Source organism: Leptospirales bacterium (assembly GCA_019694655.1).
In the GTDB taxonomy this organism is placed as follows: domain Bacteria; phylum Spirochaetota; class Leptospiria; order Leptospirales; family Leptonemataceae; genus SSF53.
On record JAIBBN010000012.1, the window covers coordinates 56654 to 98006 of the forward strand.

The following is a 41353-nucleotide window of genomic DNA, read 5'->3' on the forward strand; positions in this document are numbered from 1 at the left end:
ACTTCCGTGAGCTGGAGTACATGAATTCGGCCAGTATTCCGCCGCTGATCCACCTTCTGCGGCGCATGGCCGAACTGCAGGTAGAGGGCGAGTTTATCTATGACGCATCGAGAAAGGTTCAGACGGCTTCCTTTCGCGCCCTTGATGTGATTGCACGGAAGTCAGAGTTCACCAGCGTTCGGGGAGTTTGATGGAATTGCCCGGCGTCGATCAACTGTGGCAGCTTTCGCCAGCAGCGCAGCTGATCATTGATCGGGAGTTTGTTCGCGAGGCGAATGCGGCGGCGCTGACCATGCTGGGAATGCGGCGCGAAGACTTGATCGACGCCAGCGATTGGAGCGAACGATTGTTTGGCGACCTGGAGCAATCCTATCGGTTCTCCCGGTTCTTGTATGGCGATCGGCGGCAGAAGCATCTCGACCTGCACTTACGCCGCGGTGCGCTCCGTCACGTCCGCGTATTCTGCACTACGCTGGAAGAAGGCGAACTGTTTCACCTTGCCCTGCAAGATATTACGGACCTGCTGGAGGATGCTCAAGTTTATCAGGCCGGCTACGATGAGTTCTTGAAAGTAACTACCGAGCTGGAAAAGGCGCTGAAGGTTATCGAGCGGCAGAACGAATTGCTGGAGCGGCAGAAGCACACCCTGGAAAGCGAGCTGTCTATCGCGCACAATGTTCAGGTGCAACTGGTCGCCGAGGAGTTCTCCCGATTCACAACGGTGCGAATCGCCGGCCACTACGCCACCATGGCTGATCTGGGCGGAGACACCTGGGAATTCTACGAGGAGGACGGCGAGTTCTATGGCGTCATCGGCGATGTCATGGGCCACGGCGTCGCCGCCAGCCTGATTGGAATTGCCGCCAAAACGCTGTTCAAGCAGGGATTCGCGGAGACGGCGCGCAACAAAACCGATCTTGCGCGTTTGACCGGCTCGCTCAATAAAGAGCTGAATGAGATTACCCGGGGAAATTACTATGTGACAGCTTGCATGCTGCACATCAGTCCGAACGGTCGCATGGAGTACCTGACCTGCGGACATCCGCCTTTTTTCATCGTACGGCGCAAAGCCGGCCTCGGCGAGCAGGTCTTTACGTCGCAGCCAATGCTTGGCATCTTTCATCCGGTAGAATTTGTAAGCGAAGTCGTCCAGTTGCATCCCGGCGACCGCGTGCTGATGTATACTGACTGCCTGCTGGAAAGTATGGACCCATCCGGAAATCCGCTGAAGCTTGAAGAAGTTACGGATATGATCCGCTATGCGCCCAACGTAAATGTGGAAGAAGCGCTGCAGCGCGTGCTGGAGTTCCGCCGGGCGCACGCTCAGACTGCGGAACTCCCCGACGATCTGGCCCTCGCCTTGCTGGAACTTCCGCCCGGCGGCGGCTGATCGCCTAAAACGGTTTGAAAACTGCGAGCAGTACGATTGCAATCAAAAGCAGCGTCGGAACCTCATTCAACACTCGAAACTGGCGCGAAGTGAAGCGTTCGCCGGCTTCCAGGCGTTGGCGATAGCGGCCGGCCAGATATTGCAGGAAAAATAGGCCGCCAATCAATGCGAGCTTAGACCAGATCCAGAGCGAAGTTGCGTAAGCTTGCCAGCGCATGGCAAACAGGCCAATGCCAAAGACAAGTGTGGCAATAGAGGCTGGAGTAAGAATGATGCGATGCAGCTTGCGCGCCATGACCTGCAGCGTGGCAATCGTCTCTGGCGACTCGCTTTCCGCCTGGTAAACAAAGAGCCGCCAGATGTAAAACATGCCAGCAAACCACGCCACGAAAGCAATGATGTGCAGGGCTTTGAGAGTCAGCAGCAGTCCGATCACCGGAGCAGCTCTTTTCTGGCGAGGATCGCCTGCAAGCGGATTGCCGCGGGACGAAGCAGATCTTACTCTGACCTATGGTCCAGCTGGATGAAGAGGCTGCGGCATTCCTGGCCTCACAGCGCGTCCTCTCGCTGGCCGCCGCCAGCGGCGCCGGACCCGTGGTCTGCAATTGCTTCTACGCCCTGCGGCCGGAAAAGGCGCGCTTGATCTTCTGTCCACAAAATGAGCCGCGCATGGTCGAAGAACTGGCGCGCAGCCCGGCGGCGTCTGCTGCCATTTTTCTCGAAGCGAATGAGCAATCGCCGCTACGCGGTGTACAGACTACCGGCCGGGTCGCTCCAGCCAGCGCTGCTGATATCGAACTCTACTATGCTTCCTTCCCCTATGCCCGCGAAGCCGGACAGACGCTCTGGCGCCTGGACATGGACTGGCTGCGCTTTGCAAACGATCCCCCGCTACTGGAGGAAAGCCGCCGCTGGAGCCGCGCCCAATGATTCTGATTATTGATGGTTTCAATTTGATCTATAAGGTCTCAGATCTCGAGGACTGCATGCACCGCGGCGATCTGGAAGCGGCTATGCAGGGTCTAATCGCTTTGCTGCGTCGAGCCAATATAGCCCTGGAAGCAAAATACCAATGGCGCATCTTTTTTGACGGCAAGCGGCGACGCGGCGATGAAACGCGCCAGATCGACGAAGCCGGTCTTCAGGTCTACTTCAGCCACGATCTTTCTGCGGATTTTCTCATTCAGCAATTTGTCCGCCAGTATTCTACTCCTGCCGACCTGAAGGTGGTCAGCAGCGACAAGAAGCTCCAGGAATCGCTGCGCAAGTTCAAGGTGCGGCGGCAGAGCTCAGAGGAATTTGCCGCCTGGTTGCAGGGCGTACTCGAGGCCGGCGTCCCGGCGGCGCCGGAAAAGCCGGAACGGGCGCCCGACGCTGCGGAAGTCGACTACTGGCGGCGCATGTTCTCCCGCCGTTCGCAAAGCTGAATGCATCAAGATGCTGGCTCAAGCCTGGGAATCGGGCTCGGCCATCCGCAGGCGATCGTACCAATCATTTTCAATGATCCGGATCGTTTCCAGAATCAGTCGATCCTGTCCGCTGGACAGAGACAGAAACAAATCGTAGCCGCCGCGCAGAATGCTCTCGCCATATTCCAGCCCGGCGCGCTCGCGGTCGCTGTACAGCTGGGGATGCGCCAGCATCACGGCGCGCGAACTCGACATGATGTCCAGGGTGGAGCGCAACAACTGGACATTGGCCAGCGCTTCAAACAGGGCCATGGTCTCTTTCTGGAAGCGGCGCACCCGCGCTTCCGGTATGGAGCGAATCAAGTCAGCAACTCGCTGTCGGTCGAGCAAATCGCCGCTGTCCCAGCCGCGCTCGGTTGCTTTCCTGGCCAGCTCGCGCTCCAGGGCCTCGCTCTCCAGATACGCTTCCAGAGTATGGTAGGCTGCTTTCAGCGCAGTACTGATCATCCTGCCCATCTTGAAAACAGTAAAAATGGTTCCGCCAACAAGCGGCACAAGTTTACGCGGCGATTTTAGAACGCTGCCCAGATTCTGAAAGGCCTGGTCGCGCGTCATCCTTCGATCCGCCGGAGGATACACGCGATCCAGAAAGAACTCGCGCAGGCGATCAATTACCTCATCGGAGGCTTCGGCCACGCTGCGAAAGCGACGAACATTTGCTACTGTATAGCGATCGTGCAGTTCGATCCAGTAGGCGGCAGTTACGGCATCGCGCAGCGATTCGGCGTTGCTTTGCAGTGTGTCGCTGCTCACCAGATGTAGTCTCCCGCTTCATCGCGTCGCTCGCGCGAATCCAGGACGTGGAAGCGCCGTATCCGGCCAAGGCGCACCGGGCTGACCTGTGCCAGCGGTATGTGAACTACTTTCTGCCCCAGCCGGGCAGCAATTTGCGTCAATCGTCTGGAAGGCGCCCTCGCCGAAAGGTGAACTACGGCGCGACGTTCGTTGTATTCGATAGCGGCGGCCAGCAGTCGATCCGCCGGTCGCGTAAATTCGGCATAGGAAGGGTCGGACCAGATATCGTGGAGCCTTCCGGGCGGGTGCGTAAGCATCAGTCCGCCATAGCGGCTCTGCAGTATGCCAGGTCCGACAATGCGGCGGGCGGGGTCGCTTGCAAAAAATGCCATATCGCTTTCGCCGCTGTGCTCGCCCCACCAGACGACGCGCCACGGATGCTCGTCTTCGTCCTCATTGAAGATAATCACGACCGCGCCGGCATCCGCTGCGCGCTGGTGCGCGTCCTTGACAAAGATTCGACCCAGATGAAGATTGCGAATCGTTTCGCGATAGTCGATCCCGTCCATCAAGCTGGAGCTGAATGGCAGCGTTCGCGACTCCAGCCCGCGCAACAGGGCGCTGGCGCTCTTCTGCAGGGTGCGGCCAAAATCTTCAATGACCACATCTTCCGGAGGATAAGAACACATTCCGCCGCGCGACGCCTCGCGCCATTGTCCCGGATATCGTTCGCGCTCGAATCTGCGTTTCAGCCGCTGCGGAGCATCGCGCTTCTTGCGTTTGATCGGCAGCCGAAAGCGAATCATTCGACTGTCGCGAAATAGCTCTTCCAGCGTGATCTCGCGTTCCGGGAGACGATTGCCGCGCAAGGGCGGAAGGACGTTCATCACATCGTAAAAAACGCGGGCGAAGTTATCGCCGCCAAAACCGCGGGCGGCCATTAACAGGCGGTAGGCCGAAGGCAGCACGTCGCCTTCCAGCAGACTCCAGTTACGAGCAAATCGAAAGAAGAGCTTTTCGCGCTGCGGCGGCGTCAGTTCGCCGCTATCCCTGTCGTAGCGTTCCACGACGTCGCGGTACAGTCGCCGCTGTAGCGTCTGTCGACGAAAGCGCAATACCTGTTGTAGACCGCGGCGTGCAAACAGCCACGCTGTGTTGAAGTAGCCGGGTTGTACCAGCGAGGCCGCTGATTTTCGGGCAAGGGCCGAGATCGTTGGCGCCAGTTGAGCCCCGCCCTCGCTCATTCGCTGCTGGCTGGAAAGCATTGCCTCCAGCGGCTCCTCCTCCAATACGCGATCGGGGGCCAACGCTGCAACGCGCAAACGCTCGACCTCAAAGGGGCCGTCCTCCATTTGAAAGAAGCGGCGCACTCCGCGAAGGTGACGCATTCCACAAACCAGCAGCAGCGGCCTTCGTTCGCTCAAGGTGTCGCCATAAACCTGCGCAAGGTTTCGCAACTCGGCGGCCATCTGGATTTCGCGCAGTTCATCAATCGCCTGGACTTCCTCCCCGCCGGGATGTAACTGCTGCACGGCAGCATAGGCCTCCCACATTGCCGGCGGCATCATTGCCTCCGATGCTGCAACTGTGTCCGGAAACGACTCGCCGATCCAGGCCAGCAGCCGGTCGTGAAAAAAATCTATGGGGTGGATGGGCAGGCCAGCGTCTTTGGCCGAACGCAGGGCTTCAACCAGCGGTTCCAGCGGTTCCAGGATAAAATGCAGCGGCGGCCGTTCTTCAGTCTGCTCCAGGGTGACGACCGGAATCTGGTCGGCGTGTTCGAGCGCTGCATCGATGGCTGGCCACATCAATTCCGGAATTTCGATGGCCAGCGCGTATGGCGGCGCCTGGAGAAACAGACGACGGAGCAGGGTTGTAAACTCCACCGCGCCATGCACAATCGGCAACGCGCGCAGGCCGCTGGCCAGCGGCACTGTCAGCGACTGATAGAGCAGTTCCGGTTCGTTCACTGCAGATAGCGCAGGGCATCGTCGCCGAGTACGCCCATCACCGAATCGTGCATCAGTCCGCGCAACTGCGAAGGCTCGCTGCGCAGGACTTCGCCCAGCGACTCCGGCGTCGCCGGCAGTTCTTCCCGTTGACGGCGGGCGACGCCAAGCTTCAAGGCCATGCGCGTGATGTTGATGCCGTCGCGAACGGAGTAAGGCTCGTCGCTGGAATGAGCGCGTTGCAAAAAATCGACAACGTAGCGCACCAGCTCTTCGGGCGCATAGGGCATCTGGGCGCGGAGTATTTCCAGTTCCTCGTCGGCGTCGGCAAAGTCGATATAGATTTGCGGCTGCAGGCGACTCTGGATATACTCCGGGACTTCGTAGGTGGAAGCATCCTCATTCATCGTAGCGCAAAAACGAAATTCAGGATGCGCCTTTACTTTTACGCCAGCTACAATGGACTCAATGTAGCGACGATGATCGAGCAGGGGCGCCAGGGAAGCCCAGGACTTTTCACCCATCCGGTTTCCTTCGTCCAGCACAGCGACTCCGCCAGCGACCATGGCACTGACCAGCGCCGAGGCGACGTACTTGATTCGTCCGTTCTCGCCAAGTACCGGCGTGATCAGCAGATCTTCCGGTCGGGTATCCATAGTGGCCTGAAAGATGTAAACTGGACGTTGCAACTCCGCCGCCGCCGCACAGGCCAGAGTTGTTTTGCCAACGCCAGGGCGGCCAATCAAACGTGGATTCAGCGGCAAGTCCTCGGGATGCACCTGCATCCAGCAGGCCAGCAGCTGGTGCAGCACATCGCGATTGCCCACCCATTCGGCGCGGATCTCGTCAGGTCGTCCCAGTTCGATGGAAACGCCGTCAACCAGAAGGGAGTGCATCACTGGCAGGACGCCCTTGCCCCAGGGGCCCGTCAATTTGGATTGTCCTTTCAAGCCCTGGGCCGACGGGCCGCCATGTAGAAAATGGTCGCCCCTGAACCAACGGAGCTCTATCGCCGAGCAGCATGGCGTCTGCGCAGTGAAAAACTGGAGCTTGGCTTTCTGCCTGGACCGGGCGGTCGTTTGATTTCATTGCGCTTCGAGGGCATGGAGTTGCTCTACGCTGATCTGGATCTGCAGCAGATATCTCCTGCTGATACGCTTCGAGCTTACGACAATGGCGGCTTTCCCTTGTGGGGCGGCGACAAGACCTGGGTAGCCCCGCAGGCGGCGTGGCCAGGTTCGCGTCCGTTGCGCGATCTGGATGGCGGCGAATACAGAAGGATCGAGAGCAAGGACTCCTTTATCCTTGAAAGCGCGCCTTGCTCTGAAACCGGCCTGCAAGTTCGACGGGAGTTCAGGCTGCAAGCCAATGTGGCGCATCTTGAGGAAAGCATTGTCAATTGCAGCGGCCATGTGCGTGCGCTTGGCGTCTGGAATGTCAGCCAATTTCTGCGACCAGCTCTGGTGTTCGTGGCGGTTGAACCGCAGCAGCTGATCGCCCATGCCAATGAGGGGCAGTCTGTACAGTTGCTCTCGCAGCGAGTGCGCGCTGCGGCGTCCGGATGGTCGCAAATCGACTGTCAAAGTCCGGCCCATTTCAAGTACGGCGCAGTGACCGGCGCAGCGCCGCTCTACGCCCTGCTCATCCGCCAGCACAAGTGCGTTGGCGTGGAGCGAAGTTCGGCGGCCTTGCCCGGCGCCCGTTTTGCCCACGGCGCCGATGTGGAAATATACAACTCTCCAGATCGCAACTATCTGGAGCTGGAGCGCCACAGCGCGATGGTCGATCTGGCGCCGGGGGAATGCATCCGTCTTGCACAGCGCTGGCGCTTTTGCAGCGCGCAGGCCGACGATGATCTGCCGGCCCTGCTGGCCCGATTCCAGGCCATGGCTTCGCTGGCCTGAGCGCTGTTACGCTTACGGCAGATCGAGTAGAAAACGCAACAGCGCCTTGACTGCGATTCCGGTGGCGCGGTCATCTTCCGTCATATCGCCGCCAGCGATATCCAGGTGCAGCAACGGCTGCTGTTCTTTGATTCCGCTCATCACGAAGGCGGCCGCGGTTTGTGCGCCGCGATTCTTTCCTTTCTGGACATTGCTAATGTCCGCGCCATCCAGCTTGCTGGCAATATCTTCGAAGTCTTCTTCAACCACATCCAGGGCGAAGCAGGGATCGCCGGCCAGTTCAGCGGCCTGTTCAAAGCGGTCGCGCCATGATCGCTGACGCGACATCAGTGCGATAGCGGGACCAACAGCGCGAGCCGCTGCTCCCGTCAAAGTCGCGATGGTCACAATCAATTCCGGTTGTTCGCGCTCCGCCATTGTCACGGCATCAATGAGCGTAAGTCTTCCCTCGGCGTCGGTGTGGCGAATCTCGACCTTCTTGCCGCAGGCCGTATCGACAATAGAATCAGGCACCATAGCGTCGGAATCTATCATGTTCGGCGTGGCGGCGCAGAAAGCGTGCAATTCCAGACCCTCGACTTTAAGCTCGGCCACAGCGCGCAGCACCGCCAGCGCTGTGGCGCCCCCGGTCATGTCGGCCTTCATCGAATTCATGTAGTCGTCAGGCTTTACCTGATAACCGCCGGTATCAAAAATAACGCCTTTGCCTACGAGAGCAATGCGATGCTTTACAGTTCCAGAAGGTCGATAGATACAATGAATCCATCGCGGCGGATCGCTTTGCAACGAACCGCGCGCCACGGTATAGAAGCAGGGCATGTTGGTCTTGATCCACGGCAGATCTTCCTGAATCCGCGCTTCGACGTCGAAGGCTGCTAGAGCCCGCGCTTCCTCCGCCAGAGAGCTCGTGCGTTTGGCATTGGCTGGCATGTTCACCAGGTCCATGGCCAGGCTGCGCGCCCGGAGCGTCGCTGTCAGTTCCGCAGCCAGCTGTTTGCTTCGCGTCGGCGTCAGCGAGCTCGACACAAACTGCAGGCGCTCGACGGCAGGTCCGGGTTTGCGCGTTTCGCGAGATCGATAACAAAATTGGTGCACCGCTGCCGCCGCCGCCAGCCACAGCGCCGGAAGTCGGGGGTCTTCGGGTCCAAAGGGCAAATCAATGAAAACAGAACCAATCTTCTCCTGATGCACCGCATTGCGCAGTACGCGAGCTATCGAAGCCTCAACGCGATGGTAGCGAAGCTTTGCCTCGGGACCCAGACCGATGGTCAGCGAGCGCAGGTCTCGTTGGCCGGCCCCGGCAAGGTTCAGGGCGACGTGCTTGCCCTGCTCTCCACAGAAGCGCTCGTCGGCCAGCAGTTCCAGAATGGGCGTAGCGCTGGCTGTGGCCAATCGCTGCAGCGCATCGCTGGCGGCCAGCACAGGCTTGTCTTCTTCATTTGCAGCCGCTGCCTGCAGGCTCAAGCAGATCCACAAATCCGCGCGCTGCGGGACGCTGGAAAGAAATTCAATCTGGAATTCGGCCGCTGCCATAGATGCCATCGCTCCTGTTTGTTGCTCGGTCGCAGACCAGATCATCCAGGCGCGCCGCCTTTGCAAGGGCCAAATCAGTGACAAAAAAAGAAATGACCTTCCCGGGGAAACATGCTTCTGCTGTGAACCGGCCTGTCCGGCCGGCCGTCTACTCTGGAGAGTTGCAATGCGACGACTGCTTTCCGTACTGCTGCTTGGCCTGACGCCGATCTCGCTGGTCGCGCTGCCGCCAATGATGCCGCTGGCGGAGCGCTTTCAGAATGCGGATGTAGTTGTCCTTGCCCGGCTGGCCGGCGGCGAGACGCGACCCTTCAGTGAAGTCAGTCAACATGCCAGCGTCTCTTTGCAAATTGAAGAACGACTGAAGGGCGACGTTGCCAACCAGGTCTGGCTCTACTTCATGGTCTTTCCCTATTCCTATGAACGGCACCTCCGACAAGTTCCGCCGGATGGACGCTACTTTGTCTTTTTGCGGCGCAGCGCAGACGGCGCTCTATTGCCGATTGATCCGCGTCCTTTTGCCTTTGCACAATTCTCCGATGATACCCTGGCTCAACTGCGCAGCCTGGCCGGTCGCTAGCGCTTCTGCTGTTGCAGCGCCTCGAATTTACTGGAGCATCACATGAACAAAAACGTTCGCAAAGCTATCGTCTGGGCCGCACTGGTCCTGCTCTCGACAGCGGCCCTGATCCTGGCGCCCGGATACATGGCCCAGGAACGATTTGATCCAGCCAGCGTTCAGCCGGCGGATTGCCGCAATGGTCGATTTCGCTGCGGCTATCAGCCGCTCCCGGTCGATCGTTTTGCTGCCATCGAACTTTCAGAGCAAACGCAGGTTTCGCATCGCGGCCTGCCATCCAGCGTCGACCTCAGTTCAGGAATGCCCCCTGTTGGAAACCAGGGACAGCAGGGCAGTTGCGTGGCCTGGTCAACAACCTATTACACAAAATCCTTTCATGAGAATGCAGAACGCAGCTGGGGCTTTGATGCTCCGGTCAGCGGCGGACAGGGCGCGCACATTTTTTCGCCAGCCTGGACGTACAACCAGATCAATGGCGGTCGCGATGAGGGATCGGTAATCAATAGCGCAATGAATTTGATGGTCCAGCGCGGCGCCGCCAGCTGGAAAACGATGCCCTACCGCGACAGCGACTACCGTACGCAACCCGGAGCGGCTGCACGTCAGGAAGCCGGCAGTTATCGAGCGCGCAGCTATCGCGCGATCGGCGGAACGGATCTCAATGCCATCAAGGCCGAACTGGCTGCCGGCAATCCAGTGAACTTCGGCATCGCCGTCGACGAAAACTTCTACAGTCTTCAGGCTCAGGTTTACGATCGTCGCGGCGGACAGAACTACGGCGGCCACGCCATGACTCTGGTCGGTTACGATGATAGCAAGCGATCGCCTGCGGGCCATGTCGGCGCCTTTAAGTTGATCAATTCGTGGGGTAACCAGTGGGGCGATCGCGGTTTCGGGTGGATCTCCTACCGTATGTGGCAGCAGCTCCAGCCGCAAGTGCTGGTAATGTACGATGTCCGCGAATCGCAGCCGCAGCCTCAACCCCAGCCGCAACCTTCTCCCGCGGAATCGGAAGGCGAGGGTCGGCTCAATCCGCCAGCCGGCTTTACGGCAAGCAAGGGCAGCTTCACGGATCGGGTTGAGCTGCGCTGGTCCGCTGTGCAGGGCGCTACGGTGTACGTCCTTTTCCGTGCGCCGTCCACATCGCCCGATAACTTCCAGCAGCTCGGCTATGCACAGGAATTGTCCTACGCCGACACATCGGTTCAGCCCGGCGTTGCTTATCGCTACGGCATTGTGGCCGCGGCTTCCAACGAAAATTACTCTGATCCTGAGCGCAGCCCGGTTGCGGAAGGTTACGCTGCGTCGCGCCCGGCAGATACAAACGCTCGGCCGGCTAGAGTCGTCGGACTGGAAGGCGAAGCCAGCGGCGCTGCCGTCCGGCTGCAATGGACGGCAACGGCCGGCGCCCAGCGCTATCAGATTGCTCGAAGGGACTCTCGAAATAACAGCTATCGCCTGATCGGCCAGAGTTCGCAAGCCACGCACACGGATCGCGCCGCGGTGGTCGACGCCGAAAACGCCTACATTGTGCGTGCAGTCAACGGCGCCGGGGCCGGTCCATGGAGCTCGGCAACCAGCGTGCGCGTCGCCGGCCAAAATACGCCGCCCTCGGCGCCGCAGGGCGTAGAGGCTTCCAATGGAATCTATTCCGATCACATCGATGTGACCTGGCAAGCTGTGAACGGGGCGCAGAGCTACTACATCTATCGTTACGACTACGACGCGCAGAGCTGGAGCAGCCCGCAGCAGGTGCGCGCCAATCGATTCCGCGATGATAGCGAGGCGATTCAGAGCGGCGGCTGGTACGCCTACACAGTAGCCGCAGCCAATGGCGCCGGCGCCAGCGACTATGCCGAAGCGGCAATTGGACGGGCCAATCCCAATGCCGAACGCGCCGGCAGCGCGCTCCCGCCGCCGGCCAATCTGCGCGCCGACCTGCTTCAACAGCAGCAGCGCGTAACATTGCGCTGGCAGCGGACGCCAGGCGCCAGCTCCTACTATGTTTTCCGGAAAAAGAAAGGGGAGAGTAGATACCAGCAGGTAGCCACGCTGCCAGCCGCACAGACAACTTTCAGCGAAAGGCTGCCGGAGCGCGGCGAACTTTATTTCTATGTAGTACGTTCTAAGCCGGAGCTTGGTCCGGAGTCCGAGGATTCCAATGCCGTAGCCGCTTTCGCTAACGCAGCTCGCGAGCGCGCCACCGAGCGGGCGCTGCCTGGATTCGGCTTCGATCGATTCGAAGGGCAGTGGCGCGGCGAGGCGTGGGACGGGGAAGGGCCGCCGGTTGAAGTCATTCTCATGCTGCGCGGAGACGGCGATCGTTACAGCGGCGAATTCCGCTACGGATCGCAGCCGACCCGCCGATTCCAGGGCGCCTTCGCCTCCGGCGCAACGGCAGTTGAATCGCCAGCTGGCTTGCGTTTGAATCTGCTGGGCGAGCAGGGCGAGGACCTCGCCAGCGTACAAATCCTGAGCGGCAGCCTTTCACAGATGGAGCGCGATTTTACGGTTACGCGCAATCGCTGATTGTGGGGCGCGGCCAGCCCCTTCAAAAGAAGGGATTGCCGCGCTTTTCTTCGTAGATCCGCGTCATGGGTCCGTGCCCTGGCAGCACCTGAGTAGCATCATCGAGCGTAAAGAGCCGCTCGCGAATGCTGCGCAGGATTGTGTCCGAATCGCCGCCGGGCAGATCGGTCCGACCAATACCCATGGCAAATAGCGTGTCGCCGGAAAACAACATGCCCGTTTCTTCCAGGTGAAAGCAGCAGGAGCCAGGAGTGTGGCCGGGCGTATGCAGGACGCGCAAGCGCCCGCGACCAATGGCAAGCTCCTCGGTATCTTCCAGAAAGTAGTCAATGGCTTCCTCCGCCTCTTGTGGCGGAAGGCCAAACCAGCGACATTGTACGCCCAGATTTTCATAGAGGAACATGTCGCCGCGATGCAGGCCTACATGGGTCTGCCATTCGCGGGCGACCTTGTTCGAAGCGCGGGCATACTCGGCGACCTCACGGGTTGCGAGGCAATGATCAAAGTGGGCATGGGTATGAACAATCCAGCGCACGTACGATCCTTGCTTTTCGAGGGCCTGGATGATGCGAGGTCCATCGCCGCCGGGATCGATCACCGCCGATTCGCCGGTATCCGGACAACGCAGGATAGTGCAGTTGCAGCCCAGCGGGGCGACCGGAAAGCTAACCAGTTCAAGCGCTGCGTCCTTCATGGTACTCTGTCAGGTGTCGCCTGAAGGCGACGCAGTCAAGCGCGGTCAGCGTTGAAGATATCCAGATCATAGCGGCGTGGCGCGCTAAATTCCGTCAGTGTCCGGCGCCGGCGCCGGCTTCAGCAGCATATAAAGGCAGCCTGCCGGAGTTCCTCGCAGCGGACAGGCGGCCGCCAGCAGTTCTGCAACACATAGCTGCACATCCTCTTCCCGTACATCATGCGGCACAATCAGCCACAGCCCCGGGTCAGAGTCGCACTGGTCTACCTTGACCTGATAGGCCGCATTGATGCGCGTTTGCGCCGTCCACGCCGGCGTAGTTCGATCGCTCTGGTTACAATTGGTTACACAGGACAAAGCCGTCAGCAGGAGGGCAAACGGAATCGCTTTTCGCCTGCTGACGCCTCGCGACATGAAATTTGCTCCCTTCGACGGCACAGGTTTCGAAGCTCGCCGCAGCCCATGCTGCGTCAAGTGCGACCGCGTTGCTTTTGTCTGAGAGCGCTGCCAGGAAACCTGGCGACGTCCCTTATTGTTGCGGTTCTGCTCTGGGCGCCGGTTCATCCGCTCCGTCATCTTTCCGCCCAACCGGGCGCAGCCCTGCGAGCGCCCGTTCGCGTATTGCAGGCGCCGTCGCGTACGCCCCTGGCTGATTCGCGCGTCATCATTCTTGAGCTGGGCGAGACCTTTTATGCAGACGAACAGGGACGCTTGTTTGTTGAACTGCCGCGTCCGGGACTCTATACGCTGCGAGTCGTGGCGGGCGAGCAGGTACAACAGTTTCGTCGCCAGCTGGAGGACAACCAGGCGGTTGAACTATTGCTGGCGCCGCCGGAGGGCGCGGGCGCCGGCCCGTCGCAGACGGCTGGCGATGACGCGGCCGTAACCATAGTTGGCTTGCGCGATCGCACTCGCCTGTCGCGCTACCGGCTGACCCAGGAAGAGATTCGGCGCCTGCCTGGCGCCTACGGCGATGCACTTCGTGCGGTGGAGACCTTGCCCGGAGTGGCAGCGGCGCCGCCGGTGGGGGCCCTGCCGACCACCAACATCTTGACCAACAATTTTCTGCAGGGCTTTGGCATCGGTCCACCCTATCGCAATAGCACCAGCGGCTTTCTAACGCTGCGCGGCGCTGGTCCGCGAGCCAGCCGCTTCTACCTGGACGGCTTCAAGATCCAGTATCCTTTTCATCTTGGCGACCAATCGAGCGTGGTCAATAACCAGTACCTTCGAGTGCTCGATGTTTTTACAGGAACCTATCCGGCGCGCTTCGGCGACAGCACGGGCGGAATCATCTGGCTGGAAGGACCGACAAGTTCGGAACGGCCGTTGACCAATCTGAATATTGCTCTGTTCAAGAGCGATGTCTATCACGAACGACCGCTGTTTGGCGGAATCAGCTTTTTTGGTACGGCCAAACAATCGTATCCCAACTATGTATTGTTGCGCACCTACCCTGACGGCGTCCCGGCAAACGCAAAGTATGCAAACTACCAGGATGGACAATTCAAGATCGGAGGCAAGCTCAACGCCTCACACGAAGTCTACCTGGTCTATTTCGGCTCGCGTGACATTCTGGACTACGCGAAATCTACCGCCGAAATCTCTAACTCCGATTCCGGCGGCTTGATTCCCGGGCTCGACGGCTTGAACTCCGCCGGCGGCGCCGCCGGCGGCAATTTCGATAGCAATACGGATTCTCGGCCGCCTGTGGGATTGGATCGCGGCTTTCATACCCAGGGCCTCAGCTACGCATATCAATACGGCGGCTGGCTGCGCAGTACAGTCCGCCTGCAAACCAGCCGCTTTCGCGAAGACTATGAGCTGGATTTCCGATCGCCTTTCACCGGGGAGACGATCTTTGGCTTTGAGGTGCTGGATGCCAGGCGCGAATTCTACGCACTCAGCGAAACGGAGATGGAGCTGATTTCTGATCTCTTATCGCTGCGCGTGGGCGCCGAACACAACGATGTGCGCTGGGAGCTTTCATTGCGAAATTTTTCGCCGCAAAGCGCCATCAATCCGAATACGCCAAGTTTTGTGGATGTAATCAACGATCTGGTCGAGAGTAACCGCAGCTTCCGTGCGCTGTATGACGGCGATCGAACTCGATACCATCTGGACAGCGCTTACTTTGATGCGGAAGTTCAATTCTGGCGTATTCGACTGACTCCGGGGCTGCGCAATGAATACTATTCGCTTTCGCATAGCCGCGGTCTTGGTCCGCGGCTGGGGTTTGAGTTTGCCATCGATGAAATAGGCGCCGCCCTGCTGCTGGGAGCCGGTCGACATTTCAATGTTCCCCCGGGATTGAATACGGTTAGCGAGGAGGCCGGCAATCCCTGGTTGCGCATGGAAGAAGCGGACCGTCTGGCCGGCGGCATCGAACAGAAGTTCGGATCGCGCATTACCCTCAAATTGGAGGCATTTCGCAATGCTTTTCGTAATCTTGTAGTGGAGGACGCCTGGCTGACGGTCCCCTTTTCGCCGCGCACCAATCGCCGTGAATTGGCCAGCAAGCCGCTCGATATTGCCGCCACACCCTACGAAAATCGCGCTCTCAATTTTTCCAATGACGGAACCGGTTTCAGCGAGGGCGGCGAAATCTTTCTGCGCCTGGCGCCCTCCAGCAGCGGCCGCGGCCTCTCGGGATGGCTGAGCTACACCAATTCTATTACCAAACGCAACAATCATCAGCCGCGGCTCACACAAGATCAGCGCGATCAAATTCAGGCAGCGAACGTATCGCGCAAGGCTGCCGCTTACATTGAGCAGGGACCGCTTACCGCACTCTACTACGACAGCGGCGAGACCCTGATTCTGTATGACAATGACCGGGATGAGCTCTTTGATCTCGATCATCGCCACCAGGCAAGCATGGTGGTCAGCTATAAATTCAATGCCGAGTGGCAGCTGGGAGTGCGCTGGCGTTACAACGACAATACGCCCTATACGCCCATAACCAGCGCCGATAGCACTGCCAATCTTCCAATCATTGGACGTCCTACCTTTATTCCCAAATATTCTGATCGCTACAATTCAGCGAGGTTGCTGCCAATCCATCAGCTTGATATTCGCCTGGACCGCTTTCTCAACTATGAGTGGGGTTTCTTGAACTACTATGTCGAACTGATCAACGTATACGGTCGGCGCAACCCTGAAACGGAAAACTTTGATTTCCTGAACCCCTACGTACGCGGCGTGAATCCGGCAGTCAGCTATGAAAGCACTTACATTTCCACGCCTATCGGGCGCGGGCGGAATCTGTTGTTACCTCTAATCAATCTTGGAGTGGAGGCGCGATTCTGATGGCTTTCAAACGATCCCCGCGGCTGATCTGGGCGCTGCTTACATTATATTGGGGAGCGTGCCAGCAACTGGACCAGCAGGATCCGGACCCGATAGGCGCCAGCGACCTGCTGGCGCTGAGCCTGTTTGCATACTATGAATCGGGCAATTGTGCGCAAAGTTTTCGACAGGCGACGGAGCTTGGTCGTTTCAGCTGTTCTCGTGCGCCGCGCAGCCAGTGCAATGTTTACAATTACCGGGATCTGAGCAACTCGGCTTACTTGAGCAGCGACTTGCGCTCTCGCTACAATTCGGAGTGGGGCCTGCTAAAGGATGGCGCCACCTCCGCTTGCACGACTTCGCTGGCTGCCGCCGCCTCGCAACTGGCACTGCAGGCGGACAGCGCGGCCAATTTCTCCAGCATCAACGACCAGAATCGTTTTACAATAATGGATGATTGTCAGCAGGGGATGAACGCCAATATCGGCAAATTGGTCAGCGCTCAGGAACGGGCTTTCTACTTTTCGGCTCGCGGCTTCGCCGCTGCGCAGGCGATGCTACTGGCACAGGATGCTTGCCTGGACCAATTGCTGTACAGTCCCTCCGAACGAACCTTGCTGCAGGACATTCAAAGCGGGGCTCGCCTGCTGCAGACGACTTGCTACTACGCCGGAACGGCCGCTGGAACGTTCCCGACCATGCTCTGTACTTCTTCCGAAAAGACGCTGGTCAACGTATTTGACTTCGCCACTCCCTTGCCATGAAGAAGCTGACAGCAAAGCCGCTCAACCGAGAACAGTCGTATGCCCGCGGACGAATACAGACCGACGATATCCTCGCAGGACCTGCATTCGCCGCAGTGCTACGGGTGCGGATCCGCTTCCGAGCATGGTCTGCGCGCAGATTTTTCCTTTCATGAAGAAAGCGGCGAAGTTCGCTTTCGCTACGTTCCGCAAAGCTGGCAGCGCGGCGCGCCCGGCTATATGCATGGCGGTGTGCTGGCCGCGATTCTCGATGAAGCGCAAGGAAACCTCTGCTATCACGTCGGTCACGCTGTAATGACCGATCAACTGCATATGAAATACCATCGCGCGACGCCGCTGGACAGGGAACTGGAAGTGCGCGCCTGGATTACAGCGGTGCGCAAAAAGCGGCTCTACACCAGAGCAAGCATTCTATCCGCGGGCGAGCTGCGCGCAACTTCAAGCGCTTCCTGGTATTTACTCTCCGAACGTTTGATGGAACGCCTCTTTGGGGCGCACGCTCGACACGAAGACCATCAGCGGATGCTTGGTCTACTGGAAGCCAATCGTCGTCGTGCGCGCAGCATTCGTCGACGCATCCGGCAGGCCAGCGAGCCAGATGGCGGGCTGCCAACTGGCCCGCGGCCTTCATCGCTCAATCAATAGCAGGGCGGGTCCGCATCGCAGCCGCTTGGCGGGTTGATACCGCAGCCGCAGGCAAGGCTCTGCGCCGCCAGGCCCGGTCCAGTACCTATTTCAAATGGGCCGACCTCGGACTGCACCAGCTCCGGATACCCGTCGTGCTTGCAATCATAGCGACATTGCAATACGTAGGTTCCGGCCATTACGTTGCGCATTGTATTGTTTGATCCGTTGCGAACCGGAGTAGCGCTGACCGGAAGCTGTATGTCACGCGTGGCGTCCGTGGAATACTCCAGGGCATAGTAGTGTCGCGGACTCTGCACTCCGCCGCTGATGGTAAGCGTTGAAGTTACGTCCGGATAGAACATGCGCGCTCGAGAAAGCACGTTGCCGCCCATGTTCAACCCCAGGTCCGCGCCATTGTCATTGTGTGGCCGTCTCCAGTCGCTAAAGGCAACGGCCAGCGCCGATCGGTTGCCTTCGTCTGTAAACGAATGTACCATCAAGTTTTCCTTGATATTAAAGCGAATTTCGAGGACGACCGGGGTGTAGGTGGCGTCATCCTTGATCATTGCTCCATGGGGATTCAATGAGGAGGAATAGTGCATCGGAAACCAATCGGCCGGAATGAGCTGTTGAGTGGTCGAGTCGATGTTAGGATCATACTGCACGTAAGGCGTGATCCGAACGCCGACGATATCGTTGTTATCAAAGGTGCTCAAGGCAAGGACCCCGTTGCGCAGTCCCCAGCCAGTAGCCAGGGCGCGCGCGTAGACGCCTGCGTGGTAGTAGATGCCTGCCGCTACATCGCGTCCTGGGTAAATCACGCCGTTGCCGTTCATCAATTCGTAGAAGTTCGCAACGCCGCCCAGTTTGCAGTTATCCCGTGAGCTATCGAGGGTGTACGTTGTACTGCAATAGACCTGCCGCTCATTGGATGCAATGTCCCAAAAGCCTTGTGAACTTTCCTCATCGTCGACTCCCAGCAATTCGTCATTGCCAGGTTCCCTTGAGCTCAGCCGCACCTCGCCAAAGTCCAGAAAAATGGGCAATTGCGACAGCGGCGGCAGGCAAAGGGGATCCACAAAGGGCGTGCACCCTGTGGTAGTCGCTTGCTTCAGGCCTGCGCTCAACAACGCCGTGTCCGTTGAACTCAGGAAGATCCGATTGCTATTGATTTCGTAGAACTCCAGGGGGCGATCGCTGGCGTACGTTCCCTTTAAAAGTATGATCAATCGACTGTTAGTCAGGAAGGAGAGCAATGGGCCATCGCTCCCCTTAAAGCAGCCAGGCAGCGACGGCATGGCTGCCAGCAGGAGGTAGACAGCACATTTGCGAGTAAGTGACGGCAATTGAATCATGATGGCGACGGCTCCCGTTACAGCACAAAAGAAAGCATGAGACCAAAGTGGAAAAATTCCCCATTCTGTACCGAAAAATTCTGCGTCTGCTGGAATCGCGGGTCGGTATTGGCCAGCGTCAGGTAGTAGAGCGGCGGCGGATCCTGATTCTTTTCATAGATCAAGTTGTAATCAATGCGCAGGCCCACGCGCAGGCGCCGGCTGGCAAGAATGGAAAACTCGAGACCCGCATAAAAGAGAGGGTCCCAGCCGCTGCGGTTTGCAGGCCGCACCTCAATCCACGCGCCTCCGCCGCCCAGTTTGAGAAAAGTGTTCACCTTGAAGGCAAAGGGCAACTGGTAGGAAAGTGCGCCATAGACAGGGACGGTAAGCAGCTTCTGCTCGCCCCGAGAAAAATACTGGGCCCAGGAAAAACCAAATTCGCTGTGAAAGATCCACGGCCAGTTGACGCGGTAGAAGCCGCCGGCGCCTACGTTGGCATCGAGAACGGCATCAACGTCCGAACCCGGCAAAGGATTGGAGGCGCCAAACCAGAAGCCCAGCTCGTGGCGCAGCCTGCTAGCCCGATCCTGCGCCTGCAATACGCCTGGCGCAAGCACTGTGGCGGCCAGCAAAAAGGCGCCGGCAGTCCGCTGAATTGTCGACCTGCTCATAAGCCGGAGTTCCGGTAACGAATTGGCGGGCGCTGCATGGGACAAGAGAAATAAAACGCCCGGCCCGGCCCCGATCAGGGCTGATGATCAAGAGCTGCCAGCGCGCTTCGTGGCCTTCGATCGGGCAGCTGGTCGTCGAGGTCAAATCCCTGAAGCCGGCAAGAACTGCGATAAATCGCTCTTCGCAGATAAAGCGCGTGAGGCGGCGCCGTTCGCCCTGCAAGCATTCGATTCCCGCTGGCGACGATCTCGGCCAGATTGATTTGAATCTTTCCCTGACTTATGTCAGCGAGAGAGCCGGCCAGTATTCGAATCATGTTATGCAGGAAAGCATTGGCCACGATGCGCAAAACGACCAAGCTTCCGGAAGGCGCGGTCATCGGCGCCTCCACCGTCTGTTGCAACTGCGCGCGGTGTAGATAGCGGGTGGTGGAGGAGTTGCGGTATTCATAGCGCGTCAACGCCGCGAAATCGCGTTCGCCCAATATCGCTTCCAGTTGACTATTGAGCTGGACGATCGGCAGCGAGTGCTTGAGCCACAGGGCGCGCCGACGCCACAGAGCGGAGGGCGCCGGACCGCACCAGAACAGATATTCGTACTCGCGGGCGATGCAGTCGTAGCGCGGATGCCACCCAGCTGCAGCGGCGCTGACACAATGGACAGCAATACCCTCCGGGAGAAGCGCGTTCAGCGAAGCGCGAAGCCGCTCGGAGTTGACTGGTTCCTGCGCGTCGAAGGCCGCCACCTGGCCGCTGGCATGGACGCCAGCGTCGGTGCGCCCGGAACAACTTACCCGCACTGGATAGCGCAATGCTACGGCCAGGGCGCGCTCCAGTTCGCCCTGCACAGTCGCCAGGCCTTCCTGAAGTTGAAATCCGGCAAACTGGCTGCCGTCGTATTCGACCAGCAGCGCCACAGGGCAATTCATGTAAGCAGCGTCATACCGGAGCGGCCGCGGTCATCTCCTCCAGCTGGTTGGAGATCTGCTCATAGAGTTCTTTCGCCATATCAATAATAATTGAAGGCTTAGAGGATGAAGCTCGGCCCATGCCATAGAGTTTGCCCAGGTGCCGCTTACACTTGTCCAGCATCTCAATCTTCTGATTGGGAGATGGCGCCAATCGATCCAGAAAGCGGCGCGTGAGATAGCCGTTGATGTAGATTACGCCATCAAATCCCCAGTTCTTGTCCGTGTCGGGACCAAGCAGGGCCAGGAACTGATCATGGGGCTCGCGACCGTTGGTCATAATATCAAGCGTCGGCGAGTAGTAAGTTACCGCCTTGGTGTAGAGAAAGTCGCGCACCTTGTCGAAGCCCAGTCCTGGAAATTCGTCGTTCATATCCGAAAATAGCCAGGCGCCGCGCAGGCTGCAGATCGCCTTCTTGGGCGTTGGCGCCACGGAAATATCGCGACGCTGATAGCATTCAATAGCAAGCAAATAGGACGCAGCCCCCGTCACCAGATTGCGATCCTCGGAATAGTCCAGTTGGCCGGCAATCTTTTCGATGGATGCACGCCGATCGTTTACGCTCTTGCGTAGATCCTCCAGCGGGGCGCCCTCCAGCTTCTCAAATTCTTTGGGAAACGATGAATAGAGGCACTGCGGGCAGACAACGATGGAATAGGCCAGCGGGTATACTTTGCCGTACTTCTTGGAAACTTCATACAGGCGGCGCAGCTCCGGCGTCAGCTTCCCGGCTATCAATCGACCGCCGCCGCTGTGCAGCATCTCAATCTGAAACTCCTGCCGACAGACCGGGCAGGTGGTCTTTTCTTTGGCCCGGTAAGAAATTGCCTTGGCCTTGTCCTCGACCTTCTTCTTGATCATCATGGCGGCGCCCCTGCAGCTGCTTCGCGAGCTTCCGGGACATAATCCTGAAAGCCGCAGTCAGGAGCACCGTCCCCGTTTTTTCCGCTGACTGCAATCAGGTTTCATTCCTGCTTAACCGATAGGAGAAAAAGCCCGGCATCCAGGCGGAGCACGGCTAAATTGAATCAGGAAACAGGCGGCGCCATGAGGACTTCGCTGAAGAAATGCATCGTTACCGGGGCCATTGCCGCCAGCGGCATCTGGGGCGGAGGGCTGTCCGCTGAGTCGGTGGCCGAAAAGGCGCAAACCAAGCGCATCGAGATGGTGCAGTATATGCGCATCCTTGAGCCGCTGGTCTACAATTTCCCCTGCGAACCCTTTCCTGCCTGCATGGATCAGCTACGCGCGCCTGGCGATTCGGTGCGCATCGCCGAGGGGCCGCGCATCAAGCAATACCTTGATATCAAGCAGATCTACCAGCAAGGCATGGTCTACTTCTATGAAGGCAACTATATCAATGCCTACAATCGCTTCCTGGACACACAGGTGCGGGTCGATCATCTGCTCGAAGAATTGAGCCAGTCCTATCTGGAGCGCGCCGAGATCATGTTGCGCGACGCCATTGAAAAGAAAAATCCAAACGATCCGGATGATCGCACGGTGGTTGATATTTCCGTGCAATTTGGTCCCGGCAGTCGACGCCGCCAGGACTTCGCCATTGATCGAGAATCGCCCCAGACGGGACGCCGCTACAATGCCCGCGACTATCACTGGGCAATGAACAAGTATAGAATCGAAAAGAATGTAGAGTACGGCTACCGTCACCTGGGGATGGCCAAGGAGGCGCGCTACCGGGCGCTCCGCGCCGACGCCAACAATACGCCGGAACAACGCATCAATCCCGATCAGCGGCGTAACCGTATTGAACTTTATATCGCCTCTATTCACCTGGCGCGGATGGCAAAGATGAATGCCGCCTTCCTGTTTGCTTTGAAGTATCCTTTTGATAACTACGCGCTGCAAAACCCTTTTGGTCAAACGGAAGCGGGTCTGGTTCAGGAACCCTACACGCCAACGCTGGAAGACGTACGTATGACCTGGTCCGAGAATCCATACGTATTACCGAAGGCATTGCACCCCATTTTCGATTTGCGTACGCCGGCGGAGTATCGACGCGACGAGGTAGATGCGCGCAACGAGATCTATCAGGACATGGTGGATTCGCTGGTGCGTATGCAGTACGTAGAGGAAAAGCCGCAGAGCTTTCAGCGGCAACAGGGCGGCGGAGCGCAGGGCGGTCAGGGCGGCGCTGGAAACCCGGGGCCCTGAGGCGCATCGGCTATTCTGCTGCTGCATTGCGGCAAGAAATCCCGCTGCATCTCAGGCGGAAGAGCTCAGCCGATGCAGCGTATACTCGGGCGCTGAATTTTGCAGCAGTTCAAGCAGCGCCTGCTCTTTGGTGAAGAGTACCAGCTGACAGCTCTTTTCTTCCGCAAAGTGCAGCGCATATTTTAAGGCCCGCTCCGCTCGATTTGCATCGAGCGTCAGAAAGGGCTCATCCAGCAAAAGCAATCGACCATCCACGCCGACCCGGGCCGCTAAAGCCAAACGTAGAGCAAAGAAAAAGGAATCGCGCGTGCCGGCGGAAAGGTAGTCGATCGACCGCGCTTCGCCCTGCGCATCCGCCAGTTGCAGCTCAAGCTCGGCGGCGTTTTCATTAACGCGGGCGCGTTGCGTCTCCGGGAAAAGACCGGAAAGCGAGTGATTCACAGCTTCGACCAACTGCACCGTGCGATAGCTGTGCATCTGCTGCAAATCGGCAAGCAGCCCGCGGGCTATTCCGGCGGCGCGCTGCTCCTGTTCTTTCTCGAGGAGATCCGCTTCCAATCGGAGCGCCTGCTGCTGTAAATCGTTCCATTCTGCCAGCACCCGCCCGAGTGCTCCCTGTGTTTCGCCGCGATCGCTGGCCGACGATTCCCGTTCTGCGGCCAATTGCTGAATCAGCTCCTCACGCCGCTGGCGGGCAGCGCTATGTGCACTTTTCAGTTTGTACTGACCCTCCGGGTCAGGCGCCTGCCTTGCGCCGCCGGCGCCAAGCTGGGCCAGTTCGCTTTGCCATTCGACTTCCGCCTCGCGGAGTTCGCGCGCAGCGGCTACGCTCTGCAACTCCTCGCGGAGAAATGCGATGCGGCCGCTCTTTTCCAGCCACGCCAGACGTTTCTCTTTGTATTGCTCCGGCGTTGCCACGCCCCGCGATTGCAGCCATTGCCGAAGCTCTTCTTTTATGCGCTGCACGGCGGCCGCCGCCGCTGCCTGTTCGCCGGCGCTGCGTTCCTCGTCTTGCGCAAGCTCGGCGTCGCGCTGCTGGCTGAGGCCCAGCCTCTCTTCGTAGCGCATTGCCTCGTTTTCTCTGCGGCGCAGTTCTTCTTCGTAGCTCTGCTGCGTGAACGCTGCAGGTTCAGGCAGATCCAGGCTGCGCCATTCCGCCTGTAGCGTCTGCAGACGAATCGGATCAAGTTTCGATTCCCGATGAGGACGGACTACAATATGGAGCGCCGAGCCAAAAAGAAGCAGGCCGCCGACTACGAGGGCGTAAACGTCGCCCCCCCAAAACGCATAGGCCAGTAGGGCGACTCCAGCCGCAGCCAGTCCGAGCGTAACGGCCAGACGGCCACGCCGTAATTTCGAACTCACCGCCGGCGACGTAGCCAGCGCCGCCAGCTGTGCTCCTGCCAGCTGTGACGCCTGCAGCATGGCCCCGGTCTGCTTTTTCAGGCTTTCGATACTACGATCGTGGACGATCCGGGCCTCGCTTGCTTCCAGTGCGCGCTTCTGCGCCGCCTCCGCCGCCGCCGCGGCGGCGGTATTCTCTTGCAAAAGCAAATCCAGCGCCCCGCCATCGTCTTCTGCAAAAGGTTTCAGGTCCGCCAGTTCGCGCTGCAGGTCCTTGATTCGATTCAATTTGCTCAGGGCTTCGACCAGGACTGAGCGCCGGGCGGCCGCGTCAAAATCGCGCATAGCATCCTCGGCAAGTCGGAGCTGCTTTTCCGCGCGTTGCAGCTCCTGATCCATCCATGCAATGCGCTGGCCGCGCTCTTGATCCTGCTTACGCCTGCTGACCAGAGCAAGTCGCTCATGATCACAGGTCTGAAATCGCTCGCTGAGCGATTGGCGCTCGCTTCGGAGGCGGAGACGCGCCCTGGCGGCGCCGAAGCTGGCCTTATCCGACGCCAGGTCGTTCAGCATTTTGATGGCTTTGTCCATGCGAACATCGCTCTCGAATAGTTCCGCCGTGGCTTGTTGGAAGAAGCGTCCTTTCATTTTGATATGAACATTGCCGCTGTGTACAGCGTAGGTGGACAGGAACTCATCGTGGGCCAGGCTGGCCTTGATCTCGCCCCTGGCGTCGTGCAGGGAGGCCCTTGCCGTTTCGCCGTAGCGTTCGCGCAGTCGCTTGCCGTCGCTCGTACTCCCCGATGGCTGACATAGCGCCTGGAAAAAGGCGTCAAAAAGCGTGCTCTTGCCGGCCTCATTGGGGCCGAAGAAGGCCGTAACTGGACCCAGAGCAAATTCAGAATTTCGAAACTTGCCGAAGTTGTGCAGCAGTAAGCGGATAAACATTTCAGCTCACCTTGTTGTCGTGCAGCGCCTTCAGACCCAGCGCGCGCGCGCGACGCCAGTCGGCAATGGTCTCGGCATTGGACTCTCCGCCGAGTTGTTCGAAACCCTGTTGCCAGAGACGCAAAAATTCCACGGCGCTGGGAAGCTGCACTACGTCTGCGGCGACCAGGCATCGATCCCGGTCGCGCGTGAAATCTATTCGGCGCGCGGGCGGCGCAGTTTCCCGTAGCTTGCGCTCCAGCGCATCAAGGCGGTCATCGCTTTCGACCATTCCGTTCCAGCGTATTTCGACGGTGTCCTCTGGTTCCCAGGAAAGCGCACTGCAATCGAAGTCGTTTCCTTCCGGCAGGATGTTCGTTTCCACAGTGCGATACTGACCTGCGGCGGCTATAGCAATACGTTGCAGGGAAAACTCGCGACCTTGCCAGTCGATGAGCAAAGCCTCTCGCGGGCCGCTTTCGCCGCGTCGCCAGACGCGAGCGCTGCCAGGGTAGGCGCAGCGAACGCCGTCGATTGTCTGCTCCCGTCCAGCGTGAATGTGGCCAAGCAAGGCCAGCTGACATTCCCAGCGTGCAAAATGCGCGGCCTCCAGCACCCCGGCAGGCGCGTCCTTTTCTTCGTCGGGTCCGGAGTAGGCCATGCCGGCGACAATTCCGTGCGCCAGTGCGATGCGCAGACCTCTCGGCGGCGCTGGCGCCTTCCACTCGCTGAGGGCCGCATAGTCCGAACTGTGCGGGACGGCGACGATTTGCAAACTGTGTCCGCCAAACTCGCGTTGCAGAAATGTTGCCGGTCCCTCGGACAGAAACTCAACGTGCTCGCCCAGGTTGAATTGTTCTAGCTTCTGTCCGCGGATTTGTCGCAAGCTCTCGTGGTTTCCCGGCAGGAAGAACGCTGGCGCGTCGCAGGAGCGCAAGATTTCGCCGACCGTCTTACGGAGCGGCGCGATATCCTCAAATGTATTGAAGAGATCTCCGCCGATGGTCAGCAAATCGGCCTTTGCTTCCCTGGCCATTTTGCACAGAGCGGTCAGCGTCGACAGACTGTATTCATGCTCGGCTGGCGCGGCGCTGAGGTGCAGGTCTGCAAAATGAAAGATCCGTGGCATCGGACCATTGTACTGATAGGGTGTGACAACGACCAGCGGGCTTTGGCAATCTGCTGGGAAAGGGGTAGTTGGGGGATGTCGGCCAGTAGCTCGACACTATTCTACTGGAAGCATCGGCTCCCAGTGCGTGCCAGCGAGGTCCGCCGCCACTCCGCGCTGGAAGTTCTCCTGCCGCTCATGCGCCGTGGCCTCCTCCTCTGTGTCGCGCGGGGTTCCACGATACAAAAACTTCATGTTTGCGTAGGAGCCGATTCCAAAGCGGGCAAGATCTGGCGTAAGCATTTGACGATTGGCCTGCTGAAACTCGTCGGCTGCATCAAAATCGAGGGACATGTCGACGACAAAGGACCCCATCAAGGCTATTTTTCCAGGCTGCACGATGACGCGGGCCTTTTCGCTCATGGTTCGGGAGAAATAGGTGGTATAGGAGGAAGTTGAAGGGAGCGAAATTCCGTAGCGTTCCGCATGACGATTGATGTCGCTTAAGTCCGCAGCCACATCGTAGCTGCATCCTGCCGGCAGGTATGCGCCGGGCAAAAGATCAGGCGTATAGAATCGATTCTGTCGACGAAAGCGCGATTGAAAGTAGTCTTCGGGCCGCGGCACATCGTCGGAGTCACGCACAAAATAGACGCTGTCGCAGGTGCGGTCTAACACGCCCAGCGGACTGAAAGGCGGCGACACAGTAATGGCTATGACCAGCGCGCCGGTTGCGCCCGATTCGCGCGGAGGCAGGCCAATGGGAGTGGCGCAATTCAATAGTGCGACGGCCAAGAAGGCGCAAAAGGCAAGAGTACGCAAGACCTGCTACAGGCATCTGACAGGGAATCTCTGGCAAGTCAAAATACTCGAATCCTTGACTTGCCTTGAGCTGCCAGGAAAGCTCTGACCATGGTATGCAATGCATGCGATGGCAAACGAATCTTGGCCGTGTTGGCCGTGTTGGCCGTGTTGGCCTTGGCCGCGGCGCTCAATGGCTGTACGATACCCGACTTGCGCGAAGGGCCGCCTGGCTATATTGCTTCTGAAGCAACGGCAAGTATCGAGGCGCGTTTTGTTGTCATTGCTATTCCGTACGTCGTGCGCTATAGACCGATGCGCGTTTACTACGCGCGCCTTGATCCGGAGCGAAATATTGGCGGGGTATTGGATCTTCGCGGCGCCAGCTACTATGCCAGCGCCTATCTGGGCAATGAGACTCAACATCTGATTGATCTGCCGCCGGGAGACTACGTTGCCGTAATGTGCAGCCACAATGTTGCCAGCGCCAGCGCAATGAGTGTCGAAAGCCCGGAGGAGGCCCAGTCCATTACGGAAAATGCAAATCGCCCATGGAGCTTTGATGATGGCGCCTACAATATCCTATTCAGCAGCGAAATAATGAATGCAACGCGCGTGCGCCTTGCCGCTGGTCAATCGCTATCCACAGATGTTTTTTTCATTTCTGGCAGCCGCGCGCTGGATCAGGCGGATGCTCAGGAAAAGGAAGTCGCCCTGCACCTTGCCAGCGGCGTGTACGCATGGTTGCCGAATCCCTTTTGTATTGGCTGTCCGCAGCGCTTTCTTCACGGCCAGCTGGATCGAATCGAGCCCTTGCAGGAAAGATCGTCGCCGTAAGCGTCGCTGGCTTTTGCTTCAGCGTAGCTGGCCCCTGCCAGCCTGGCTGCGAATTCGCTGCGCCATTTGCCATAGCGATCCCTCCAGCTTGAAAAAGCGAGTCAGCGCCGAAGGGCTCAGTCGCAATTCTGCGGCCGCCGGCTTGGGTTCGGCATCGCACAAACTCAGCCAGGACAGGGACAGAAAGCACTGGCCGGGAAAGTCGTCGTGATCGGCGTTGATCGGCATTCGAAATGGTCTAAAACGCTCTTGCGTTTGGCGCAAAAATGCGGCGTCCGCCTCGCCGCCTTTTTGCGCGGAGCGAAATTGCTCGGCGGCAAGGAGGGCAAGTGCGATGCGCAGACGATGAAGCGCTTCATGGAGATTGCGGCCGCCTTCGCGATGACTGGCGGCCTCCGCTTGCAAACCGCTCTCCGGATGCCGCAGGCGTACCGCACTCAAGGTGCGGTTGCGGTGCTGGCCGCCGGGGCCGCTGCCCTGAAAGCGCTCGCGCTGCAACTTTGCCAGCAGCGCATTCGCTGGCAGCGCGAGGTCTTCCAGGAGCGAATCCAGAGACAGTCTTGATTCAGAAGCCAATTTGATTCAGAGTGCCAAGAGTTTGCGCTGTGACTCCGGAAGGCAGACTGGAAACAAGAGTCAGGAGGCCGCTGCTCGGATTGATTCGAAAGGAATAGGTGTCGCCGGAACCGCTGTTGGCCACAAAGAGAAAGCGTCCATTTACATCGCAGTGAACGCCAATCGGCCCGGTTCCGGCCGGCTGATTGGCAACGTTGGTCAGAACGCCGCCGTCGCCAACTTGTAGCACGCTGATGTTGTCCGTTGTCTGATTGCTTACATAGACATATTTTCCGTCCGGCGTAACGGAGCTGAAGGTATTGAATGTTCCGGTTGTTGCGTTGGAAACGAGCGTCAGGCTTTCATCGCCGAGAACTTGAAAAACCTTTAGTATTGCCGTATTGTCTGTAACATAAACATATCTCCCGAAGGGGTCGGCCGAAACCCCGCGGGCATTAGCCAATCCCGTTTGACTCAGCAGCAGGGCGGCGCCGCTTGCCGGGTCCACACGGAAGACCATCACCTGTCCAGTGGCATTGGCTACATAGATAGCGCGTTGATCGGGACGCCACGCCATCTGGTTGCCCGCGCTTCCCATGGTCAGGGTACTCGAAGGGCTCAAGGCGCCCGAGGCTGGGTCGATGGCGAAGGTTTGAAGCGAAGCTGGCAGAGTGTTCAACACATATGCAAATCGACGGCTGGAATCGAGCAGCAAATCGACCGGCGCAGTAGCCGCTACGCTGCCGATTTGCGTCAGTGCGCCGGTGTAGGGATGAATGGCAAAGGTCACAATCGAGTTCCCGCCGCCAGTCGCAATGTACAGGAATCGCCCATCGGGCGAGATCTTGAGATTCAATACTGACAGCGTGGCAGTATTGCCCAGTGCTGCGAGCGCGCCAGTTCCAGGGTCAATGCGGTAGCCGCTGATCGTGTTGGAGGTGTTGTTTCCAGAATAGAGAAAGCGCGGCACATAGAAGGGCAGGTAGGGAATCAAAGCGCTGAGCGCGCATGTTGAATCCGCTCTCGAACAATCATTGTCTGATGAGCAATGCAGGCATGTCGCCAGAAGCAGGCCCGCGATTCTCCATCGAAACATCGACAAATCCAAAATCATGGCCGATTGGCGTCCAGTCCGATGCTCCAGTGATCGGCGGCTTTTGACTATTTGTTCCTTCCAATCCGAGGCGGGCGCCTCAACCAGGAAGCGGAAGGCCAAGGTCAGTTAGTATATGACGATAAAGAAGATAAATTGCCAGGTGGGCGCTGTAGTGTCGGATACGGTCGCGATCGATGCCGATCTGCAGCACACGGCAGCTCGCGGCGATCTTGCCGCCAGCTGCGGCCAGATGCACCAGCCCGACTGGTTTTTCGGCGCTGCCGCCGTCGGGGCCAGCCACCCCGGTGATCGCTACGGAGTAATCGGCGTCCAGCGCCGCGCAGGCGCCTTGTGCCATGGCAATTGCACACTCCTCGCTGACCGCGCCCTTGCGTTCCAGAAGCGCGGGGTCGACTTGCAGCCGATGGATCTTCACCTCATTGTGGTAGGCGACAATGGCCCCGCGCATATAGGCTGAAGCGCCGGGCAAATCGGTCAGAAGCTTGGAGGCCAGTCCGCCGGTGCAGGACTCCGCTGTGGCAATGGAAAAGCCGCGCTCGCGCGCCAGGCGGTGTAGCAGATGTTCAGCAAGCTCTGGCGAATAACTATCCGGCCATTCCTGCTGTGCTGCAGCCCCAAAAGACTTGAGCAGTGCTGTATCGGCGGTCTGGAAGAAAGCTTTCAGACGCCCTGCTTCCGCGGTAACACCCCAGACAAAATCGGCGGGCAGCAGATGGCGCGGAAAGAGCGCGGCTTCTGTCGACGCATTGCGACCCATTCCAAAGAATCGCGCCTGAAATGTGGACTCGCCCAGGCCGTAGACATAGAAAGAACGACGCAAGATTCCCGTTTGTGGATAACGCTCCTCCAACCAGGGCAGGAGTTCAGTTTCGAGGATCAGCTCCATCTCCTGAGGTACGCCAGGCATGGCAGCGATCCAGCGCTGCTGATCGCCCACGTTCACAGTCAGGCGTACGCCCGGCGCCAGCCCGCGTTCGTTTTTCAATACCGCATGACCTTTGAGCACGCGCGCCTGGCGTCGCGCATGCTCCAGCTTGATTCGATTCGGGTAGCGACGCGCCAGCAGCTCCAGCTTGCGTAGCGCTCCGGGATCTTCTGCGGTTTCGGCTTTGCTCAGCGCAGAGAGCGTATCGATCGTGTAGTCGTCCTCCGTAGGTCCAAGGCCGCCGGTCATGATGATGCCATCAATTTCAGGTCGCTGCAGGGTATGCTCGATTTCGCGGTAAAGAATCCCTGCATCATCGGGCAGCGTGCCGAGACCGGCTACATTGAACCCGCGCTCGGCAAGAGCGCGTGCAATGTGCGGCGCATTGCTATCGATTGATCGACCGGAGCTCAGTTCCGTACCGGTGGAAAGCACATAGATGGATGCCCGCATCAGTCCACCTGCGGGCGAGGCGCCCTCCATGACCAGCGAGAAGCGGCAAGGGTACGGGCAAGGAGTACGACGAGCGCTCCAGGACTACAGGCGCAGATAGAGCCCGCGGCGTTGCAGAAAAATGGCGCCCAGCGCAAATGGCAGAATAAAACAAATCGCCCAGATCAGCGAGCTCAGCCGCGGATCCCATCGCCCATCCAGAGCGCTCAGCATTGCCTGCAGCGCTTTGTAGGACTGCGCCTGGAGCGATGCCGCGCCGGGACCCGGGAATCGACTGAGCAATCGTTCCGCCAGCGAGCTGAGCAAGAAGAGCGAAAGCGCATTCCGGCCGGCGGCGCTCAAGAGCGATACTCCGCTTCCGTTCGCTGTCAATGGCAGCAGCAGTAGCGCCGCGCATCCAGCAGTGCACAGAGCAAAGGACGCAGTCCAGAGCGACTTGTTCAAGGGCAGCCAGCAGGTCCACAGCAGTCCGGTCGCCGTCAGGCCAATGCCCAGTAAGCCAGGATCGACCAGCGATTGTCGGACGCGATACAGCTGGGCCGTCGCAAGTCCGCAAAGCGCCGTTGCGAGCGCTGTTATACTGGAAAGGACGCCCTCCGGGTCGTAGCTCTTACTCCAGAGCCAGAGATGCGTTCCAAGTATCTGGCGGTCGAGCCACGCCGATAGACTGTGTTCCGGACTGAGGTTGGGCGGCCCGTATCCTGGTACAGGAACAAAACTCAGCAACAGGCTGTGCAAAAGACACAGGGCCAGCGCCAGCAAAAGATTGCCGCGCCACATAAAGCTTTGTCCGGCGAAGGTCGTAAGCAAGGTGACAATCGCAATTCGCTGCAGGACGCCCATGAAGCGTAGCGTGCCAAATTCAAAATCAGGAATTGCATTGAGCAACAGGCCAATGCCAAAGAGCAGCAGGCTGCGCAGCAATGCCCGACGAACTGGATGGGAGCGTTGCTTTGCTGGATCTTCCTGTTTGCGAAGCATGCAGGCGATCGATGCGCCGGCGGCAAAAAGAAAGAAAGGAAATACAAGATCGGCGCCAAGCAACCCATTCCAGCGAGCATGTTGCAAGGCCGGATAGCTGTGCGCCCAGCTGCCCGGGTTGTTCACCAGCAGCATGCCCAGAACAGCCAGGCCGCGCAGTCGATCCAGAGCCGTCCAACGACTGCCGGCGCCAGCGGCGACGCTGCTCATGTGCGGGCGGCGATCATCTTCTCGTGCTCACTGCGGATCAGGTCTTCCACCATTTCGGTCAACTGGTCGACATTGAGATCGACAAAACGTTCCGGGGGGATTTCTGCCAGATAGCGAAAACGGATACGGTGCACGCCGCGCAGTACCAGTCCCTTTTTGGGCAGCGCTTCTGCGGAACCATCGATGACGATGGGAAGGATGGGCGCTCCGGTCCGCTTGGCCAGCTCGAAGGCCCCGCGTTTGAATTTGCTGACCCTTCCATTGGCGGCGCGGGAGCCTTCCGGGAAAATGTAAACGGAGCTGCCCTGCGCCAGGGTTCGCTCGCAATCCTGCAACATCCTGGCGTTGCTACGGTTGCTGCCGCGCGTCAATTGAATATAGCGATTGAGGCGCATATTCCAGCCGACAAAGGGAATCTTAAAATTCTCGGCCTTGGATACCCATTTGAAGTGCAGGAAGGAGCGAAAAGCCGCGGGAATGTCGACAAGCGAAAGATGATTGGAAACAATGATTCGCGCGCCGTCGCGTCGTAAGTGTTCTTTGCCCTCAAAGCGGACGCTCCACTGGGGATTGGGCCAGGTAAACCAGGAGGCCCAGAAACAGGTGAACTTGTGGAGCAGAAAAAGTCGTCGATCAAAGAGAACCGTCAAAAGCCAGATCAGAACGGCGATGGGAAACATGGCGATGCAAAGGATGCCGATGAAGAGCCAGAAAAATACCGAGCCAATTCGTGCAAACATCAGCGCCGATTGAAGCTGGCAGGTGCAGCAAGCAGGCAAGCCCGATTTTCAATATTGACGGAGCGTCAGTCCGCCGCTTGCTTCCGTTGGTCCTGAAGCTTCGCTGCTCGGGCCAGCGTGCGCACTGCCAGGTCGATTTGCTCTTCGCTGTACGGCGCGAAGCCAAGCATCAGTCCGCGCTCAATGCCGCCGCCTGGAGCACGCAGGCGGCGATTTTGTGGCAGCAGGTAATCGGAAAAGGCCGGAACAAAGACGCCCAGCCGGGCGGCGGCTTCGGCCAGGGCGCGGTCGCTCTTTTCTGGCCGCAGGGCGAAGGAAACAAACATGGCGCTATCGCAGGGCAAGACCTCGCCAAGGTCAGAAAGATGCCTCTGGCAGGCCTGCAGCAGCGTGTCGCGCCGCCGCCGATAGCTTTCGCGCATTCGACGAATGTGGCGATGGTAGGCGCCGCGGCGAAAATATTCGGCAAGAGCGGCCTGTGGCAGAATAGCGCTGTGTCGATCGCAAAGGGCGCGTGCGCTGGCAAAGGCCTCCGCCAGTTTTTCCGGAACTGCAAGAAAGCCGAGGCGTAGCCCGGGGAAAAGCGATTTGGATAGCGTGCCTAGATAAAGCACTCTGCCATATGGATCAAGTCCCTGCATCGAAGGCAGCGGCCGTCCGGCGTACTGATAGTCGCTGTCGTAGTCATCCTCCAGGATCAGAAAATCGTACTCGTGCGCCAGTCGGATCAATTCCAGGCGTCGCTCCAGAGCGAGGGTGACGCCCGTGGGAAACTGGTGCGACGGCGTAAGGTAGAGCAGCCGCAGCCGCTGGCGGCGCAGACGTCGTCGCAGGCTCTCGACGTCGATGCCCTCCCGGTCCACAGCAATGCCCTGGACCTTTGCGCCTGCCGCGGAGAACGCCGCAAGTGCGCCGCGGTAGCCGGGATTCTCCATGATGGCGAGGTCGCCCGGGTCCAGCAACAGCCGCGCACAGAGATCCAGGCTTTGTTGAGAACCACTTACGATCAAGAGCTGCGCCGCCCTGGCCTTTACGCCGCGGGCCAGTGCAAGGTGCGCTGAGAGCGCCTGGCGCAAGGGCAAATAGCCGGCAGGATCGGCGTAGCCGAACTCGCGCCGCGGCAGGATGCGAGCAGCGCGCAACTGCAGCTTTGCCAGCTCTTCGGCGGGCGCCTGGGCGAGATCGGGCGAGCCCGGCATCAGCGGCTGCAGGCGCTGACCGGGCAGGTTGCGGGTAATCGGAATCGATGCCAGCTGCGCGCCGCGCCTGGAAAGGGCTGCAGCCGACGGCGATAGTGCGCCCTGCGCTGCACCCAGGAAAAGGCCATCGCTGACGAAGACGCCGGAAGCGGCGCGGCTGTTTACGTAGCCTTCGGCCTCGAGTTGCCCGTAGGCGCCGAGTACGGTATTGCGCGAGATGCCGTTCTGTCTGGCCAGACTGCGCGCTCCTGGCAGTCGTGCGCCCGCTGCAAGCTCGCCGTTGAGAATTGAATTGCGCAGCCGGAGATAGATCTGCCGTTGCAGGCCCTCGGAACGAGTCATCGTGTCCATGATCCAGCGAGCCCGGTCCCCCAAACTGGCGCCATGAAAATACTACATCTGGATCTGTGAATGGCGCCAGTTTTCGGCTATGATTCGCTCATGAAAACAAGCTTCGCATCAGATCGAAACCGGGTGATCCGCCAGCCTTCCAGAGCCAGTTATGATCAACAGAGCCTCTACGCGGTGCTGGACAGCTCGGTGCTCTGCCACGTGGGATTTGTCGTCGACGGACAGGTGTTTGTTATTCCCACGGCCTATGCTCGCGACGGCGAGCGCCTCTTGCTGCATGGCTCGGCTGCCAGTCGCATGATGAAGCGATTGGCCGAGGGCGAACCTTGCTGTGTTACTGTCAGCCACCTCGATGGTTTCGTACTGGCCAAGTCGGCCTTCCACCATTCCGTGAACTACCGATCGGCAGTCGTTTTCGGCAAGGCGATTGAACTCAGCGATCCTGTCCAAAAGGCAGAGGCTTTGCGGCTTTTTATGGAAAAGGTTACTCCGGGTCGCTGGCAGCTGACGCGCCCGCCGGCCGAGCAGGAGCTGCGCGCCACCTCCGTTCTCAGCGTGCAGATTGAGGACGCTTCGGTAAAGACCCGCTCCGGAGGGCCAATCGAAGACCCATCGGACCTCAGTCGTCAGGGGTGGAGCGGGGTCATTCCCATTCATTCGGCGGCAGGCTTGCCGCAAGCGGCGCCGGAAAGCGAGCCCGGCGCTGCGCCCCCGCCCTGGCGCTTTGACGACTTGCGTCCCATCGGTCAGGACGAAAGGGGCCATTGAGCGCGGCCCCGGAGCGCCTGCGGCATTCCAATGAGGCGCCTGGACTTGCTTGACCGTGGTCGCGACAGGCGAGATCCGGCGCGATGCCCTATATCAGCGTTCGCGTCGCCGGAGCCTTGAGTGCCGAGCAGAAGCGCAAGATTGTCGCTCGCATCACTCAGGTGATGCAGGAAGAAGCAGGAAAGCCGCCCGAATCGACCTATATCGTAATCGATGAAGTCTCCAGAGATAACTGGGCAAAATCAGGCAAGATTCTTTCCGAAAGCTAAGCGAGCGCAAGCGGTGCGCCGGAATCTGGTGGACCGTAGCGACGGAAGTTGTTCGCCTGCTTCATGCGCAAATCGATCCGACTGGCCTGGCTCCTTACAATACTTCTCTTTTCGTTGCTCCTGCAGTGCTCCGCGGCGCTGCCGCCCGCGCCACAGATGGAGTGTGCGCGAGTATCTACGGGACCTGGCCCGGAGGATATGGCCATCGATCGAAGCCAGCCGACGACCCGCATTCTGGTATCGAGCCACGACCGTCGCAGCTGGACGCCGCACGGCGAAATCTATGCCCTGGATCCGCATAGCGGCAGCAGTCGCATCTTAGCGCGTGAAGGCGAACCGGCTGGCTTTGTCCTGCGACCCCACGGCATGGACATTCGCCCGGTCGCCGGCGGCGACGAACTGTACGTGATCAGTCATGGCGAGGAAATGGACGACGCCAACCACAGCATCGTGGTCTATCGTATTGAGCCGGATAAGCTTATCTTCGTTAAACAATTGAAAAGCGAACTTCTGAACTCGCCGAATGATCTGTCCGTTGCGGCAGATGGGAGTCTGTACGTCACCAATGATGCCGCCTCGCGCGGAAGCATGCTGGAAGCCATTCTGCGGCTCAAGCGCGCAAACGTTATCTACTATGATGGTCGCGATCAGTGGCGCGTTGCGGCCGCAGAGTTGGCCTTTCCCAATGGCATCCTGATTGATGGCGATACGCTTTACGTCTCCACCACGCGAGAAGATTCGCTCTACGCCTTTCCCCGGCAGGCGGATGGCAGCCTGGGTCAGCGTCGCCTCGTAGCGTCATTTAAGGGTCAGGATAACATCATGCGCGATGGAGACTGGCTCTATACTGCTGCGCACCTCAGCGATCTTGGATTTATGCGGCACCGATCGGATGAAAGCGTTCCTTCGCCCAGCGTGATCTATCGCGTCAACCGTCGCAGTGGCGCCGTGGAAGCCGTCTTTGCCGATGACGGCAATGGAGTGAGCGCTGTGGCTACGGGCCTGGTGCTGGATGGAAAGCTCTACGTTTCTCCGGTTTTTCAGCCCTTTGTTTACGCCTGTCGCCTGCCGGCGACTTTCCAGCAGTAGTTGCTCCGAAGGGGAGGACCTCGCCGCTTTTTCTTCGGAACGTACTTTTCCTCCGCTACGACTGGCGGCAGGAGGAAGCTATGAACGAAGCGACAGAAGTGAATGCTGGCGAAAGCTGGCGAACCAGCTGCTGGGATCAGCCGGAGTTGCAGTGCCGGCTTGCAAATTGTGTGTCCAGTGCGGCGTGCCGCGCCAGCGGACGATGTGTGGCCCGATTGGCAGGAGAGGCAGCTGCAGAGCTCAGAGTTCCGCTAATTGGCGGGCGAAATGCGGCTTAAATTGTCCAGTGCGAAGAGCTTTGCTCAATCCGGCATACGGCGTCCCAGCCAGCGTTACGAATGAGCAGCGGCGCTGCCTGGAGCCCCGTCATGCGGTCGTTCTGTTCGACCGTCCGCGTGACGGGCAAATCGCCGCTCTTCGTTTCCGTGAACGGGAGCATCATCCGCCCAGGGCCAACCGCCAAATCTGGTGCGCTCATAGTCGGCCATTGCCTGATAGATTTCTTGCTGCGTATTCATCACAAATGGGCCGTATTGCGCTACGGGCTCGCCAATCGGCCGTCCTTCCAGCAGGAGCAATTCAGCGCCGTCGCCGCTCTCGAGCAGGACCTCGCCTTCGCTTTTCAGCAGAAAGACGTGTGCGGCCTCAATGGCTTCTCCATCCAGCCTCAGCTGAGCTCCATTAAAAAAATACAGGGCGCGATTGAGGCCGGCAGCAGCGGACGGCAGGCGCCATCTGGCAGCCGGAGACATCTGGATCGTCAGGATCCGTACTTCGCTGTGGGCATGGGCAGCCCACGAATCTGGCGGCGGCTGCACGCCGCGTCCGCCGGGCAGAGCCCCCGCATAGACGGCGACTGTCGTTTTACGTCCAGCAGCGTCGGCGAATTCAAGACGCGGAACAGATTCGCTCCAGTACATTGAAAAATAGGGCGCCGCCATCTTGTTTTCCCGGGGCAGATTGAGCCAGATCTGGAAAAGTTCAACCGGGTTGCGCTCATCGCGTCGTAGCAGCGGGAACATCTCAGAATGAACGATGCCTGAGCCAGCAGTCATCCATTGCACGTCGCCCCGGCCAAAACGTGCGGCAGCGCCCAGCGAATCGCTGTGATCAATCCAACCACGGCGTGCGATAGTAATCGTCTCAAATCCGCGGTGCGGATGCTGCGGAAAGCCGGGAGTCGACCGACCGTGGTACATGCTCCATCCATCCCTGGCGGAGAAATCGGCGCCGATATTGCGCCCGATCAGGGTGGCCCGTGGAGCAAAGCGCTCATCGCCCTCGGGATAATTATCATTGTGGTGCGCACAGAAAAGGAAAGGGTCCAACGTAGGCCAGGGAAAGGCAAGGGCTGCACGGTCCAGAATTGCCGAGGGCATAGCCCCAGCGTAGCTGCCCGTCGCCCTGACGTCCAGCCGCTTTGGACACTGAATCGAGGCTTGCCAGCTGAACGCGCCTGATTAGTTTGCGCCAGAATTTTGTCTGATGAGGGATAACGACTATGGAAGCGGCGGAGACAAGGGTCTATCAGGTGCTGGCGGAATCCTGGCCATGGCATAAGCGTCGGACGCTGCGCCGCTCGATTCTGGCGATGGCGATTGTTCTGGTGATCAGCATCGGATTCATCGCGCTAGTCTTCAGTCGATCTGCCAATATTGAAACTGGCGCCGTCATTTTTGTAGCAGTAGTCGGCGTGGTGTGCCTGTTGCCGGCGCTTGCCGGCGGGATTGCCTTTGGCCTCTACATTTCCAAATCAACCATGAAAGAAATGCGCATCGAACTCAGCGCCAGCCAGCTTCGCTTTCGGATCAATTCCTTTGGCGGACCAGCTATTCGATTGGACCGGCTGCAATCAGTGACCACGCTTCCCGATGGCGCTCTAATGCTTCAGGCCAATCGCAAATTGGAGCTTCCGCCCTTTATCGAAAACAAAGAAGAGCTTCTTGCTACGCTGAAGGAAAAAGCGCGGCCGCGGTCGGCCGGCTAAGGCGCTGCCGATTCGGAAAGGAGCGATAGGAATTGGCTGTAGCTTTCGCCGCGGAAAGCCGGCCAGGGCAGGATTTTGCTGTGTACTAGAAAAACGCGCCAAGCACTCGTTCTTCGAAAATCAGACGTTGCCTGGCGGGCGGCGTCTGACTCCGAAATTCCTGTTGCAGTTCGATCAAGAGCTCGTAAATCTTTGAAAGATCGCGGCCGGAAAAACGATTCACTTCAAATTTCAAGCGAGCCAGTATCTTCTTTTGAACAAAAGGCGGTCGGCCCTTCAGGTCGAGGCGCTCCAGCAATTCCTGGTCGTTCATTGCAAGGTGCAAACAAATGGACGCCTTCCGAATCTCGTCGGTGCGCTTCAGAATAACTTTGAGAATGCCAAAAAAATTGTCCGTGTTGGGATGAAAGCGGCTCACTTCGCGCGCGGCTGCGGGAAAGTCGCCGGAAAATAGCGCATCGGTCAGTGCGAAGGGATTTACGCCCATCGTTGGAAAAAGAACGTCGCGCACCTGCATTGGTCCCAGGGTCGCCTTACGTTGTTCCTCTGGCAGCATATCGTGCAAGCGCTCCAGAAGGGCTTCTACCGCGCCGGCGCGCGGCGGCGCCTGCTCGCGCAGCATCGCAATCGCATCCTCGCTGAGATGCAATTGCAGCCGCCGTGCGGCCTGGGTCACGGCGTCGCCCATCTGATTGGCATAGAGCTCGCGCGTCGGCAAATGCGCAAAGCGGCCGTGAAGAAGCTTCAAGAACCTGGCCGATGGGGCGCCCTCGTAGCTGATCAGCAGCAGGGTGCGACCTGGGAAGCGCTGGAATCCTTCTGAATACACAAAACTCAGTGCGCTGCTCTGGGTAATGCTTTCGGCAATTCGCTGGCCCTGACGCAACAGGAAGAGACGGTAGGGAGCGAAGAGCGGAATGTTGAACAGTTCTTCGGCTAACTTCTCGGCGTCGCCAGGCTCTCCTGCATAAACGCTGAATTCAAAGCTGCCAATTTCGCGCGCCAGGCGTCGCCGCAGCCTGCTCAGCGCTTGATCGGCCAGATCGAGATCGGCGCCGGACACCAGAATTGCTTCCGGATTTTCTAGATCCAGTTTGTCTAGCTGCTTGAAAAAAGCCTGGGGATCCTTGAGTTCCAAGGCCCCCATTCTGGGGCGATGCGTCGCCGGCGTCCATTCGGAATCCGCGGCGAACTTTCAATAGAAATCGACGCTTACGTCGATCACACTGGCGCTGTTGTCTTCTTCCAGCAGCGCCGCTGGCGTCCAGCCTCCGCTGCTGCCGCTTTCCGAGTACCATACGCTTTGTTGACCGGCAGCGCTTTGCAGCCAGATGGCGACGGCGCGACCCAGACCGTCCGCTGCCGCTCGCGTCCCGACGGCGCCAAGCACGTCGTTCTCTAGCTGTTGCGCCGGCTGCCAGCCATTGAGGTAGCGAGCGGCGAAAACGTGATCCAGGCCGCCCGTAGTTTGCAGCCAGACGACAGCCGGAGCGGCGCCGCCTGCAACTCGCGTGGTAAGCGTTCCAGCCACTGAAAGCACCGGACTGATTTGCTGGGGCGCGCTCCAGACGCCGTTGCGCAATTGAGCTGCCCAAATTCGATCGTAAGCATTTGCATCCACGAAAGCCGCCGTGTAGACGCCGCTGCTATCGATACTGACCGAAGGCTCCGATCCAAAAGTTTTGATCTGAAACTCTGTCTGCCATCCGGCGGGGCCCAACTGATTGGAGTACATATCCGGTCCGCCCAGATTGTTGGCCCAGACGGCCGTCGCCGTTCCGCCGCCGCCAGCAGCGACAGTTCCATAGATGGCGCTGGAGCTGCCGATCGATTGCACGGGGGTGAATTGCCGCGTCCATGGCGAGAAGGAAAAGCCGCGCGGCGCCGCCGCCGGCGTTAAGACAACAGTCGCATAACCATCGGCGCTCATGTCCAGGCCCATTGGGACGGTGGCGCCGACAACTGTATCGAAGAGCGTTTGTGTTGACCATTGTCCGCTGGAATAGTATACATAGTAATAGTTGTTTGCCGTATCGCGATAGATCACGAGCGCTCGTCCCGACGCATCGCAGCCGATGTTTGGATTCTGTGCAATAGAAGCAAGCCCGTCGACCTGCTGTGCGCTACTCCAGCCGCTGAGTGGATGATAGCGGGCGACATAGATGCTGTTGAAAGCGCCGTCGCTCTGGACCCAGACCACTGCGCCCTGTCCGCCCTGACTGACACAGGCCGTTGGCAAGGCCGGTGGGACCGCCAGATTGTCGATGACCTGCGGCGCACTCCAGCCCCTGGTCGGCGCATAGGTTCGAGCATATACATCGTTGCCGATTGTCCAGGCAACCATTCCGACGCCGCGGCCAGCCGGCAGCAAGTAGGCCAAAAGACCGGCTATACCTGGACAATTCAAGTCAGCGGAGCTACAGTCGGCATCGAAACTGAAACAGCTAGATCCAGTCGCAACCGTCGTCCCGATGGCGGCCCAAAGCGCGGCTATTCTAAGTCTCATCGTGTACTGTACAACGCCTTAAGCCGGCAAGCGCGCCAACAATCCCTTAGGAACCTGAAAATCGCGGCCTCTTACCGAAAGAACTTGTCTCGCTACAGCAAGGGGCGCTGCTGGAGTCAGTATGAACTACCTGATCGTAGGCGCCAGTGCGGTTCTTGGCCATCAATCGATTGCGGCCATCTTGCAGGAAGATCCGCAAGCCTTCATCATTGCAACCAGTTCTGGCGAAGCGCCAATCGCTGGCGCAAGCCAGACCATTTACGGCGTGGATCTCCAGCGCGAAGACTGTGCAGCGAGCATGGTTGCAGCAATCAAAGCGCGCAAAATCGAAGCTGTCGTTTACGTTCCGGCGCGCGGCGCCGTGGGCAAGCCAGTCGAGTACGCAACGGCTGAAGAGTATCGAGCCAGCCTCAACTTTTCAGTAGTTCCTATGCTGAAACTGATGGCGGCATTGAAGCCGCGGCTTGGGCTATGGTTCTCCGGTTTCATGTGGCTGGATTGCCTGCTGGCGCTCTACGGGCCAATGATTTACACTAAGATTACTATGGAAGAGCTTACGCTGCGCCATCCTGATC

40 protein-coding genes (1 of these 40 only partly in view) are annotated in these 41353 nt (G+C 59.0%); 17 read left to right on the forward strand and 23 right to left on the reverse strand.

Features of this window, described 5'->3' with window-relative positions; translation table 11 throughout:
• Nucleotides 1–191 carry the 3' portion of a hypothetical protein gene (locus tag K1X75_14515; protein MBX7059275.1) on the forward strand. It extends 178 nt beyond the left edge of the window, so 191 of the gene's 369 nt are visible here — the last part of the coding sequence; the start codon falls outside the window, past its left edge; its stop codon occupies nucleotides 189–191.
• Nucleotides 191–1390, forward strand: a complete 1200-nt coding sequence (locus K1X75_14520; protein MBX7059276.1) for a SpoIIE family protein phosphatase — start codon at nucleotides 191–193, stop codon at nucleotides 1388–1390. The genes K1X75_14515 and K1X75_14520 overlap by 1 nt, the downstream gene beginning before the upstream one ends.
• Nucleotides 1391–1394: 4 nt before the next feature.
• Here K1X75_14520 and K1X75_14525 read toward each other — a convergent pair whose 3' ends face one another.
• The gene (locus K1X75_14525; GenBank protein MBX7059277.1) at nucleotides 1395–1823 is read right to left on the reverse strand and encodes a CopD family protein; all 429 of its coding nucleotides are present in this window, start codon (nucleotides 1821–1823) and stop codon (nucleotides 1395–1397) included.
• Between the two features lie 77 nt (nucleotides 1824–1900).
• On the opposite strand from K1X75_14525, the gene K1X75_14530 reads away from it, so the two are divergent.
• Both K1X75_14530 and K1X75_14535 read left to right on the forward strand, forming a co-directional pair.
• The gene (locus K1X75_14530) at nucleotides 1901–2320 is read left to right on the forward strand and encodes a pyridoxamine 5'-phosphate oxidase family protein (GenBank protein MBX7059278.1); all 420 of its coding nucleotides are present in this window, start codon (nucleotides 1901–1903) and stop codon (nucleotides 2318–2320) included.
• On the forward strand, nucleotides 2317–2817 hold the full coding sequence (locus tag K1X75_14535; GenBank protein MBX7059279.1) for an NYN domain-containing protein: 501 nt from the start codon (nucleotides 2317–2319) through the stop codon (nucleotides 2815–2817). The genes K1X75_14530 and K1X75_14535 overlap by 4 nt, the downstream gene beginning before the upstream one ends.
• Before the next feature lie 18 nt (nucleotides 2818–2835).
• On the opposite strand, the gene K1X75_14540 is transcribed toward K1X75_14535, so the two are convergent.
• Genes K1X75_14540 through K1X75_14550 form a run of 3 tightly spaced genes read right to left on the reverse strand, consistent with a single transcriptional unit; the run spans nucleotide 2836 to nucleotide 6439 of the window.
• Nucleotides 2836–3612 carry a hypothetical protein gene (locus K1X75_14540; protein MBX7059280.1) on the reverse strand — a complete coding sequence of 259 codons (777 nt, stop codon included), beginning with the start codon at nucleotides 3610–3612 and terminating at the stop codon, nucleotides 2836–2838.
• Entirely contained in the window at nucleotides 3609–5564 is a 1956-nt protein-coding gene (locus K1X75_14545) for a hypothetical protein (protein ID MBX7059281.1), read from the reverse strand. Before K1X75_14545 ends, K1X75_14540 begins: the two co-directional genes overlap by 4 nt.
• Complete coding sequence (locus K1X75_14550) at nucleotides 5561–6439, reverse strand: AAA family ATPase (GenBank protein MBX7059282.1); 879 nt, start codon at nucleotides 6437–6439, stop codon at nucleotides 5561–5563. Before K1X75_14550 ends, K1X75_14545 begins: the two co-directional genes overlap by 4 nt.
• An 84-nt stretch (nucleotides 6440–6523) precedes the next feature.
• Here K1X75_14550 and K1X75_14555 point away from each other — a divergent pair, with 84 nt between their 5' ends.
• A complete protein-coding gene (locus K1X75_14555; protein ID MBX7059283.1) occupies nucleotides 6524–7447 on the forward strand; it encodes a hypothetical protein in 924 nt (307 codons plus the stop codon).
• A 12-nt stretch (nucleotides 7448–7459) separates the two neighbouring features.
• Here the strand turns inward: K1X75_14555 and K1X75_14560 are convergent, their stop codons facing one another.
• Nucleotides 7460–8980 (reverse strand): leucyl aminopeptidase family protein, encoded by a 1521-nt coding sequence (locus K1X75_14560; GenBank protein ID MBX7059284.1) that lies wholly within the window; start codon nucleotides 8978–8980, stop codon nucleotides 7460–7462.
• Between the two features lie 166 nt (nucleotides 8981–9146).
• Between K1X75_14560 and K1X75_14565 the strand changes: the two genes are divergently transcribed.
• Both K1X75_14565 and K1X75_14570 read left to right on the forward strand, forming a co-directional pair.
• Entirely contained in the window at nucleotides 9147–9560 is a 414-nt protein-coding gene (locus K1X75_14565; protein ID MBX7059285.1) for a hypothetical protein, read from the forward strand.
• Between the two features lie 42 nt (nucleotides 9561–9602).
• Nucleotides 9603–12089: a hypothetical protein gene (locus K1X75_14570; GenBank protein MBX7059286.1), complete on the forward strand. Its 2487-nt coding sequence runs from the start codon at nucleotides 9603–9605 to the stop codon at nucleotides 12087–12089.
• A 22-nt stretch (nucleotides 12090–12111) separates the two neighbouring features.
• On the opposite strand, the gene K1X75_14575 is transcribed toward K1X75_14570, so the two are convergent.
• Nucleotides 12112–12783, reverse strand: coding sequence for an MBL fold metallo-hydrolase (locus tag K1X75_14575; protein ID MBX7059287.1), 672 nt, complete (start codon nucleotides 12781–12783; stop codon nucleotides 12112–12114).
• Nucleotides 12784–12867: 84 nt separating this feature from the next.
• Complete coding sequence (locus tag K1X75_14580) at nucleotides 12868–13197, reverse strand: hypothetical protein (GenBank protein ID MBX7059288.1); 330 nt, start codon at nucleotides 13195–13197, stop codon at nucleotides 12868–12870.
• 48 nt (nucleotides 13198–13245) lie between these two features.
• Here K1X75_14580 and K1X75_14585 point away from each other — a divergent pair, with 48 nt between their 5' ends.
• From K1X75_14585 to K1X75_14595, 3 genes are read left to right on the forward strand one after another with little or no spacing between them, the layout of a single operon-like run.
• Nucleotides 13246–16092, forward strand: coding sequence for a TonB-dependent receptor plug domain-containing protein (locus K1X75_14585; protein ID MBX7059289.1), 2847 nt, complete (start codon nucleotides 13246–13248; stop codon nucleotides 16090–16092).
• A complete protein-coding gene (locus K1X75_14590) occupies nucleotides 16092–16835 on the forward strand; it encodes a hypothetical protein (GenBank protein MBX7059290.1) in 744 nt (247 codons plus the stop codon). The genes K1X75_14585 and K1X75_14590 overlap by 1 nt, the downstream gene beginning before the upstream one ends.
• A 39-nt stretch (nucleotides 16836–16874) precedes the next feature.
• Nucleotides 16875–17480, forward strand: a complete 606-nt coding sequence (locus K1X75_14595) for a PaaI family thioesterase (protein MBX7059291.1) — start codon at nucleotides 16875–16877, stop codon at nucleotides 17478–17480.
• On the opposite strand, the gene K1X75_14600 is transcribed toward K1X75_14595, so the two are convergent.
• The 4 genes from K1X75_14600 to K1X75_14615 form a co-directional block, all read right to left on the reverse strand.
• Nucleotides 17474–18817, reverse strand: coding sequence for a hypothetical protein (locus K1X75_14600; protein ID MBX7059292.1), 1344 nt, complete (start codon nucleotides 18815–18817; stop codon nucleotides 17474–17476). The two genes, K1X75_14595 and K1X75_14600, sit on opposite strands and share 7 nt — an antisense overlap.
• A 17-nt stretch (nucleotides 18818–18834) precedes the next feature.
• The gene (locus K1X75_14605) at nucleotides 18835–19470 is read right to left on the reverse strand and encodes a hypothetical protein (GenBank protein ID MBX7059293.1); all 636 of its coding nucleotides are present in this window, start codon (nucleotides 19468–19470) and stop codon (nucleotides 18835–18837) included.
• A 74-nt stretch (nucleotides 19471–19544) separates the two neighbouring features.
• Nucleotides 19545–20387: a tRNA pseudouridine(38-40) synthase TruA gene (gene truA, locus K1X75_14610; protein ID MBX7059294.1), complete on the reverse strand. Its 843-nt coding sequence runs from the start codon at nucleotides 20385–20387 to the stop codon at nucleotides 19545–19547.
• Between the two features lie 22 nt (nucleotides 20388–20409).
• Nucleotides 20410–21300 (reverse strand): DUF2225 domain-containing protein, encoded by an 891-nt coding sequence (locus K1X75_14615; GenBank protein ID MBX7059295.1) that lies wholly within the window; start codon nucleotides 21298–21300, stop codon nucleotides 20410–20412.
• Between the two features lie 186 nt (nucleotides 21301–21486).
• On the opposite strand from K1X75_14615, the gene K1X75_14620 reads away from it, so the two are divergent.
• The gene (locus K1X75_14620) at nucleotides 21487–22611 is read left to right on the forward strand and encodes a hypothetical protein (protein ID MBX7059296.1); all 1125 of its coding nucleotides are present in this window, start codon (nucleotides 21487–21489) and stop codon (nucleotides 22609–22611) included.
• Nucleotides 22612–22662: 51 nt separating this feature from the next.
• On the opposite strand, the gene K1X75_14625 is transcribed toward K1X75_14620, so the two are convergent.
• From K1X75_14625 to K1X75_14635, 3 genes are all read right to left on the reverse strand, one after another.
• Entirely contained in the window at nucleotides 22663–24903 is a 2241-nt protein-coding gene (locus K1X75_14625) for an AAA family ATPase (GenBank protein MBX7059297.1), read from the reverse strand.
• A gap of 1 nt (nucleotide 24904) precedes the next feature.
• The gene (locus K1X75_14630; protein ID MBX7059298.1) at nucleotides 24905–26011 is read right to left on the reverse strand and encodes a metallophosphoesterase; all 1107 of its coding nucleotides are present in this window, start codon (nucleotides 26009–26011) and stop codon (nucleotides 24905–24907) included.
• A 96-nt stretch (nucleotides 26012–26107) separates the two neighbouring features.
• Nucleotides 26108–26785 carry a hypothetical protein gene (locus tag K1X75_14635; protein MBX7059299.1) on the reverse strand — a complete coding sequence of 226 codons (678 nt, stop codon included), beginning with the start codon at nucleotides 26783–26785 and terminating at the stop codon, nucleotides 26108–26110.
• 117 nt (nucleotides 26786–26902) lie between these two features.
• Between K1X75_14635 and K1X75_14640 the strand changes: the two genes are divergently transcribed.
• Nucleotides 26903–27628 (forward strand): hypothetical protein, encoded by a 726-nt coding sequence (locus K1X75_14640; protein ID MBX7059300.1) that lies wholly within the window; start codon nucleotides 26903–26905, stop codon nucleotides 27626–27628.
• An 18-nt stretch (nucleotides 27629–27646) separates the two neighbouring features.
• On the opposite strand, the gene K1X75_14645 is transcribed toward K1X75_14640, so the two are convergent.
• The 6 genes from K1X75_14645 to K1X75_14670 form a co-directional block, all read right to left on the reverse strand.
• Nucleotides 27647–28204 carry a peptide chain release factor-like protein gene (locus K1X75_14645; GenBank protein MBX7059301.1) on the reverse strand — a complete coding sequence of 186 codons (558 nt, stop codon included), beginning with the start codon at nucleotides 28202–28204 and terminating at the stop codon, nucleotides 27647–27649.
• Nucleotides 28194–29177, reverse strand: coding sequence for a lactonase family protein (locus tag K1X75_14650; GenBank protein ID MBX7059302.1), 984 nt, complete (start codon nucleotides 29175–29177; stop codon nucleotides 28194–28196). Before K1X75_14650 ends, K1X75_14645 begins: the two co-directional genes overlap by 11 nt.
• Before the next feature lie 199 nt (nucleotides 29178–29376).
• Nucleotides 29377–30678 carry a nicotinamide-nucleotide amidohydrolase family protein gene (locus K1X75_14655; protein MBX7059303.1) on the reverse strand — a complete coding sequence of 434 codons (1302 nt, stop codon included), beginning with the start codon at nucleotides 30676–30678 and terminating at the stop codon, nucleotides 29377–29379.
• A gap of 84 nt (nucleotides 30679–30762) precedes the next feature.
• Nucleotides 30763–31869, reverse strand: a complete 1107-nt coding sequence (locus K1X75_14660; GenBank protein ID MBX7059304.1) for a heparan-alpha-glucosaminide N-acetyltransferase domain-containing protein — start codon at nucleotides 31867–31869, stop codon at nucleotides 30763–30765.
• The gene (locus K1X75_14665; protein MBX7059305.1) at nucleotides 31866–32609 is read right to left on the reverse strand and encodes a 1-acyl-sn-glycerol-3-phosphate acyltransferase; all 744 of its coding nucleotides are present in this window, start codon (nucleotides 32607–32609) and stop codon (nucleotides 31866–31868) included. Before K1X75_14665 ends, K1X75_14660 begins: the two co-directional genes overlap by 4 nt.
• A 65-nt stretch (nucleotides 32610–32674) precedes the next feature.
• Nucleotides 32675–34159, reverse strand: coding sequence for a PLP-dependent aminotransferase family protein (locus tag K1X75_14670; protein ID MBX7059306.1), 1485 nt, complete (start codon nucleotides 34157–34159; stop codon nucleotides 32675–32677).
• A gap of 90 nt (nucleotides 34160–34249) precedes the next feature.
• On the opposite strand from K1X75_14670, the gene K1X75_14675 reads away from it, so the two are divergent.
• The 3 genes from K1X75_14675 (at nucleotide 34250) to K1X75_14685 (ending at nucleotide 36285) form a co-directional block, all read left to right on the forward strand.
• The gene (locus tag K1X75_14675) at nucleotides 34250–34927 is read left to right on the forward strand and encodes a pyridoxamine 5'-phosphate oxidase family protein (protein ID MBX7059307.1); all 678 of its coding nucleotides are present in this window, start codon (nucleotides 34250–34252) and stop codon (nucleotides 34925–34927) included.
• Between the two features lie 83 nt (nucleotides 34928–35010).
• Entirely contained in the window at nucleotides 35011–35196 is a 186-nt protein-coding gene (locus K1X75_14680) for a 4-oxalocrotonate tautomerase family protein (GenBank protein ID MBX7059308.1), read from the forward strand.
• A gap of 63 nt (nucleotides 35197–35259) precedes the next feature.
• Nucleotides 35260–36285: an SMP-30/gluconolactonase/LRE family protein gene (locus K1X75_14685; protein ID MBX7059309.1), complete on the forward strand. Its 1026-nt coding sequence runs from the start codon at nucleotides 35260–35262 to the stop codon at nucleotides 36283–36285.
• A gap of 332 nt (nucleotides 36286–36617) precedes the next feature.
• Here the strand turns inward: K1X75_14685 and K1X75_14690 are convergent, their stop codons facing one another.
• The gene (locus tag K1X75_14690; GenBank protein MBX7059310.1) at nucleotides 36618–37664 is read right to left on the reverse strand and encodes a pirin family protein; all 1047 of its coding nucleotides are present in this window, start codon (nucleotides 37662–37664) and stop codon (nucleotides 36618–36620) included.
• Between the two features lie 122 nt (nucleotides 37665–37786).
• Here K1X75_14690 and K1X75_14695 point away from each other — a divergent pair, with 122 nt between their 5' ends.
• The gene (locus K1X75_14695; GenBank protein ID MBX7059311.1) at nucleotides 37787–38272 is read left to right on the forward strand and encodes a hypothetical protein; all 486 of its coding nucleotides are present in this window, start codon (nucleotides 37787–37789) and stop codon (nucleotides 38270–38272) included.
• A gap of 85 nt (nucleotides 38273–38357) precedes the next feature.
• Here the strand turns inward: K1X75_14695 and K1X75_14700 are convergent, their stop codons facing one another.
• Both K1X75_14700 and K1X75_14705 read right to left on the reverse strand, forming a co-directional pair.
• On the reverse strand, nucleotides 38358–39410 hold the full coding sequence (locus K1X75_14700) for a hypothetical protein (protein ID MBX7059312.1): 1053 nt from the start codon (nucleotides 39408–39410) through the stop codon (nucleotides 38358–38360).
• 57 nt (nucleotides 39411–39467) lie between these two features.
• Complete coding sequence (locus K1X75_14705; GenBank protein MBX7059313.1) at nucleotides 39468–40616, reverse strand: hypothetical protein; 1149 nt, start codon at nucleotides 40614–40616, stop codon at nucleotides 39468–39470.
• A 283-nt stretch (nucleotides 40617–40899) separates the two neighbouring features.
• Between K1X75_14705 and K1X75_14710 the strand changes: the two genes are divergently transcribed.
• A partial coding sequence (locus K1X75_14710) for a hypothetical protein (GenBank protein ID MBX7059314.1) occupies nucleotides 40900–41353 on the forward strand: 454 nt, incomplete at its 3' end.

Bases quoted from the DNA above. Each gene is read 5' to 3' on its own strand.
- K1X75_14520 (MBX7059276.1), top strand. From the start codon at position 191: ATGGAATTGCCCGGCGTCGATCAACTGTGGCAGCTTTCGCCAGCAGCG.
- K1X75_14530 (MBX7059278.1), top strand. From the start codon at position 1,901: ATGGTCCAGCTGGATGAAGAGGCTGCGGCATTCCTGGCCTCACAGCGC.
- K1X75_14535 (MBX7059279.1), top strand. From the start codon at position 2,317: ATGATTCTGATTATTGATGGTTTCAATTTGATCTATAAGGTCTCAGAT.
- K1X75_14550 (MBX7059282.1), bottom strand. From the start codon at position 6,439: ATGCACTCCCTTCTGGTTGACGGCGTTTCCATCGAACTGGGACGACCT.
- K1X75_14555 (MBX7059283.1), top strand. From the start codon at position 6,524: ATGGTCGCCCCTGAACCAACGGAGCTCTATCGCCGAGCAGCATGGCGT.
- K1X75_14560 (MBX7059284.1), bottom strand. From the start codon at position 8,980: ATGGCAGCGGCCGAATTCCAGATTGAATTTCTTTCCAGCGTCCCGCAG.
- K1X75_14565 (MBX7059285.1), top strand. From the start codon at position 9,147: ATGCGACGACTGCTTTCCGTACTGCTGCTTGGCCTGACGCCGATCTCG.
- K1X75_14570 (MBX7059286.1), top strand. From the start codon at position 9,603: ATGAACAAAAACGTTCGCAAAGCTATCGTCTGGGCCGCACTGGTCCTG.
- K1X75_14575 (MBX7059287.1), bottom strand. From the start codon at position 12,783: ATGAAGGACGCAGCGCTTGAACTGGTTAGCTTTCCGGTCGCCCCGCTG.
- K1X75_14580 (MBX7059288.1), bottom strand. From the start codon at position 13,197: ATGTCGCGAGGCGTCAGCAGGCGAAAAGCGATTCCGTTTGCCCTCCTG.
- K1X75_14585 (MBX7059289.1), top strand. From the start codon at position 13,246: ATGCTGCGTCAAGTGCGACCGCGTTGCTTTTGTCTGAGAGCGCTGCCA.
- K1X75_14590 (MBX7059290.1), top strand. From the start codon at position 16,092: ATGGCTTTCAAACGATCCCCGCGGCTGATCTGGGCGCTGCTTACATTA.
- K1X75_14595 (MBX7059291.1), top strand. From the start codon at position 16,875: ATGCCCGCGGACGAATACAGACCGACGATATCCTCGCAGGACCTGCAT.
- K1X75_14600 (MBX7059292.1), bottom strand. From the start codon at position 18,817: ATGATTCAATTGCCGTCACTTACTCGCAAATGTGCTGTCTACCTCCTG.
- K1X75_14605 (MBX7059293.1), bottom strand. From the start codon at position 19,470: ATGAGCAGGTCGACAATTCAGCGGACTGCCGGCGCCTTTTTGCTGGCC.
- K1X75_14615 (MBX7059295.1), bottom strand. From the start codon at position 21,300: ATGATCAAGAAGAAGGTCGAGGACAAGGCCAAGGCAATTTCTTACCGG.
- K1X75_14620 (MBX7059296.1), top strand. From the start codon at position 21,487: ATGAGGACTTCGCTGAAGAAATGCATCGTTACCGGGGCCATTGCCGCC.
- K1X75_14625 (MBX7059297.1), bottom strand. From the start codon at position 24,903: ATGTTTATCCGCTTACTGCTGCACAACTTCGGCAAGTTTCGAAATTCT.
- K1X75_14630 (MBX7059298.1), bottom strand. From the start codon at position 26,011: ATGCCACGGATCTTTCATTTTGCAGACCTGCACCTCAGCGCCGCGCCA.
- K1X75_14640 (MBX7059300.1), top strand. From the start codon at position 26,903: ATGGTATGCAATGCATGCGATGGCAAACGAATCTTGGCCGTGTTGGCC.
- K1X75_14655 (MBX7059303.1), bottom strand. From the start codon at position 30,678: ATGCGGGCATCCATCTATGTGCTTTCCACCGGTACGGAACTGAGCTCC.
- K1X75_14660 (MBX7059304.1), bottom strand. From the start codon at position 31,869: ATGAGCAGCGTCGCCGCTGGCGCCGGCAGTCGTTGGACGGCTCTGGAT.
- K1X75_14665 (MBX7059305.1), bottom strand. From the start codon at position 32,609: ATGTTTGCACGAATTGGCTCGGTATTTTTCTGGCTCTTCATCGGCATC.
- K1X75_14670 (MBX7059306.1), bottom strand. From the start codon at position 34,159: ATGGACACGATGACTCGTTCCGAGGGCCTGCAACGGCAGATCTATCTC.
- K1X75_14675 (MBX7059307.1), top strand. From the start codon at position 34,250: ATGAAAACAAGCTTCGCATCAGATCGAAACCGGGTGATCCGCCAGCCT.
- K1X75_14680 (MBX7059308.1), top strand. From the start codon at position 35,011: ATGCCCTATATCAGCGTTCGCGTCGCCGGAGCCTTGAGTGCCGAGCAG.
- K1X75_14685 (MBX7059309.1), top strand. From the start codon at position 35,260: ATGCGCAAATCGATCCGACTGGCCTGGCTCCTTACAATACTTCTCTTT.
- K1X75_14690 (MBX7059310.1), bottom strand. From the start codon at position 37,664: ATGCCCTCGGCAATTCTGGACCGTGCAGCCCTTGCCTTTCCCTGGCCT.
- K1X75_14695 (MBX7059311.1), top strand. From the start codon at position 37,787: ATGGAAGCGGCGGAGACAAGGGTCTATCAGGTGCTGGCGGAATCCTGG.
- K1X75_14705 (MBX7059313.1), bottom strand. From the start codon at position 40,616: ATGGTTGCCTGGACAATCGGCAACGATGTATATGCTCGAACCTATGCG.